Genomic DNA, 53556 nt, shown 5'->3' with positions numbered 1-53556 from the left:
GAGGTGCTGCGGCTGATGCAGGCGCTGCTCGACGCCGGCGCTGACCGCGTGAGCCTCGCTGACACCGTGGGTTATGCCGATCCGGCGATGGTGCGCAGCCTGTTCGAGCGCGCCTTGCGCATCGCTGGCGACCGTCTGTGGTGCGGCCATTTCCACGACACGCGCGGCATGGGGCTCGCGAATGCGTATGCCGCGCTGGAAGTCGGCATCACGCGCTTCGACGCCTGCCTGGCCGGCATCGGCGGCTGCCCGCATGCGCCAGGCGCCAGCGGTAATGTCGATACCGAAGACCTTGTCTTCATGCTCGAGAGCATGGGCGTTGCGACCGGCGTCGATCTGCCGAAATTGCTCGACCTGCGCCGGCGCGTGGCGGGCTGGCTCGAAGGCGAAACCTTGCAGGGCACGGTGTGGCGCGCGGGCTTTCCGAAGACCTTTTCTGCGACGGCGGGAGTCACGGCATGAGCACGACAGGCACTGAAGAAAAGCGCCTGCCGCTCACCGGCATCCGTGTGGTCGAGTTCACCCACATGGTCATGGGCCCGACCTGCGGCATGGTGCTCGCGGATCTGGGCGCGGAGGTCATCAAGGTCGAGCCCATCGATGGCGACCGCACGCGGCACCTGCTGGGCGCGGGCGCGGGCTTCTTCCCCATGTTCAACCGCAACAAGAAGAGCATCGCGCTCGATCTGCGGCACCCGCAGGGGCTGGAAGCCGCGCTGCGCCTGTGTGCCACGGCCGACGTGGTGGCGCAGAACTTCAAGCCCGGCACCATGGACAAGTACGGCCTGGGCTACGCCGCGCTCGGCAAACTCAACCCGCGCCTCGTATACGTCAACCACACGGGCTTCTTGCCAGGCCCTTATGAGCACCGCACTGCGCTCGACGAGGTGGTGCAGATGATGGGCGGGCTGGCCTACATGACCGGCCGCCCCGGCGATCCACTGCGCGCGGGCACCAGCGTCAACGACATCATGGGCGGCATGTTCGGTGCCATCGGCGCCATCGCTGCGCTGATGCAGCGCGCCGAGACCGGCAAGGGGCAGGAGGTGCAGTCTGCATTGTTCGAGAACAACGTGTTCCTGGTCGGGCAGCACATGCTGCAGTACGCGATCACCGGGCAGGCGGCGGCGCCGATGCCCGATCGCATCTCGGCATGGGCGCTGTACGACGTGTTCACCGTGAAGGACGGCGAGCAGATCTTCCTGGCCGCCGTGAGCGACGCGCAGTGGAACACTTTCTGCGACGCGCTGGGCTTCGACGACCTGAGGGCCGACTCCGCCCTGCGAACCAACAACGACCGCGTGCGCCTGCGGCCCACGCTGCTCGCCGACTTGCGCGAGCGCCTGGCCGGGCATTCGGCGGCGGAGCTGTCGGCGATCTTCGAGGCCAGGGGGCTGCCGTTCGCGCCGATCACGCGGCCCGAAGACCTCTACGACGACCCGCACCTGAAGGCCACCGGCGGCCTGGCGGACATCCGCCTGCCGGACGGCGAGCGTGCTGGAGAAATGGCGCAGACGACGCTGTTCCCGATCACGCTCGGTGGCGAACGCCTCGGCGTGCGGTTGCACCCGCCGACGCTGGGCGAGCACACGCGCGAGCTGCTGGCCGAACTGGGCTATGCGCGTGAGCAGGTCGATGCGCTACACGCCGAATCGGCCGTAGCCTGAGCAGAGCGACTTTTCAAGAACATAAAGAGAGACAACACCATGACCCAGACATTTCCTTCGATGAACCGCCGCGCGGTGCTCGGCCTCGGCGCGTGCGCCGCCGCCGTGGCCGCATGCCCCGCGCTTGCGCAGGGCTCCGACAAACCCATCCGCTTCATCCTGCCGATCAGCGCGGGCTCGGGCGTCGACACCATCGTGCGCGCTGCATCGGTCGCGCTCGGCAAGGCCTTCGGCCAGCCGGTGGTGATCGAGAACCTGCCGGGCGCGGGCGGCATCACCGGCGCCGCGGCCATCGTCAAGGCCGCGCCCGACGGGCTCACGCTGGGCATGGTGTCGAACAACCACGTCATCAACCCGGCAGTGTTCAAGAAGATGCCCTTCGACGCGATCAACGACGTCACGCCGATCAGCGTGGTGGGCGCGACGCCGCTGGTGCTGGTGGTGAACCCGAAGCTGCCCGCGAAGAACGTGAAGGAGCTGGTCGCGCTGCTGCGCGCGAAGCCCGAGGGCTACAACTACGCCTCGTCGGGCAACGGCACCATCATTCACCTGGCCGGCGAGATGTTCATGGACGAGGCCGGCGTGAAGGCGCGGCACATTCCCTACAAGGGCACCGGGCCGATGGTGACCGACATGATCGCGGGGCAGGTCGAGATGGGCGTGGTCGCGCTGCCGGCCGTGCAGCAGCACATCAAGAGCGGGGCGTTGCGCGCCCTCGGCCTGTGCAGCGCCGCGCGCTCGCCAGCCGCGCCGGACATTCCGACCATCGCGGAGCAGGGATTGCCGAACTACGCGGTCGAAGGCTGGTTCGCGGTGATCGGCCCGCCGAAGATGCAGGCGGCCGATGTCCAGCGCGTGCACGACGCGGTGGCCGCCGCGTTCACCAGCGCCGAGGTGCGCGATGCGATGGACAAGCAGGGCAACGTCATCAAGCCCACGACACCGGAGCAGGCCGCGAGCTACTTCCGCAGCGAGGCGGCGCGCTATGCGGCGCTGGTGAAGAAGGCGAACGTGGTGCTGGAGTAAAGGCGTAAGGGCGTGGCGGCTGCCTACGCCGGCGCAACCGCGCGGTAGAGCGCACGCACGAAGTCCGACTGCGTGATCATCCCCGCGAGGCGCTTCTCGCCGTCGATGATCGGGATGTGGTGGTGCCCGCCCTCGGAGAACAGCGGCACCAGGTCGACCACGGGCCGGTCGGCGCTGGCCACGCGTACCTGGCGCGTCATGATCTGGCCGACCACCTCGGGCTTGTTCGACATCACGGTGCGCGTGGCGCGGATCAGGTCGCGCAGCTTGCCGGCAATGCCTTCGTGGTGCTGCAGGTCGAGCTGGCGGAAGAAGTCGGCCTGCGTGACGATGCCCACCACGCGGCGCGTGCGGTCGGTGATGGGCAGGGCCTTGATGCGGCGCTCGTGCATCAGCGCCCACGCCTCCTGCAGCGGCGTGCCGAACTCCACCGAGACCGGCGTGCGCGACATGATGTCGGCGCAGTGCAGCGTGCCCAGGCGCCGCTTGTATGACTCGAGCTCGGTCTGCTGGATTAGCGATTGGAGGTCGTCGCGGCTGATGTCCAGCACCTGGTTGTAGCGGGCCAGCACGGCGTCGATGTCGGCCTGGCTGAAGCGCGCATCGGACGCAGGCGGGCGCGCCACCTGCACATGCGGATAGCGCCGACCGGTCAGCGAGTTGTAGGCCACGCCGGCCAGCACCAGCAGCAGCGAGTTGGTGAAGAAGGGGAAGAGGGCGGACGAAAAATGCGTGGTGTGCGTCAGCACCGCGAGTAGGGCCGCGGCGCCACCCGGCGGGTGCAGGCAACGCGCGCTGAACATCAGGCCGATGGCAGCAGCCACTGCAACGGCGGCGCCCAGCGCCGGGTCGGGAATCCAGTTGGCGGCCGCAATGCCGACCACCGCCGACAGCGTGTTGCCGCCGATCACCGCCCACGGCTGCGCCAGTGGACTGGCAGGCACCGCGAACACCAGCACGGCGCTGGCGCCCAGCGGCGCGATCAGCCAGACGGAGGCGGCGAGCGGGCCGGCCATCCATCGGCACAGCAGCGCAGTGACCAGCAGGCCGAGGCCCGCGCCCGCCACTGCACGCAGGCGCTCGCGGGCATCGACGGTGGTGCGGCCTGGCAGCCAGGCACGCGCGTAAGTCAGGAATGCTTCGAAGCGCATCGGAGCCTCGTCCGCGTTCTCAGCCTTCGTGCGCCACCATGCGCCCGATCTCGGGCCAGCGGTCATGCAGCCACACCCAGGCGACCAGGCCGATCGCGAGCATGCCCATGGAGGTCAGTGCCAGCGCGAGCGTCGAATGCATCACCAGCGGCGCCACCGCGCCGGCCACGATGCCGTTGGCGGTGGAGCCGATCACGGCCTGCAGCGACGAGGCCATGCCGCGGCGCTCGGGGTGCAGGTCGAGCACCAGCAGCGTGACCACCGGCACCATCAGCGCCCAGCCGAAGGCGAACACCGCCAGCGGCCACAGCGCCCAGGCCACGTGCGCCTGGAAGAAAGTGTTGGCCACCACGTTGACCACCGAGGTGGCCAGCATGATGACGAAGCCGTCGCGGATCTGCCGCTTGGGCGCGACCTTGCCGGCCATGCGGCCGCTGGCGCGCGCGCCGAGCATGATGCCGCCGATGGTCAGCAGGAAGAACCAGAAGAACTGCTGCGGCTGCAGCGCGAGGTGGTCGCCGAGGAATGCGGGCGCCGCCAGCACGTAGAGGAACATGCCGTTGAAGGGCACGCCGCTCGCAAAGGCCAGCAGCAGGAAGCGCGGGTCGGAGCACAGGTCCCAGTAGCCGCGCATCAGGTGCCGCACCTGGAAGGGCTGGCGATGGTCCTTGTGCAGTGTCTCGGGCAGCAGCTTGTAGTTGGCCGTGAACAGCACCACGCCCACCGCCACCAGGAACCAGAACACGGCGTGCCAGCCCGCGTGCACGAACAGGAAGCCGCCCACGATGGGCGCGATGGCTGGCGCCACGCCGAAGTAGATCGTGACCTGGCTCATGACCCGCTGCGCCTCGGCGGGCGGGAACATGTCGCGGATCACCGCGCGCGAGACCACGATGCCGGCGCCGGTCGACAGGCCCTGCAGCCCGCGGAACAGCACCAGCTGCGTGATGTTCTGCGACAGCGCGCAGCCCAGCGAGGCCAGCGTGAACACGGCCAGGCCCCACAGCACCACGGGGCGGCGGCCGAAGCTGTCCGACAGCGCGCCGTGGAACAGGTTCATGAACGCGAAGCCGAACAGGTAGGCCGAAAGCGTCTGCTGCATCTCGGCCGGCGTTGCGCCGATGGATTGTGCAATGCCCGAGAAGGCCGGGATGTAGGTGTCGATGGAAAAGGGCCCGAGCATGCCGAGCACCGCGAGCAGCACGGCAAGCGCCCAGCGCGGGGCCTGCCAGAGTTTGTCTGCATCGGGATTCATGAGGTTTGCTCCGTTCTTTTTATCGCAAGGGCCAAAAAGAAAGCGCCCTTGCGGGCGCCTCCTCGTCGGGGAAATACCGGGAGACCGGCTTAGAGCGTATCAATAAAGCTGCGCAGCTTGTCCGAACGCGACGGATGCTTGAGCTTGCGCAGTGCCTTCGCCTCGATCTGGCGGATGCGCTCGCGGGTCACGTCGAACTGCTTGCCGACTTCTTCCAGCGTGTGGTCCGTGCTCATCTCGATGCCGAAGCGCATGCGCAGCACCTTGGCTTCGCGCGGCGTGAGGCTGTCCAGGATGTCCTTGACCACGTCGCGCAGGCCGGCCTGCATCGCGGCTTCGATAGGAGCCGTGTTGCTGCTGTCCTCGATGAAGTCGCCCAGGTGCGAATCGTCGTCGTCGCCGATGGGGGTTTCCATCGAGATCGGCTCCTTCGCGATCTTCATGATCTTGCGGATCTTGTCTTCCGGAATCTCCATCTTCGCGGCCAGGATGCCGGCGTCGGGCTCGAAGCCGAACTCCTGCAAGTGCTGGCGCGAAATGCGGTTCATCTTGTTGATCGTCTCGATCATGTGCACCGGGATGCGGATGGTGCGCGCCTGGTCGGCAATCGAGCGGGTGATGGCCTGGCGGATCCACCACGTCGCGTACGTCGAGAATTTGTAGCCGCGACGGTATTCGAACTTGTCGACCGCCTTCATCAGGCCGATGTTGCCTTCCTGGATCAGGTCAAGGAACTGCAGGCCGCGGTTGGTGTACTTCTTGGCGATGGAGATCACGAGGCGCAGGTTGGCCTCGATCATTTCCTTCTTGGCGTCGCGCGAAGACGATTCGCCTTCGTTCATGCGCTTGTTGATGTCCTTCAGCTCGGACAGCGGCACCACCACGCGCGACTGGATGTCGGCGAGCTTCTGCTGCAACTCTTGCACCGGCGGGATGTTGCGCGCGAGCACCGTGCTCCAGGGCTTGCCGGCGGCGGCCTGCTTCTCGACCCACTTCAGGTTGAGCAGGTTGGAGGCGATGCGGTTGCCGTTCTTGTCGTAGCCGCTGAAGTCGCGGATGAACTCGTCCTGCGGGAAGCCGCACTTGTCCACGATGATGCGGCGCAGTTCGCGTTCCTTCTTGCGCACGTCGTCCACCTGCGTGCGCACCAGGTCGCACAGCTTCTCGATGGTCTTGGCGGTGAAGCGGATGGTCATCAGCTCGTCGGACACGGCCTGTTGGGCCTTGACGTACGCCGGCGTGCCGTAGCCTTCCTTCTCGTAGATCTTGTGGATCTTCTCGAACATGCTGGCGATGCGGTCGAAGCGATCGAGCGCTTCACGCTTGAGTTCTTCGAGCTTCTTGGTCAGGGCCTTGGAGCCGCCCTTGCCGTCGTCGTCGTCTTCCTCGTCGAACTCGTCGAAGTCTTCTTCGGCCACGTAGTCGTCGGCCTCGTTGGGGTTCGAGAAGCCGTCGACGATGGTCGAGATGACGACCTTGCCTTCACGAATCGTCGCGGCCATTTCGAGGATCGCGGCGATGGTGGCGGGGGAGGCCGAAATGGCTTCCATCATGGCCATCAGGCCGCCTTCGATGCGCTTGGCGATTTCGATTTCGCCTTCGCGCGTCAGCAGCTCGACCGTGCCCATTTCGCGCATGTACATGCGGACCGGGTCGGTGGTGCGGCCGAATTCGCTGTCCACCGTGGAGAGAGCGGCTTCGGCTTCTTCCTCGGCTTCTTCCACCGTGGTGGCGGTGGGCGCGGTGTTGTTCAGCAGCAGGGTTTCGGCGTCGGGCGTCTGCTCGTACACCGCCACGCCCATGTCGTTGAGCATGGTGACCACGACTTCCATGGTCTCGGCGTCGACCAGCTTGTCGGGCAAGTGGTCGGAGATTTCTCCGTGCGTGAGATAGCCGCGGGTCTTGCCCAGCGTGATCAGGGTCTTCAGGCGCGAGCGGCGCTTGGCCAGGTCTTCTTCGGAGAGCACGGTCTCGTCGAGGCCGAACTCCTTCATCAAGGCGCGTTCCTTCGCCTTGCTGATCTTCATGCGCAGCGGCTTGACCTTCTCTTCGGTGGTCGTGGCAACCGCTGGCTCGTCGCCGGCCAGGTCGTCTTCGATGTCCGACAGGTCGACGTCGCTCTCGGGGGCTTCCTTGTCAGCCTTGGGCTTGCGGCCGCGCTTGGCGCCGGTGGCGGGCGTGGCGGCGCCGGCGGCCTTGGGCGGGCGGCCGACTTTCTTGGCTGCGGGGGCGGCTGCTTTTTTGGGATCGTCGAGAGAGGTCGATTTCGTGGGCACGGTTTTCACTTTCGTTGCGGCTGCCGATTTGGATGCGGCGGCGGCCGTCTTGGTTGCCGGCTTCGCGCCGGCTTTCAACGGTTTTTCTGTTGCGGGCTTGGTGGCGACGCTTTTGGCAAGTGAAGGAGCAGGCTTCTTTGAACTGGGCATACGACCTCGTTACGGCAAGAAAGAACAAGCGGGATCACAGGCGCACCGTCACGCGGACAGCGCCACCACAGCCCGTGCACAGGCACGGACTAAAAACAAATGGGAAAGAGGAATTAATTCCTCAACAGGCAAGATGTCGGGCGAACATTTGGTATGCAGTCCTTGCGGTTATTGACCCTTTCCGCCGGAATTTACCGTTGGAGTGCGTTGCGCTAGGGGTCGGCCCGGAGGTGCTGCTGTCGCTCTTGCCTAATTTCGCCAGTTGCGAAGCCCTACATTATAGCGTGTTGCGCAAATTTCAAGCAGTTTCTGAACCCGAGGCGCGCAAACGGGCACGCAATTCGAGCCGTCGGGTTTCCAGCGCCTTGTAGCGCTCCAGGGCTTTCGGGTCTTTTCCCACGGCGGCGATGGCCTCGCTCTGCTGGGCCTTGAGCAGGTCGTCGAGCATGAAATCGAGCACGCTGGAGAGTTCGCGGGCGGCGTCGGCCAAGTGCTGCGTCTCCTCGCCCTCGGCCACCGGGCCGGCTTCGGAGACGGACATCAGCCGCTCGGCCAGCGACTCGAAGTCGAGTCCGCGCAGGCCTTCGCGCAGGGCCGCCCAGGGCTGAACGCCGTGCTCGTGCAGCTGGCTGTCGAGCCAGGTGAAGAGCGCGCCGTGCTGGCCGGGCAAGTCGCACAGCATCACGTGGAGCTCGTGCGACAGGGCTTCCCATTGCGCCATGTTCGACAGCAGCAGCCGTACTGCCACGTCCGGGCGGCTGGGCGGGGCGCCGCGCCCGCGCAGGGGCTCGATGGGTTCTTCGAACTTGCCGCCCCAGCGCTTGCCCTTGACAAACTTGCGTTGCTGGAACTTGGGCTTGCTATCGCTTTCATAGCGCGGCGGCTCGAAGTCCTGCGGCGGGGGCATGTCCGGGTAGTAGTCGTCACCGCCACTACTGCCGCCGTAGCCGGAGGGCTCGCCTTGGCGCTGCGGCGCGGGTGCACCGCCGGCCTTGCGCGGGCCCGGCGTGGAGGCCCAGAGCTCCGACAGCGCCGGCGCGTCGAGCTGCACCAGCGTCGCGATCTCGCTCAGCAGCTGCCGCTTGAGGGCACCGTCGGGCATGGCGCTCCAGAGCGGGCGCACGTTGCTCGTCATGTGGGCGCGGCCCTCGGCGGTGGTCAGGTCGCAGCCTTCGCGGGCGGCCTCGAGCATGAAGCGCGACAGCGGTGTGGCCTCGCTGACGAAGCGGGCGAAGGCCTCGGCGCCGTGCTCGCGGATGAAGCTGTCGGGGTCGTGCTCGGCCGGCAGGAACAGAAACTTGATGCTGCGCACGTCGGTGGCATAGGGCAGGGCACCGTCGAGCGCCTTGCGCGCGGCGCGGCGGCCGGCGGCGTCGCCGTCGAAGCTGAACACCACCGATTCGGTGAAGCGGAAGAGCTTCTGCACGTGCTCCGTGGTGCAGGCCGTGCCGAGCGTGGCCACCGCGTTCGGAAAACCGAGCTGGGCCAGCGCCACCACGTCCATGTAGCCCTCGGTGACGAGCGCATAGCCGCGGTCGCGGAAGGCCGCGCGGGCTTCGTAGAGGCCGTAGAGCTCGCGGCCCTTGCTGAACACCGGCGTTTCGGGCGAGTTCAGGTATTTGGGCTTCTCGTCGCCCAGCACGCGGCCACCGAAGCCAATGCATTCGCCCTTCACGTTGCGGATCGGGAACATCACGCGGTCGCGGAAGCGGTCGTAGCGCTTGGCTTCTTCGTCGCTGAGCTTGCCTTCCTCGTTGTTGACGATCACCAGCCCGCTCTCTGCGAGCAGCGGGTCGTCGTAATCAGGGAACACGCTGGCCAGCGCGCGCCAGCCGGCCGGCGCATAGCCGATGCCGAACTGCTTGGCCACCTCGCCCGAGACACCGCGGCCCTTCAGATATTCGATGGCGCCGGGTGCCTGGCGCAGGTGCTTGCGGTAGGCGTCGCCGGCTTTTTCGAGCACGTCGGTCAGCGTGGCCTGCTTCTGGCGCTGGCTGGCGGCGCGGGCGCGCTCGGCGGGGGAGGCGTCGTCCTCAGGCACCTGCAGGCCGTACTGGCCGGCGAGGTCGTGCACCGCCTCGACGAAGCCCATGCCCGCATGCTCCATCAGAAAGCCGATGGCGTTGCCATGCACCCCGCAGCCGAAGCAGTGATAGAACTGCTTGGTCGGGCTGACGGAGAAAGAAGGCGATTTCTCACCGTGGAACGGGCACAGCCCCATGAAATTGGCGCCGGCCTTCTTGAGCTGCACATAACGGCCGACGATCTCGACCACATCGGCGCGCGCGATGAGTTCCTGGATGAATGAAGCGGGGATGGTCATGTAGGCGAAGAGCGGCAAATCATACGCAAGCGGGCGAAGGCCCGCGGCCGGACGGCATACTGAAAGCGACCGGAATCCATGCATGACGACGCCCAAACCCCTGCAACACATCGCTCCGCTACTGCGCCACCCCCTGAGATTCGCCTGGGATGCGCTCAAGGAATTTCGCGCCAACCAGGGGCTGCTGCTCGCGGGCGCGGTGGCGTACTACGCGCTGCTGTCCATCGTGCCGCTGCTGATCGTGAGCGTGATCGCGCTGTCGCACCTCATTGAGCAGGCCGAACTGCTGCGCACCATCGGACAGTACCTGGGCTGGCTGCTGCCGGGGCAGTCGAAGGCCATCGTGGCCGAGCTGTCGAGCTTCCTGGACCATCGCGACGTGCTGGGGCCGGTGCTGTTGGTGACGATGCTCTTCTTCAGCTCGCTGGCCTTCAGCGTGCTCGAAAGCGCGATGGCGGTGATCTTTCACCACCGCAAGGCCGATCACAAGCGCCACTTCCTGGTGTCGGTGGCCATGCCGTACATCTACATCCTGTGCCTGTGCGTGGGGCTGCTGCTGGTCACGCTGGTGTCGGGCGCGCTGCAGCTGGTGGGGCGGGAAAGCGTTGACCTGCTGGGGCGCAGCTGGTCGCTGTCGGGCGTTTCGGGGCTGCTGCTGTACCTGCTGGGGCTGGGCGGCGAGATCTTCATGCTGACCTCGCTCTACCTCGTGATGCCGGCCGGGCGCATGTCGCTGCGCCATGCGCTGCTGGGCGGCGTGACGGCCGCGCTGCTGTGGGAGGCCACGCGGCGCGTGCTGATCTGGTACTTCTCGACCTTGTCGCAGGTGAACGTGGTCTACGGCTCGCTCACCACGGCCATCGTGGTGCTGCTGAGCCTGGAGATCGCCGCCATGCTGGTGCTGCTCGGGGCTCAGGTGATCGCGAACTACGAGCGCCTGGACCGCACCGGCAGTACGAAGCTGCCGGCCTCCGAGGTCAGCGGGGAGCCAATCGAATCGCTCCGTCCAGACGAATCACCTCGCCGTTGAGCATGTCGTTCTCGATGATGTGCTTGGCGAGCTTGGCATAGTCCTCGGGCGTGCCCAGGCGGGAAGGGAAGGGCACGCTGGCGGCCAGGGCGTCCTGCACCTCTTGCGGCATGCCGAACAGCATGGGCGTGCCGAAGATGCCGGGAGCGATGGTCATGTTGCGGATGCCGCTGCGCGCGAGGTCGCGGGCGATGGGCAGCGTCATGCCAACCACGCCGCCCTTCGAGGCGCTGTAGGCGGCCTGGCCGATCTGGCCGTCGTAGGCGGCGACAGAGGCGGTGGAAATCAGCACGCCGCGCTCGCCGGTGGCTTCGGGCTCGTTCTTGCCCATGGCGTCGGCCGCGAGCCGGATCATGTTGAAGCTGCCGATCAGGTTGACCGTGACGGTCTTGCTGAACACGGCCAGTGCGTGCGGGCCGTTCTTGCCCACCGTCTTCTCGGCCGGCGCGATGCCGGCGCAGTTGACGAGGCCGACCAGCTTGCCAAGCTTGAGTGCGGCGGCCACGGCTGCCTGGCCGTCGGCTTCCTGGCTCACGTCGCATTTGACGAACACGCCGCCAATTTCCTTTGCAACGGCTTCGCCCTTGTCAGCCTGCATGTCGGCGATCACCACCTTGGCGCCGTTGGCGGCCAGCATGCGCGCCGTGCCTTCGCCGAGGCCCGAAGCGCCACCGGTCACGATAAAAACCTTGCCATCGATCTGCATTGAAGTCTCCTGGATGAGACCGGCATTATCGAAGACGCCCCGCCAGGCCAAAAAAAAGGCCTCATCCGAGGATGAGGCCCTGAATTGGATCCGTGAGGACCCAAGGAGACAACTGGTGGTGGTCGGCGGCTTAGCGCTTGCGCGAAGCGGTGGCGGTCTTCGCGGCGGCGACGGCTTGGGTCGACACGGCGTTGAAGTTGGCTTCGGCGACGTCCGACGCTTGCTTGACGGCCTTTTGAACCGATTCGAAAGCGTTGTTGGCGGCAGCCACTGCGCTCTTCAGCACGGCAACGGCGGTTTCCGAACCGGCGGGGGCGTTCTTGGAAGCGCTGTCGACCAGGCCGACGAAGGCTTGCTGGGCTTCAGCAGCCTTGGCTTCGAAAGCCTTGGAGAACTCGGCGCCGGTGCCTTGGGCGATGTCGTACAGGTGACGGCTGTAGGCAGCGGTCTTTTCAGCCAGGGGCTGGAACAGGCTGGCTTGCAGCGTCAGCAGTTCTTGTGCGTCTTTCACGCTCAGGGCAGCCTGGGCGGTGCTCTGGGCTTCGACCAGGGCGGCCTTCGAAGCGGTCACGTTCAGTTCGACGAGCTTCTCGACGCCTTCGAAAGCCTTGGTGGTCAGGCCGAACAGGGTTTCGAGGTTTGCTTTTTGGGCGGCGAGGATTTGGTCAGCGGTCAGGGCCATTTGGGATCTCCAGAAGGGATGATTGAGTGGTCGGTTCACGTTGCGCTGTCTCGCCGTCTATGTTGCGGTGCAGCATGGCCTCAAGTATAGGCAGCTGAGTTTTGCGATCAAGGGGTTTTTGCTGCCCTGCAGCAATTTAGAAGCCGTCTTCTAAATTCGGTCGTCGGGCCGGCCTGCTCAAGTTCGAGGCCTCGTTCAAGGGCAACCGCCGCTGGCAAAATGCCGCGCGATGAGCAGCGCCCCCACCAAACCCACCCCGCATGCGCGCAGCAGCTACCGCGCGTTCCGCAGCATCCCGACGCGCTGGGCCGACAACGACATGTACGGCCACGTCAACAACGTCGTCTACTACAGCTGGTTCGACACGGCGGTGAATGCGCTGCTGATCGAGCGCGGCGCGCTCGACATCCACCAGGGCCAGGTCATCGGCTTCGTGGTGGAGACGCAGTGCAACTACTTTGCGCCGATCGCGTTCCCGCAGACGGTGGAAGCGGGCATCCGGGTGGCCCAGGTGGGCCGATCGAGCGTGCGATACGAGATTGCGTTGTTTGCCGAGGGGGCGGACACCGCCGCGGCGCAAGGCCATTTCGTCCACGTCTACGTGGACCGCGCCACGCAGCGGCCGGTGCCGCTGCCCGAGGCGCTGCAGCGGGTGGTCGATTCGCTCAAGGCCTGAGCACCTGAGCGGGGCCCACCCGCCGCGAAGGCCTTACATGGTCTTCTTCATGGCCTTGATGTCGGCCTTGCCCTGGGCTTCATCCGCCTTGGCCTGCTTCACGCAGGCGGTCTTGGCTTCGCCCTTCTGGTCGTCGCATTTTTCCTTCGCGACTTCGTAGGTGGCCTTCACCTTCTCTTCAGCCACGTTGCGGGCGTGGCTGTCGCTCGGCTGGTACTGCTGCTCGAGCTCCGCCTTGGCAACGTCTTCCTTGCCCTTGGCTTCCTTCTGGCAGACGTCCTTGGCGTTGTCCTTCATCGTGTCGCACTGGGCCTTGGCGACCTTGTAGTCGGCCTCGATCTTTTCCTTGGCGACCTTGTATTCGTCCTTGGTCATGGCGCTGGCCTGCGTGGCCACGAAGCAGGTGGAGGCGAGGGCCAGCATGAGTAGATGCTTTTTCATGGGATGTTTTCCTTTGGAAGTTGATGGAATTCAGGGGCGCTCAGTAGCGTTCGAACCAGATCGCGTCCGGCGTGCGGCCGTCGCGCGATTCCCAGTCCTTGACCTGCTTTTCGGCTTCCTCGCGGCTGATGCCGTGGCGTTCCTGGATGCGGCCGAGCAGCTGGTCGCGCTTGCCGGCGATGACGTCGAAGTCGTCGTCCGTCAGCTTCCCCCATTGCTCCTTGACCTTGCCCTTGAGCTGTTTCCAGTTGCCTTCGATGGTGTCCTTGTTCATGCGAATCTCCTTTGAGACAGTTGATTCGACGGGCTGTGTTCGCCGCCGTGAAATCACTGTCGCGGGGGTGATTCACCCTCACGGTAGGACGTGCTGTCCAGGCCCCGTAGGCAGAGGCCGACGCGCCCCGTGATAATCGAACGGCCGCCGAAAAGTTTGAGACACCGCGCCCAGCACCATGATCATTCACAGCCTGCTCGACACCGACCTCTACAAGTTCACGATGATGCAGGTGGTCCTGCATCACTTCCCGGGGGCCCGGGTCGAGTACCGCTTCAAGTGCCGCAACCCCGGTGTCGACCTGGCCCAGTTCGCGGGGCAGATCCGCGACGAGGTGCGCAGCCTGTGCTCGCTGCAGTTCCGCGACGCCGAGCTGGCCTACCTGCGCTCGATGCGCTTCATCAAGAGCGACTTCGTCGACTTCCTCGGGCTCTTCCGCCTCAACGAGAAGTACATCAACATCATTCCCCAGCCCTCGGGCGAACTCGAGATCCGCATCAAGGGGCCGTGGCTGCACACCATCCTGTTCGAGATTCCGGTGCTGGCCATCGTCAACGAGGTCTACTTCCGCAACACGCAGAAGAAGCCCGACATCGCCGAAGGCCGCCGCCGCCTCGAAACCAAGATCGCGCAGCTGCAGGACGCCGGCCTCGCCGACCTGAAGATCGCCGACTACGGCACGCGCCGCCGCTTCTCGAAAGACTGGCACGAAGAGGTGCTGCGCACTCTCACCGCCCGCCTCGGCGCCGTCACCTCGCCGCCGGTGCAGGCACCGCCCGGCACGCGGCTGCCGCAGCTCGCGGGCACCAGCAACGTGCTGTACGCCATGAAGCTCGGCCTGATCCCGCTGGGCACCATGGCCCACGAGTACCTGCAGGCCTGCCAGGCGCTCGGCCCGCGGCTGCGCGACAGCCAGATCTTCGGCTTCGAGAGCTGGGCGCGCGAGTACCGCGGCGACCTGGGCATTGCGTTGTCCGACGTGTACGGCATGAGCGCTTTCCTGCGCGACTTCGACCTGTACTTCTGCAAGCTCTTCGACGGCGCGCGCCACGACAGCGGCGACCCCTTCCAGTGGGGCGAGCGCATGCTCGCGCACTACATCGCCAACCGGGTCGACCCGCGCACCAAGACGCTGATCTTCAGCGACGGCCTCACGGTGCCGCGCACCATCGAGCTGTACCAGCAGTTCCGCGGCCGCTGCCAGCTGGCCTTCGGCATCGGCACCAACCTCACCAACGACCTGGGCTACGAGCCGCTGCAGATCGTCATCAAGATGATCCACTGCAACGACCAGCCGGTAGCCAAGCTGTCGGACACGCCGTCCAAGAACATGTGCGAAGACGAAAAATACCTGGCGTACCTGCGCCAGGTGTTCGAAATCGAACAACCCCCGGCTTGAAGGCTGTACTGACCTGTCTGGTACGGTACAGCCCCCCATGCAAAAAACGATTCGACTGAAGGCGGCCGCGGTGTCGCTGTCGCTGCTTTTTCTTCCCGCCCTGGCCTCGGCTGCCGACTTCGACGGCGGCAGCCTCTCGCCGCTGTGGGGCGTACCGTTTGCCGGCATCCTGTTGTCGATCGCGCTGTTTCCGCTGCTCGCGCCTGCGTTCTGGCATCACCACTACGGCAAGATTTCCGCGGCCTGGGCGCTGGCGTTCCTGCTGCCCTTTGCCGGGGCCTTCGGCGTGCAGCTTGCCGGCGTGCAGCTCGTGCATGCGCTGGTGGCCGAGTACATCCCGTTCATCATCCTGCTGACGGCGCTGTTCACCGTGGCGGGCGGCATCCACATTCGCGGCAACCTGCATGGTGCGCCCGGCCTCAACACGGCAATCCTCGCCATCGGCGCGGTGCTCGCGAGCTTCATGGGCACCACGGGCGCCTCGATGCTGCTGATACGGCCGCTGATTCGCGCCAACGACAACCGCCTGCACAAGGTGCACGTGATCGTGTTCTTCATCTTCATCGTGTCGAACGCGGGCGGTGCGCTCACGCCGCTGGGCGATCCGCCGTTGTTCCTCGGCTTCCTGAAGGGCGTGGGCTTCTTCTGGACCGCGCAGAACATCCTGCCTGAAACCTTGTTCATCCTCGGTGTGCTGCTGGCGCTGTTCTATGCCATCGACCGCCACTACTACCGCAAGGAGGGCGTGTTGCCGGCTGACCCGACACCCGACACGCCGGGCATCGGCTTCGACGGCGCCGCCAATTTCTGGCTCCTGGGCGGCGTGGTCGCGCTGGTGCTGCTCAGCGGCTTCTGGAAATCGCCCGTGACCTTCGACGCGTTCGGCACCGAAGTCGGCCTGCCGGGGCTGGTGCGCGACGTGGGGCTGGCGCTGATCGCGCTGGTTTCGTACAAGCTCACCGCGCCCAAGGTGCACGCCGACAACCAGTTCGAATGGGAGCCCATGGCCGAAGTGGCCAAGCTGTTCGCTGGCATCTTCCTGACCATCATTCCGGTGATCGCGATGCTCAAGGCCGGCACGCAGGGCCCGTTCGGCGCCATCGTCTCGGCCGTGACGCGCGCCGACGGCCAGCCCGATCCGGCGATGTACTTCTGGGCCACCGGCGTGCTGAGCTCCTTCCTCGACAACGCACCGACCTACCTGGTGTTCTTCAACACCGCGGGCGGCGACCCGGCGGCGCTGATGACCACCTACGCCTCCACGCTGGCCGCCATCTCGGCCGGCGCGGTGTTCATGGGCGCCAACACCTACATCGGCAACGCGCCCAACCTGATGGTCAAGGCCATCGCCGAGAGCCGCGGCGTGCGCATGCCGAGCTTCTTCGGCTACATGGCGTGGTCGGTGGCCATATTGGTTCCGCTGTTCGTCATTTGCACCTTTATCTTCTTCCGCTGACCCTTCTTCGCAGAGAGAGACAACATCATGAGCAAGCCCAAGATCCTGGTCGCGCGCGCGATCTTTCCCGAGACCATCGAACGCCTGTCGCAGCATTTCGAGGTCGAGTCGAACCAGTCGGATGAAAGCTGGAGCAAGGAACAGTTGATCGCCAAACTGCAGGGCAAGCAGGGTGCCTTCACCACCGGCAGCGAGCGCATCGACGCCGCCGTGCTCGACGCCTGCCCCGACCTGAAGATCTGCGCCAACATGGCGGTGGGCTACAACAACTTCGACGTCGATGCGATGGCCGCCCACGGCGTGCTCGGCACCAATGCACCCGACGTGCTGACCGAGACCACCGCCGACTTCGGCTTTGCGCTGCTGATGGCCACGGCGCGCCGCATCACCGAGAGCGAACACTTCCTGCGCGCGGGCAAGTGGCAGAAGTGGAGCTTCGACATGTTCGCGGGCTCCGACATCCACGGCTCGACGCTGGGCATCATCGGCATGGGCCGCATCGGGCAAGGCATTGCGAAGCGCGGCGCGCATGGCTTCGGTATGAAGGTGATCTATCACAACCGCTCGAAGCTCGACGCGGCGCTCGAAGCCGAATGCAAGGCCAGCTACGCGAGCAAGGAAGAGCTGCTCAAGACGGCCGACCACGTGGTGCTGGTGGTGCCTTACTCGCCGGCTTCGCATCACACCATCGGTGCGGCCGAGATCTCGCTGATGAAGCCGACCGCCACGCTCATCAACATCGCGCGAGGCGGCATCGTCGACGACGCGGCCCTGGCCGTGGCCCTGCGCGAAAAGCGCATTGCCGCCGCCGGCCTCGACGTGTTCGAGGGCGAGCCCAAGGTCCACCCCGATCTGCTGACCGTGCCCAACGTGGTGCTGACGCCGCATATCGCCAGCGCCACCGTGCCCACGCGCCGCGCAATGGCCGACCTCGCGGCCGACAACCTCATCGCGTACTTCGGCGGCAAGGGGCCGCTGACGCCTGTGACGCCAGTGCCCGGCAAATAGGCAGAGGCGATACCGCAACCTTGGACACTTCACTGGTTCTTATTGCACTGGCCGTACTCGCAGCCATCCAGCTCGTGCTGGTGATCTGGCTGCTGGCCCGCCGGCAGGCCCCAGCCGACCATAGCGACCTGCTGCGCGTGCTGGCCGCGCTGGGCTCGGCCAACGAACGCACCGAGCGCGAACTGCGCAACGACATCGGCGAAAGCTCGCGCGGCGCGCGACAGGAAACCGCGCAGGCCTTTGCTACTTTCCAGCAGGCGCTGGTGCAGCAGGGCGCTGAAGCCACGCGCACGCAGAACGCGCAGCTCGATGCCTTCTCGCTACAGCTCGCGTCCCTGCAGAAGACGCTGGCAGACACGCTCAACACCCAGCTGCAGGGCCTGAGCGAATCGAACGCTCGGCGCCTATCGGAAGTGCGCGAGACGATGGAAACGCAGCTCGCGCAGCTGCAGCAGACCAACGCCGCCAAGCTCGACGAGATGCGCAAGACCGTCGACGAGAAGCTGCAGAGCACGCTCGAAGCGCGCCTTGGCGAAAGCTTCAAGCAGGTGGCCGACCGGCTCGAGCAGGTGCACAAGGGCCTTGGCGAAATGCAGACGCTGGCCGTGGGCGTCGGCAGCCTGCAGCGCGTGCTGACCAACGTGAAGACGCGCGGTATCTTCGGCGAGGTGCAGCTCGAAGCGCTGCTCGAACAGGTGCTCACGCCTGACCAGTACGCCAAGCAGATCGAGACCAAGCCGCGCAGCGGGCAGCGCGTCGACTTCGCCATTCGCTTTCCGGGCCGCGGCGACGACGGCGCGCCGGTGTGGCTGCCCATCGACGCCAAGTTTCCACGCGACGACTACGAGCGGCTCATCGACGCGCACGAACGCGCCGACGCCGCGGGCGCCGAGTTGGCGGCCAAGGCGCTCGAGGCCCGCATCCGCACCGAGGCCAAGTCGATTGCCGACAATTACCTCGCGGCCCCGCACACCACCGATTTCGCCATCCTCTTCCTGCCCGTCGAAAGCCTCTATGCCGAGGTGCTGCGCCGGCCCGGGCTGATGGATGCGGTGCAGCGCCAGCATCGCGTGACGCTGGCCGGCCCGACCACCTTGCTCGCGATGCTCAACAGCCTGCACATGGGCTTTCGCACCCTGGCATTGGAGCGGCAGGCTTCCGAGGTGTGGAAGGTGCTGGGCGCGGTGAAGACCGAGTTCGAGCGCTATGGCGAATGGGTCGCGCGCATCAAGGAGCAGGTGGCCAAGGCCTCGGACACGCTCGACAAGGCCGATACGCGCGCCCGGCAGATGCGCCTGGCGTTGCGCAAGGTCGAGGCGCTGCCCGAGGCGCAGGCCCAGGCGCTGTTGCCGCCCACGGCCGGTACCGACGCTGAACCTGACAGCGAGGGCGAAGACACCCCGTGAAAGGCTCCGAACTGCTGCGTGTCATCGGTGCCCAGGTGTGCCTGCACGCCACCATGGCCGGCATGCGGCTCGCCACGCCGCTGTTGGCGCTGCAGCAGGGCTACAGCGCGCTGGCGGTCGGCGTGCTGATTTCGCTGTTCGCGCTGACCCAGGTTTTTCTCGCCTTGCCGGCAGGGCGCTTTGCCGATCGATACGGCTTCAAGCGACCGCTGTGGCTGTCGGTCATCGCGGCAGTCGTCGGCGCGGGGCTGGTGGTGATCTTCCCGATCTTTCCGGTGATGTGCGTCGCAGCCCTGCTGACTGGCGGCGCCACGGGGGCGACGGTCATCGCGCTGCAGCGGCACGTGGGGCGCTCGGCCACCGACCCGATGCAGCTCAAGCGCGTTTTTAGCTGGCTCGCCATTGCGCCGGCCGTGGCCAATTTCGTGGGGCCGTTCCTGGCCGGCATGCTGATCGACCATGCGGGCCGTGCGCCTGCGGACATGCTCGCGTTCCGCATCTGCTTCGCGGTGATGGCGGCGCTGCCCATCCTCTGCTGGATGCTCGCGCGCGGCGCGCACGAGCCACCGCCCACCGCCCCCGTGGCGGGCGCCAAGCCGACGCGTGCCTGGGACCTGCTGCGCGAGCCGATGTTCCGCCGCCTGCTGTTCGTGAACTGGCTGCAGTCGTCGAGCTGGGACGTGCACGCCTTCGTGCTGCCGGTGCTGGGGCACGACCGGGGCATCAGCGCTTCGGTGATCGGCTCGATCCTGGGCGCCTTCGCCATTGCGGCGGCCGTTATCCGCGTGGTGCTGCCGGTGATCGCGTCTCGGGCGTCGGAGCGCAGCGTGATCCTGAGTTCCACGGCGGTCACGGCGATGGTGTTCGCGGTCTATCCGCTGCTGGACTCGGCATGGACCATGGGCATCTGCTCGGTGGTGCTCGGCTTCGCGCTGGGTGCGGTGCAGCCGATGGTGATGAGCATGCTCCACCAGATCACGCCGCACACCCGCCACGGCGAGGCGCTGGGCCTGCGGCTCATGACCATCAACGCGTCGAGCGTGGCAATGCCGATGTTGTTCGGCTCGCTCGGCGCGCTGATCGGCATCGGTGGCGTGTTCTGGGTGGTTGGGGGCGTGGTGGCGATTGGCGCGCGCGCGACCTGGGGTTTGAAGGTCTGACGGGGCGAGGGCGTCAAACCCATGCTCCAGATGAGATTAATTCTCATCTGATTGACAATTTACTGACTTGAAGTCAGTATCGACGCCTTCTTCAACGATCTTGAAGGCGTCCATGGACTCCCCCATTCAGGCTGCGGCCGACCCGCGCCGCCGTCTGGCGCTGGTTGCCGCTGTGTACCTCGGCAGCTTCATCGCCACGCTTGACGTGAGCATCGTCAACGTCGCGCTGCCCACGCTGCAGCGCGCGCTTTCCACCGATCTCGCCGGATTGCAGTGGGTGATCGACATCTACGCGCTGTGCCTTTCGGCCTTCATGCTGTCGGCGGGGCCGCTGGGGGACCGCTATGGCCGCAAGCGCGCCTGGCTGGCAGGTGTGGCTGTGTTCACCGTTGGCTCGGCGATGTGCGCGATAGCCGGCAGCCTGCCGATCTTGCTGGCGGGCAGGGCGGTGCAGGGCGTGGCCGGCGCGCTGATGATTCCGGGGGCGCTGTCGCTGCTGGCGCATGCGTTTCCGGAGCCGGTCGGGCGGGCGCGGGTGATCGGCGGCTGGTCGTCGTTCTCGGCGCTGTCGCTGGTCCTCGGGCCGTTGCTTGGCGGGCTGCTGGTGGACCATGCGGGCTGGCAGAGCATCTTCCTCATCAACATTCCGATCGGGCTGCTGACGGTGGGGCTGGGGCTCTGGGGCATCAAGGAAAGCTCGCATCCCGAACATGCCGCGCTCGACCCTGTCGGCCAGGTGCTCAGCGTGCTGTGGCTGGGCGCGCTGACCTATGGGCTGATCGCGGCGGGCGAGCATGGCTGGGGTTCTGTGCAGGCCGCGAGCGCACTGGTGGCGGCCGCCATCGGCCTCGCGCTGTTCCTGATGGTGGAGGCGCGCGTGGCGCGGCCGCTGCTGCCGCTCGGGCTGTTTCGCGATGCGCGCTTCTCGGTCACCAATTTCGCGTCGTTCGTGCTCGGCTTCTCGGCGTACGCCAGCCTGTTCTTCTTCTCGCTGTTCCTGCAGCAGGTGCAGGGCTGGTCGCCCAGCGACACCGGCTGGCGGCTGGTGCCGCAGTTCGTCGCAACTGGTGTCGTGGCCTCGCAGTTCGGCCGTCTCGCGAAACGCTTCGAGGTGCACACGCTGATGGTGGCGGGCTACGGACTCATCGGCGGCGCGATGCTGCTGCTGACGCTGTTCTCCGCCGACACGCCCTATGCGTTGCTGGCGCTGCTGTTCGTGTTCCTCGGCGCGGGCACCGGCCTTGCCGTGCCGGCCACGAGCACGGCCGTGATGGCGTCGGTGCCGGCGCAGCGCTCGGGCATGGCCTCGGCCACGATGAACGCGCTGCGACAGGCCGGCATGCTGATCGGCATCGCACTGCTCGGCACGCTGATGAGCACGCGCGCCACCTCGCTACTTGCCGATGCGCTCGGGCAGGCGGGCCTGGCCAATGCGCGGCAGGCTGCCGCCGCGGCCGTTGGCCGGCACGATCTGGGCGCACTGGCCTCGCTCGATGCGTCCACCGCGCACAGCCTCCTGGCCAGCGCATTGGCCGGTGGCTTCCATGCCGCCGTGGCTTGCGCCGGCATTGCCGGCCTGCTGGCGGCGGGGCTGCTCGTGAGCGTGCGGCCTCGCGCCGCCGCCTTGCCCGCTCGCGCCTGAGGCTTCGTCCAGCCATGCCCGCCGCATACGTGCCGGTGCGCTTTCGTGCGCGCCTTCGTTCGATTTTTTCCAAGGAGCTTTTCATGATCCATCACGAACTCAGCCAATGGCCCCTCGTCATCAGCGTTACGGCCGGACTTCAGACACTCGAAGGCATGCAGGCCTTCACCGAGGACTGGAACCGCTGGCTCGATCGCGGCGAACCCTTCGCCTCGCTGCGCGTGTTCGCCGACGCCGATGCGCTGGTCCACCCCGAAGGCAGCGCGCAGAACGCCAGGCAGTGGCTGCAGGAGCGCGGCGCCGACATCCGCCGCCATATGATGGGCATGGCGAGCGTGGTGCCCGCCGACCAGTACGAGAAAATGCGCAAGATGAATGTCGAGAAACTCTTCGGCGTGCCCGCCAGCATCTTTGCCGACGCCGACGACGCACTGGTGTGGCTCGGCGAGCGTGTGATGGCGCCGCGCGGCCTGCCCTTCGATCTGGCCGCCGTGCGTGCGGCGATCCGCTCGGCCCGCCTGGCGGCCGCCGTTTCCTGAGGCAGCCGATGGTCAAGAGCAGCGACCCCGTCACGATTCCTACGTCTCCCGAGGGGGAGGCCGCGCCACGCCGCCGCACCAAGGCGCCAGAAACGCGCGCCGCCGCGCTGATGGACGCCGCCGAGCGCCTCTTCATCGCAAAGGGCATTGCCACCACCAGCATCGACGACATCGCGGCCGGCGCGCAGGTGGCCAAGGGCACCTTCTATCTGTACTTTCCGTCGAAGGAGGCAATGCTCGGCGCATTGCAGCAGCGCTTCGTCGACACCTTCTGCGCGCGGCTGCAGGAGTCCATGGACCGCCATCGGCCCGACAACTATCACGCGCGCCTGAAGGCCTGGGTGGAGACGGGGCTCGAAACCTACCTGGACAACGTCGCCTTGCACGACGTGGTGTTCCACGAGTACCGGCCCGAAGACCGCCGCATGCGCAACGACAACGCGGTCATCACGCAACTGGTCGGACTGCTGAAGCAGGGCGATGCCGCCGGCTTCTGGGACGTGGAGGACGCGACCCTCAGCGCCGTGATCCTCTTCAATGCGCTGCACGGCGTGGCCGACGACGCGGTGGCGATGGGGCAGACCGGCGAGGCGGAGCGCAAGCGCCGTGCACGCACGCTCACGAGATTCCTCGAGCAGGCGCTGCATCCGGCCGAGGACGACAGCGCTGACTGAACCCAGTGCGGGTTCAGTTCAGAGCTTGTAGAAGCGCTTGATTGCGCTCCACGCGTCTTCCGGCGCGTCGACGTACTCGAAGAGCTTCACGTCGCCCGGCGAGATCACGCCCTCTTCGACCAGGAAGTCGAAGTCGATCAGGCGCTTCCAGTAGTCCGAGCCGAACAGCACGATCGGCACCGGCTTCGACTTCTTCGTCTGCACCAGCGTGATCACCTCGAACAATTCGTCGAGCGTGCCAAAGCCGCCTGGGAACGCCACCAGCGCCTTCGCTCGCATCATGAAATGCATCTTGCGGATGGCGAAGTAGTGGAACTTGAAGCTCAGCGCCGGCGTGACGTACGGGTTGGCTTCTTCTTCCATCGGCAGCGCGATGGCCAGGCCGACGGAGAGGCCGCCGCCCTCGTGCGCGCCGCGGTTGGCCGCCTGCATGATGCCGGGGCCGCCGCCGGTGCAGACGAAGAGCTTGTCCTGCGGTTCCTTGTCGTTGCTGTACTGGGCGACCAGCTTGCCGAAGGCGCGCGCCTTCTCGTAGTAATGCGAGTTGCGCGCCAGCCGGCGCCAGCGCTCGGACGCTGCTGCGTCACCGCTGGCATCGGCCTGGGCGATCATGGCGGCGGCGTCTTCCTCGCTGCGAAAACGGGCGCTGCCGAACACCACCACGGTGTTCTCGATGCCATGGGCGCGCTGCTCGATGTCGGGTTTCATCAGCTCGAGCTGCATGCGGATGCCGCGCGTCTCGCGGCGCAGCAGGAACTCGGGGTCGGCGAAGGCGATGCGCGAGGGATCGGGGTCGAGCGGCAGGCCCTGGTCGGCATGGGACCGGAGCGTGGCCCAGGCATCGGCCAGGCGTTTGTCGTGAATGTTGTGCGTGTTGTTCATGGGGAAACCAGACAGAAGTACCTTGGAGATTGTGCAGCGTTGCAACCACCATGCCCACCAAGCAAAAAAGGCTCCTTGCGGAGCCTTTTTCGAGGGTGGTGGTCAGCGGGGGGGCCGAGACTCAGACGCGCTTGCGGTATTCGCCGGTGCGCGTGTCGATTTCGATCTTGTCGCCTTGCGACACGAAGAGCGGAACCGGCACTTCGAAGCCGGTGGCGATCTTGGCGGGCTTGAGCACCTTGCCCGAGGTATCGCCCTTGACGGCGGGTTCGGTCCAGGTGATTTCGCGCTCGACGCTGGTCGGCAGTTCGACCGAGATGGCCTTGCCGTCGTAGAACACCACTTCGACAGCCATGCCGTCTTCGAGGTAGTTCAGGGCGTCGCCCATGTTTTCGGCTTCGACTTCGTACTGGTTGTAGTCGGCGTCCATGCAGACGTACATCGGGTCGGCGAAGTAGGAGTAGGTGCAATCCTTCTTCTCGAGCACGATCTGGTCGATCTTGTCATCGGCCTTGAAGACCACTTCGGTGTTGAAGTTGGCGATCAGGCTCTTCATCTTCATGCGCACGGTGGCGGAGTTGCGGCCGCCGCGGCTGTATTCGGTCTTGAGGACGACCATCGGGTCCTTGCCGTGCATGATGACGTTGCCGGCGCGGATTTCTTGAGCGATTTTCATAACAGGGTCTCTGGATGTTGGCCGCTCGGTGCACGGGGCCATCGGCGACCGTCTCAATGTGTTTGGACGTTTGCCGCTATGTCTGGCCCCGCGGTACAGGTCCCGCGGCAGGTTTAGCGGAGAGCATCTCGGATCGATGAGATCCGGGCCGAAATCCGCAAAGCCCACTATTTTAGCTTTTTTGGGCGATCAGTTCCCGCAGTTGGGTGACCAAGTCGTCCTGCGCTAGCAGCCGCGTGCGGGCATCCAGGGCCGTTTCGCGCCACGGGCCCTGCGTTTCCAGTGCGGGCAGGGCGCCGCCGCCAAAGCCATTCCAGGCGTGGTGAAAAAGCCTCAGCGAGGCCGGGGCGCCGAGCCAGTCGAGCCAGGCATTCAGCTTGACATGGTGGGCGTCGTCGTCCTGCGGGTAGATCTGCCAGACCAGCGGCGCGCCGGCCCAGAGGGCGCGCACCAGCGAATCTTCGCCGCGCACGAAATTCAGGTCGCAGGCCCACAGCAGGTGGTCGAAATCGGGCTGGGTGAGGTAGGGGAGGTATGAAATTGATAGCGCACCGCTCCCTTGAGGCAAGGGAAGTGCCTGGACTGCCTGCGTGGCGCGACCCGCCGTCACCAGCAGGCGCGTGGGCTCTGGGTCTTCCGCCAGCCGGGCCAGCAGGGCGGCCAGCGCCGGCGGCTCGTAGCAGAAGAGCGACACCAGCCGCTCGTGGTTTTGCCACGGGATCTGCTGTGCGGCCAGCCACTGCGTGCGGTCGAAGCGCGCCCGGCGTTCCATCAGGTCGGGCTCCCGCAACAGTCCTCCCGTGGCGGGGGTGAAGCCCGGATAGAAAAAGCGCTTCGTCAACCCGGCGCCGGGCCCCTTGAACACCGGCGAAGGCAGTCCGTGCAGCCGTTCCACATACGGCTCGGCCGACAGGTATTCGAGGTTGATCCAGGCAAGGCCCGGCCCTTCGGCAAAGCGGGCGATCAGTTCCGGTGCCGGCTCGCAGCCGAAGGCTTCGATCAGCACATCGGGTGCCGGCCCTGCTACGGCCGCCTGAAGTGCGGCGAAATCGAGCCAGTCGATCACCTCCACGCCGTCACGGCCGGTGCGAGCCTCGGGCGCCATCCAGCGCAGCGCCGCCGCATCGTCGACCCACAGCCGCGTGCGTTCGCCAAGTGCAGCCAACTGGCAGGCCAGCCTCCAGCAGACGCCGAGGTCGCCGTGGTTGTCGATGACCTTGCAGAAGATGTCCCATTGCCTGGATTGCATGGCCGCGAGTGTGCCTGTCTTCGACCGCCGGGCCGCCGGCCGTGCTTGCTATGCTGACGGCACAACCACCACCGGAGAGAGAACCCATGAGGATGCAGACCCGTCGCCGCTCGCCCCTGTCCTTTCGTTCCGCGAGAACCGTGCTCGCCCTGTCGCTGGCCTTGTGCGGCATGGCCGGTGCGTCGGCCCAGACTTCGGCTCCTGCGCTCACGCCGCAGCAGCAGCGCTTTCACGACATCTACAAAGAGCTGATCGAGATCAACACCACGCACTCGGTGGGCGACAACACCGTGGCAGCGCGCGCCATGGAAAAGCGCCTGGTCGATGCGGGCTTCGCGCCCGGCGACGTCCAGATCTTCGAACCCTTCCCGAAGAAGGGCAACCTGGTGCTGCGCTTCAAGGGCGACGGCAGCAAGAAGCCGCTGCTGCTGCTGGCCCACATCGACGTGGTCGAGGCCCGGCGCGAAGACTGGAAGACCGATCCCTTCAAGCTGCAGGAAACCGGCGGCTACTTCACCGCCCGCGGCGCCATCGACGACAAGGCCATGGCCGCGGCGCTGGTCTCTGTGGTGGGGCAACTGAAGCAGGAAGGCTTCAAGCCCAAGCGCGACATCATCCTCGCGCTGACTGCCGACGAAGAGCGCGGCGATGCGCTCAGCAACGGCGCCTTCTGGCTCATCAACAACAAGCCCGAGCTGCTGCAGGCGGAGTTCGGCATCAACGAAGGCGGCGGCGGCGAGCTGCGCGGCGGCAAGCCGAACCTGCACCGCATGCAGGTGGCCGAGAAGATGTACACCACCTACATGCTGGAGGCGCGCGACGTGGGCGGCCACAGCTCGGTGCCGACGAAGAACAATCCGATCTACGCGCTGGCCGCGGGCCTGGAGCGCCTGGGCAACTTCAGCTTCCCGGTCAAGCTTGCGGATGTCACCAAGACCTACTTCGCGCGCAGCGCACCATTCGCCACCGGCCAGCTGGCCGACGACATGCGCGCGGTGGGTAACGGCAACCCCGATCCCGCGGTCATCGAGCGCATGTCGGCCAACCCGGCCTACAGCGCACAGTTCCGCACCACCTGCGTCGCAACGATGGTGCAGGCCGGCCATGCCGAGAACGCGCTGCCGCAATCGGCCAAGGCTACCGTCAACTGCCGCATCCTGCCGCACGACGACCCTGAGGAAGTGGAACGCCTGCTGACCCAGGCCATCGGCAACGACAAGATCGTGGTGCGCAACCTGGGCAAGCCGCTGCGCAGCCCGGCGTCGCCGCTGAACGGCGACCTCGTGAAGACGGTGGAGTCGATCACGCAGCAGATGTGGCCGGGCGTGCCAGTGGTGCCCGCCATGAGCACCGGCGCCACCGACAGCCGCTTCATGCGCAACGCGGGCATCCCGATGTACGGCGTGACCGGCATGTTCCTGGAGCCGGCCGATGCACGCGCGCACGGTCTCGACGAGCGCATCGAGATCCAGCGGCTGTACGACGGCCGCGAGTTCCTGTATCGGCTGGTGTCGGAGCTGGCCAAGTAAGCGCGCCGATGAGCGACGCTTACGAACACCATTTCGTCCAGGCCAACGGCATTCGCTTTCACGTGGTGCAGGCCGGCCCGGTCGATGGGCCGGTGGCCATGCTGCTGCACGGCTTTCCGGAGTTCTGGCGTGGCTGGGCGAGCCAGATCGATGCGCTGGCGGCCGCCGGCTATCGCGTGTGGGTGCCCGATCAGCGCGGCTACGGCGAGAGCGACAAGCCCGAGGGCGTCGATGCCTATGGCCTCGAAACGCTGGCGGACGATGTTTGCGCGCTGATCCGCAGCACGGCCCGGGAGGCGGTGACGCTGCTCGGCCACGACTGGGGCGGCGCCGTGAGCTGGCGCGTGGCGGCGCGCAACCCGGCGCTGGTGGAGCGGCTGGTCATCGTGAATTCGCCGCATCTGGCGGTGATGCTCCAGCACATGTCGCGCGGGCGGCAGCGGCTGCGCAGCTGGTACATGCACTTCTTCCGCATTCCGCGCTTGCCCGAACGGCTGCTGAGCCGTCACGGCTTTCGCGGGCTGACCCGGGTGCTGACGCAGAGCAGCCGGGCCGGAGCTTTTTCCAATGCGGAGCTGGCGCTGTACCGCGAGGCCTAGGGCCGGCCGGGCGCGCTGACCGGCATGCTCAACTGGTACCGCGCGCTGATGCGCAACCGGCCGAACATTCGAGCCGACGCGCGCATCCCGGTGCCCACGCTGCTGCTGTGGGGCGTGCAGGACCAGGCGCTCGGCACCGAGATGGCCCAGCCCAGCATCGACCTGTGCGACCAGGGCGAACTGCAGCGCATCGAGGGCGCGGGGCACTGGGTGCTGCACGAGGAGGGCGTCGACGTGAGCCGGCGCATCCTCGCTTTTATCGGCTCCGCGGCCGCTCCTGCTTCCGCCCTCAGGGCGTGAAGGTATCGCCCAGCACGATGCCTTCGCGCCGCGGGTCGGCGCCGCCGGTCAGCACCGGCTTGCCGCTCGCGTTGGCACGGATGATGGTGCTGGTGCCGCTCGACTGCGCGCCGAAGTTCACCGTGTGACCCAGGGCGCGCAGCCCCGCGATCAGCGTATCGTTGTTGCCGTTGTTGCCGTTGTTGCCGTTGTTGGTGATGTCCACGTTGGGATGCTCGCCGCCCACGTTGGTGGCGCTGTTGGTGGCGCCGGCGATGGGGGTGTTGGTGGCGCCGAAGTCGACCAGCGACGTGGCCTGCTGGGCATCGAGTCCCCAGTCGAGCACGCCGACCACGGTTTTCACCACGTACTGAATGATGGTGCCGCCGCCCGGCGAACCGGTGCCCATGACGAACTCGCCCATGCTGCCGTCGGCGTTCTTCTTGAACACGAGCGTGGGGGCCATCGTGCTGCGCGGGCGCTTGCCTGGCGCGACGCGGTTGGCCACCTTGATGCTCGGGTCGACCGTGTCGTTCGGGTTGGCCGAGAAGTCTGTGAGCTGGTTGTTCAGCATGAAGCCCTGCGTCATGTGAAATGAGCCCAGCGTGCTTTCCACCGTGGTGGTCATCGAGACCACGTTGCCCTGCTTGTCGACGATGGTGAAGTGCGTGGTGCCGTGCTCCTCGGTCTTGTCGATGCCCAGCGGCACCGCGCCCAGGTTGCCGGCCTGCGCGACGCCCATGCTCTTCGTCAGGCTGATGAGGCTGGCGCGGCTTTGCAGGTAGGGCTTGTTGATCATCGTGTCGACCGAGCCGCCCGGCAGCGGGACGAAGTCGGTGTCGGCCACGTACTTGTCGCGGTCGGCGTAGGCCAGGCGCTCGGCCTCGCTCACCAGGTGCACGCCCATCACGGTCGGCTTGCCGCCTTCGATGTCGATGGCGGTCGGCTTGTACAGGCCCAGGTTGAAGGTCTCGAGAATGCCCAGGCTCGCCACCACCGCGATGCCGCCCGAGGACGGCGGCGACATGCTGCACACGTAGTAGTCGCGGTAGGTGCCGCAGACCGGGTCGCGCCGCTTGGCTTTGTAGTTGGCCAGGTCGGTCAGCGTGGTCATGCCGGGCGTGATGGCCGAGCCGTCGTTCGCGGCGGTGGTGTTGCCGATCTTGTCGACGATGCCCTTGGCGACGTCGCCCGTGTAGAAGGCGTTGGCGCCCTGCGTGGCGATGGTGGTCAGCGTCTTCGCGTAGGCCGGGTTCTGCAGCCGCGTGCCCAGCGCCTTCGGCGTGCCGTCGGCGTTGAAGAAGTAGGCCGTGGCTTCGGCGTCGCGCTTCAGGCTCGTGGCCGATGAAGAGATGGCGGCAGCCATGCGTCCGCCGATCAGGAAGCCGTCGGAGGCCAGCGTGATGCCGTAGCCGAACAGGTCTTTCCACGGCAGCTTGCCGTGGTCCTGGTAGGCGAGGTCGAGCATGCGCACCGCGCCGGGTGTGCCGATGGAGCGGCCGCTGGCGCGCGCGCCACCGGGCAGGGGCGGCGTGGCGTCGGCACCGGTCGGGTCGATGTAGCGCAGGTAGTTCTCGTTGGCGGCGGCAGGCGCGGTTTCGCGGCCGTCGTAGGCCTGCACTTTCTTGGTCGCGGCGTCGTAATAGAGCATGAAGGCGCCGCCGCCCAGGCCGCTCGATTGCGGCTCGACCAGGCCCAGCACGGCCTGCACGGCCACAGCCGCATCGACGGCGCTGCCGCCGGCTTTCAGCACGTCGCAACCGGCACGGGTGGCGAGCGGATGGTTGGCCACCACCATGTAGCTCTTGGCATACACCAGCTTGTGGCCCGGCGCATAGCCCGATGCCGCCTCGGGCGCAGCCGGGTCGCCTGCGTCGCCCGAGCCGACCACCACGGATGAATTGCCGGTCGAGGTGAGGCAGCCGTTGTCGGGCGGGGGCGGCTGGTTGGCCGCGTTGATTGCGGCGATGGTTGCAAGAATCGTTGCCGTGTCTTGAGCGTCGTTTCTGGAGGCGCCACCGCAGCCCGCCAGGCTCAGCGAGAGAGCGATGGGCGAGAGCGTCCACCAGACGCGTCTGTTGTTTTTGTTCATGTGGATTTCCCGAGTAGGTATGTTGAAAAACCACGGGCGCTCCTCGCGCCCGTAGCCATCTTCAGCACATTCCATTCCAGCAATGTCGGGGTTTGCGCGCAGGCGGGCGCCGCACCGCGTGCCGCGCGCCACAATAGCCGCCATGTCAGACGTGCATTCCGATCAATTGCTCAGCGAAGTCGCGGCCCTGCCGCAGTTGCCAGGCGTCTACCGCTATTTCGATGCGGCGGGCGCGGTGCTCTACGTGGGCAAGGCGCGCAACCTCAAGAAGCGGGTTGCCAACTACTTTCAGAAGAGTCACGGCGGTACCCGCATCGGCCACATGATCTCGAAGATCGTGCGCATGGAAACCACGGTGGTGCGCTCCGAGGCCGAGGCGCTACTGCTCGAGAACAACCTGATCAAGACGCTCAAGCCGCGCTACAACATCCTGTTTCGCGACGACAAGAGCTATCCCTATCTCAAGATCGCGTCGCACCAGTTTCCCCGGCTGGCCTACTACCGCGGCGCGGTCGACAAGAAGCACCGCTACTTCGGGCCGTACCCGACTGCCTGGGCGGTGAAGGAGTCGATCCAGCTGTTGCAGAAGGTGTTTCGCCTGCGCACTTGTGAAGATACGGTGTACGCCAACCGCACGCGGCCTTGCCTGCTGTACCAGATCAAGCGCTGCAGCGGGCCGTGCGTCGGCTACATCGAGCCCGAGGCCTATGCGCAGGACGTGGCCAGCGCCGAAGCCTTCCTGATGGGCGACACGCAACTCGTGCTCTCGAAGCTCGAACAGCGCATGACGGCGCATGCCGAGAAGCTTGAATTCGAGCAGGCGGCCGAGCTGCGCAACCAGATGTCGGCCATCTCGCGCGTGCTGCACCAGCAGTCGATCGAGATCGCGTCCGACAAGGACGTGGACATCCTCGCCGTGAAGGTGCAGGGCGGCAAGGCCTGCGTGAACCTCGCGATGGTGCGCGGCGGCCGGCACCTTGGCGACCGGCCGTACTTTCCCGTGCACGTGGAAGACGCGGCGCAGATTCATCACGGCGAACTCGACGACGACGAAGACGATGCACCGCCCGTTGCTGCCGACCCGATCGAGGTGCAGGTGCTCGAAGCCTTCATCGCCCAGCACTACATCGACGTGCCCGTGCCGGCCACGCTGGTGCTGAGCGAGCAGGTGAGCCGCGAGCTGATCGAGGCGATTTCGCAGCAGGCCGGTGCGCGCGTGACGGCGGTGTTCCAGCCGCACGAGCAGCGCCGGCACTGGCTCGAAATGGCCGAGACCAATGCCAAGCTGCAATTGGCCCGTCTGCTGGCCGAAGAGGGCTCGCAGCAGGCACGCACGCGCGCGCTGGTCGATGCGCTGGAGCTGGCGTCGGACGACCTCGACAACTTCCGCGTCGAGTGCTTCGACATCTCGCACACTGCGGGCGAGGCAACGCAGGCCTCGTGCGTGGTGTTCGAGCACCACACCATGCAGAACCGCGAGTACCGCCGCTACAACATCGAAGGCATCACGCCCGGCGACGACTACGCGGCCATGCGCCAGGTGCTGCATCGTCGCTACGGCAAGCTGGCCGAGGCCATGGCGGCCGAGACCGACGCCTTGCCTCCGGGCGACGCCGAGAGCGACGACACCGACGCGCCACCGAAGCCCCGGACCGCACGCATGCCCGACCTGGTGCTGGTGGACGGCGGCAAGGGGCAGGTGTCGATGGCGCGCGAAGTGTTCGGCGAGCTGGGCCTGCCGCTGTCGCTGATCGTCGGGGTCGAGAAGGGCGAGGGCCGCAAGGTCGGGCTCGAAGAACTCGTGTTCGCCGACGGCCGCGAGAAGGTCTACCTGGGCAAGGACTCGGCCGCGTTGATGCTGGTGGCCCAGATCCGCGACGAGGCGCACCGCTTCGCCATCACCGGCATGCGGGCCAAGCGCGCGAAGGTACGCGTCGGCGGCAGCCAGCTCGAAGACATTCCGGGCATCGGGCCGAAGCGGCGTGCGCGGCTGCTGCAGCGCTTCGGCGGCATCCGCGGGGTGGCTGCGGCGAGCGTGGAAGACATCGCGTCGGTCGAGGGCATTGCCTCCGACCTGGCGGAGGAAATCTACAAGGCGTTGCATTGAGGGCGTGACCCCCGACGGGGGTTACTTCCGCCATGACACAATCAAGCGATGTTCTGGACACTACCGACCATCATGACCTGGACGCGCATCGTCGCGATCCCTTTGATTGTTGGTGTGTTCTACCTGCCGATGGCCGAGCCGATGCGCAACCTGATCGCCACGGTCATGTTCATCGTCTTCGCGGCAACCGACTGGCTCGACGGCTTCCTGGCACGCCGGCTCAATCAGACCTCGGCCTTCGGGGCCTTTCTCGATCCGGTGGCTGACAAGTTCCTGGTGTGCGCCTCGCTGCTGGTGCTGGTGCACCTGAACCGGGCCGATGTGTTCGTGGCGCTGATCATCATCGGCCGTGAGATCGCCATCTCGGCGCTGCGCGAATGGATGGCGCAGATCGGCGCCAGCAAGAGCGTAGCGGTCCACATGATCGGCAAGGTCAAGACAACCGTGCAGATGATCGCCATTCCGTTCCTGCTCTATGACGGGCGCCTGTTCAAGGTGATCGACACCGGCGTCTGGGGCCAGTGGCTGATCTGGATCTCGGCCGTGCTCACCATCTGGTCGATGGTGTACTACCTGCAGAAGGCCATTCCGGAAATCCGGGCCCGTACCAAATGACCTCGGCGGCCACGGCCCCCGGCGGGGGCTGGCTGCGGGCGATGCCGGCGGTCTTCGTGCTGATCTGGAGCACGGGCTTCATCGTCGCGCGCTACGGCATGCCGTATGCGCCACCCCTCAAGTTCCTGGCCGTGCGCTTCGCTTTGTCGCTGGTGTGCTTCGGCGTGTGGGTCGTGCTGGCGCGGGTCGAGTGGCCGAAGCAGCGCGCGCAGTGGGGGCACCTGGCGGTCACGGGCATCCTGATGCAGGCGGGCTACCTGGGCGGCGTGTGGGCCGCGGTGCATGCCGGCATGGGCGCGGGGCTGGTGGCATTGCTGGTCGGCATCCAGCCGGTGCTGACGGCGGTGTGGATGTCGTTCAATGGCGGGCGCATCTCGGGCCGGCAGTGGGCTGGGCTGGTGCTGGGCTTCGCGGGGCTGGTGCTTGTGGTGTCGCGCAAGTTCGGACAGGGTGCCGAGGTCAACGTGCTGACGATGACGCTGGTGGTGATGGCGCTGCTGTGCATCACGGCGGGCACGCTCTATCAGAAACGCTTCGTCGCGCCCTGCGACGTGCGCAGTGCCAGCGCCGTGCAGATGGCGGCGGCGTTGCTGGTCACGCTGCCGTTCGCGGCGCTGGAGTCTCAGGGCATCGAATGGAACGCGCACTCGGGCGGCGCGATGGCCTGGTCGGTGCTGGCGTTGTCGCTGGGCGGCAGTTCGTTGCTCTACATGCTGATCCAACGTGGCACGGCGACGGCTGTCACGAGCCTGCTGTATCTGGTGCCGCCCTGCACGGCAGTGATGGCGTGGTTATTGTTCTCCGAGCCGATCACGCTGGTGACGGTGCTGGGCATTGCGCTCACCGCCGTGGGCGTGAGCCTCGTGGTGCGCAACGGGCGCTGAGCGGCCAGTTTCTTAACGTGCGCCGGCCTTGCCGGGCTTCCAGGGCTCGCCGCGGAACTGTTCCACGAGGTGATCGACCAGCAGCCGCACGCGTCGCGGCGTCTTCGGCCGCCATGGTGCAATCCAGTGGATGTCTGCTTCCGCCATTGCGTATTGCGGCAGCACGCGCACGAGTTCGCCGCTCGCGAGTTGCGGTGCGATGTCCCACAGGCTGCGCAGCATGACGCCGTGCCCGGCCACGCACCAGTCGCGCACCATCTCGCCCGAATTGCTGGCCAGCGGCCCTTGAACACGCACGCGCGCCGTGCTGCCGTCGCGCGCATGGCGCAGGGTCCAGAGCGCGTACTGGCGCTGGCTGGCATCGCCGTTCTCGCGTGCGACCAGGCAATCGTGAGAAGCCAGTGCCTCGACGGTGGCTGGCGTGCCGCGGCGCTTCAGGTAACCTGGCGAAGCAGCCAGCACGCGCTGGTTGCGCGCGATGCGCCGCGAGACCCAGTCGGCCGCATGGCGCTGCTGCACGGCCCAGAGCCAGACCGCGCCGTCGTAGCCCTCGGCGCCGAGGTCGGGCAGTTGCTCGGTCAGCATCAGCTCGATCTGCAGCGCAGGGTGCCGCGCCTGAAAGGCCGCCACCGCCGGTCCGAGCCAGCGTCGGCCGAAGCCGAATGTTGCAGCCAGACGGACGGTGCCGGTCAACTCGTTCTGGCGTTCGCCGAGCTCGCTTTCGAGCGCGGCAAAGCCGTCGAGCAGCGTTCGCGCGTGCAGGCAGACCGCTTCGCCTTCAACCGTGACGCTGAGCCGCCGGGTGGTGCGGTCGAACAGGCGCTGGCCCAGGCGGGCCTCCAGCGCACCCAGCCGCTTGGTGATGACGGAGGGCACGACATCGAGCGTGGCGGCCGCACCCGCCAGGCTGCCCTGGTCGCGAATGGCCAGCACGAGCGCTAGGTCGCTGCGGTCCATCGAGGGAGAATTCATGCCAGATCGGAAAGTATGAATTGGCTGATTGTTGCTTGATGATCGAAGGGGCGCAACGCACAATCGTTCCCGTGATGGCCTCTTTTCTCTCCCTTCCCACTTTCGACATCGAGCGCAACGGCGTGCGCATCCATGGCCGCATCGGCGGCAGCGGGGCTCCCTTGCTGCTGCTGCATGGACATCCGCAGACGCATGCGATCTGGCATCGCGTGGCGCCGGCATTGATGGAACGGTTCACGTTGGTCGCGGTCGACCTGCGCGGCTATGGCGATTCAGGCCGACCGGCAGCTGATGCCGAGCACGTGGCCTATAGCAAGCGGGAGATGGCGCTCGATGCGCTCGCGGCCATGCAGCATCACGGTTTCGAGCGCTTCGGCGTGCTGGCGCACGACCGTGGCGCGCGTGTGGCTCATCGGCTTGCGATGGACCATCCCGCGGCAGTCGAGCGCATGCTGCTGCTCGACATCGCACCCACGCTCGCGATGTACGAGCAGACTTCCGAAGCATTTGCCAAGGCCTACTGGCACTGGTTCTTCCTGATCCAGCCGCCGCCGCTGCCCGAGGCGCTGATCGCGTCCGATCCCGTGCGCTACGTGCGCAGTGTGATGGGCGGGCGGCATGCCGGCCTCGCGCCCTTTGCGCCCGAGGTGCTGGCCGAATACGAACGCTGCGCCACCATCGCGGGCACCGCCGAATCCATCTGCGAGGACTATCGCGCCTCCGCCACCATCGACCTTGTGCACGACCGCGACGACATCGCCGCTGGCCGGCAGCTGGCGCAGCCGCTGCGCGTGCTGTGGGGCGAGCACGGTGCAGTCGGCAAGGCCTTCGATGTGCTCGCGCTGTGGCGCGACCGTGCCGCCGACGTGTCGGGCCGCGCCTTGCCGTGCGGCCACTACGTTCCCGAAGAGGCCCCGGACGAATTGCTCGCCGAGACCCAGGCATTCTTTCTACCTCTACAACACGCACACGCAGGAGCCAACCCATGAGCACCCACAGAATCGCAGTCATCGCCGGCGACGGCATCGGCAAGGAAACCATGCCTGAGGGCGTGCGCGTGCTGGATGCCGCGGCGCGCAAGTTCGGCATCGACCTGAAGTTCGACCACTTCGATTTCTCGAGCTGGGACTACTACGAGAAGCACGGCCAGATGCTGCCCGACAACTGGAAGGACCAGATCGGGGGGCACGATGCCATCTTCTTCGGTGCGGTCGGCTGGCCCGAGAAGATTGCCGACCACGTGTCGCTGTGGGGCTCGCTGCTGATGTTCCGCCGCGAGTTCGACCAATACGTCAACCTGCGTCCGGCACGCCTGATGCCCGGCATCATCGCCCCGGTGGTGCGGCGCGACGGCACGCCGCGCGAGCCCGGCGAGATCGACATGTACATCGTGCGCGAGAACACCGAGGGCGAGTACTCCAGCATCGGCGGGCGCATGTACCAGGGCACGCCGCGCGAGATCGTGGTGCAGGAGACCGTGATGTCGCGCGTGGGCGTCGACCGGGTACTGAAGTTCGCGTTCGAGCTCGCGCAATCGCGGCCGAAGAAGCACCTGACCAGCGCCACCAAGTCGAACGGCATCTCGATCACCATGCCGTACTGGGACGAGCGCGTGGCCGAGATGGGCAAGAACTACCCGGGCATCACGCTCGACAAGTTTCACATCGACATCCTCACCGCGCACTTCGTGCAACGGCCCGACTTCTTCGACGTGGTGGTGGCGAGCAACCTGTTCGGCGACATCCTGTCGGACCTGGGCCCGGCCTGCACCGGCACCATCGGCATCGCGCCGAGCGCCAATCTCAACCCAGAGCGCACCATGCCCTCGCTGTTCGAGCCGGTGCATGGCTCGGCACCCGACATCGCCGGCAAGGGCATCGCGAACCCCATCGGGCAGATCTGGTGCGGCGCGATGATGCTGGAGTTTCTGGGCCACAAGCAGGCGCACGACGCCATTCTTTCGACCATCGAGAAGGTGCTCGCGCCCCAAAGCGGAGCACCGCGCACCCCGGACATCGGCGGGACGGCCAGCACCAGCGACCTCGGCAAGGCGATCGCCGAGGCGCTTTGAAAAAGGAGTTCACGAAAGGCCCCTAAAATCGCGCGCTCCGCTGATCGGCATGGCTCTGTGTCTTATTGACACCCTGCAGACCAGTGGTTGTAATCCTCGCTGGCAGTGCGCTGCCGAGGCGTCAGGCCTGCCAGGCTCTTGAGTCGCACCGTTTGCGGCCAGGTCGCAGCTGACGGAAGCCGACCAACTTTTTTTCTACAAGGGGCCCTTGTGAACAAGACCGAACTGATTGAGCACATCGCAAAGAACGCCGATATTTCCAAAGCCGCAGCGACCCGTGCGCTCGAATCCACCATCGGCGCTATTCGTACCACGCTCAAAAAGGGCGGCTCCGTTTCGCTCGTCGGTTTCGGCACTTTCGCAGTAGGCAAGCGCGCGGCCCGCACCGGCCGAAATCCCCGTACCGGCGACGCGATTAAAATCAAGGCAGCCAAGATCCCGAAGTTCCGTCCGGGCAAGGCGCTGAAAGACGCGCTGAACTAAGACGTTAGACTCGGAAAGTATTCCCGGTGGGGTGCTTAGCTCAGTTGGTAGAGCGGCGCCCTTACAAGGCGTAGGTCGGGGGTTCGAGCCCCTCAGCACCCACCACCACCAGATGCAAAGGCGAACACCAGTTCGCCTTTTTTATTGCCGTCCGACAGCCGTCGAAAAAGAGTGTTCAAGCATGTTTGATTTCTTCCGCAAGTACAACAAGATCGTCATGATTTTCTTGTTCTTGCTGATCATTCCCTCGTTCGTGCTCTTCGGTGTCGAGCGCTACCAGGGCTCCGGTCGCGACGAGAAGGTAGCCCGCATCGAGGGCCACGACATCACGAAGCCCGAATGGGATCAGCAGCACCGCGTTGAGACCGATCGCATTCGCCAGCAATCGCCCAACGTCGACCCGACGCTGCTCGACTCCGATGCCTTGCGCTACGCCACTCTGGAGCGCATGGTGCGCGACCGCGTGCTGGCCGCAGCGGCTGCCAAGGCCAACATGACGGTGTCTGAAGACCGCCTGTCGCGCATGTTCGCGCAGGACACGGGCCTGGCTGCGTTCCGCACGCCCGACGGCAAGTTCGACCGCGATGCTTTCCAGCGCGTGACCGGTCGCACGCCCGAGCAGTACGAAGCGTCGGTGCGTTCCGACATGGCAACGCAGCAGGTGCTGCTGGGCATTTCGGGCACGACCTTCACACCGCCGGCACTGGCCGCCACCACCATCAACGCCTTCTACGACAGCCGCGAAATCCAGGTGGCCCGTTTTAGCCCCGAGAGCTTCGCATCGAAGGTGACGGTGAGCGATGCCGACATCGAGACCTACTACAAGGACCACACGGCACAGTTCCAGGCGCCCGAGCAGGCCAGCATCGAGTACCTCGTGCTCGACCTTGAGGCGGCCAAGAAGAACGTCGTCGTGAACGAGGCCGACCTCAAGACCTATTACGAACAGAACGCCTCGCGCTTCGGCACCAAGGAAGAGCGCCGCGCCAGCCACATCCTGATCACCGCGCAAGCCAGCATGTCTGCCGCCGACCGCGAAAAGGCCAAGGCCAAGGCTGAGCAACTGCTGGCCGATGTGAAGAAGGCGCCCAACACCTTCGCTGAAGTCGCGCGCAAGAATTCGCAAGACCCCGGTTCGGCAGAGAAGGGCGGCGACCTCGACTTCGTGACGAAGGGCGCCATGGTCAAGCCTTTCGAGGACGCGATGTTCGCGCTCAAGAAAGGCGAGATCAGCAGCGTCGTCGAAACCGAATTCGGCTACCACATCATTCACCTGACCGACATCAAGCCGGCCGTGATTCCGCCCTTCGAGCAAGTGCGCGCGACCATCGAGAACGACATGCGCTCGCAGCAGGCGACACAGGAGTTCGCGAAGGCTGCCGAGGCATTCACCGATGCGGTCTACCAGTCGCCCGAGAGCCTCAAGCCGGCCGCCGACAAGCTGAAGCTCACGATCAAGACGGCCGACAACGTCGCGCGCCTGCCTGTACCGGGCGCCGCCGGTCCGCTGGCCAGTCGCAACTTTTTGAGCGCGCTGTTTGCAGCCGACTCGCTTGACCGCAAGCAGAACACCGAAGCGATTGAAGTCGGCCCCAGCCAGCTCGCATCGGGCCGCGTGACGAAGTACACGCCGGCGCACCCGGTGCCGCTGGCCGACGTGAAGGACAAGATCCGTGCGCAGCTCGTCACCGAGCGCGCCGCGGTGCTGGCCAAGACCGAGGGCGAAGCCAAGCTCGCCGCGTGGACCGCCAAGGCGGACGGTGCGACCTTCGGTGCACCCGTGACGGTGTCGCGCCGCGACGCGCAATCGCAGCCGCTGCCGGTCATCGACGCCGCGCTGCGAGCGGATGGCTCCAAGCTGCCCGCGATCGTGGGCGTGGACCTCGGCGCGCAGGGCTATTCCGTGGTCCGCGTGACCAAGATTGTTCTCCGCACGCCGCCGCCGCCCGAGCTCGCAAAGCAGGAGCAGGCGCAGGTCGGCCAATCCGTGGCCGCGGCTGAAGATGCCGCCTACTACAACATGCTGAAAGACCGCTTCAAGGCTGAGATCCTGGTGCCGAAGCCAGCGGAGACGCTGCCGCAAGCCGCAGGCCGCTGAGACACACGGAACACCGCCAGACAAAGCCCGAGCCATTCAATGGCTCGGGCTTTTTTCATGGCCGCGCGAACCCGTCGCACGAGGGACAAGCGGCGTCTTCGCTTCTTGCCAGAATCCCGTGCATGGGAACCCTCTACCTCGTGCGCCACGGACAGGCCAGCTTTGGCGCTGCCGACTATGACAACCTGAGTGAACTCGGACACCGGCAGGCTGTTCGCCTCGGTGAGTACTGGCGTGAGCGCGGCATGAAGTTCGATGCTGTCATCACCGGCACGTTGAAGCGCCATCGCCAGACCTGGGAAGGCATCGCCAAGGGCCTTGGTCTCGAGCGCGACGACGTACTGCCGTGGCCTGGCCTCAACGAGTACGACAGCGAAGCGGTCATCGCCACCATCCACCAAGGCAAGCTGCAGAAGCCCGACTCGCCCGAGATGTACCGTCACCACTTCCGCCTGCTGCGCGAAGGGTTGAGCGCGTGGATGCAGGGCAAGACGGCGCCGGTCGGCATGCCGAGCTATGTCGACTTTCTGGCCGGCGTGACGACGGCGCTCGACCATGTGCGTGACAAGCACCATGGCGCGAAGGTGCTGGTGGTGTCGAGCGGGGGGCCGATCAGTACGGCGGTGGGGCATGTGCTCGGCACGAGCGCCGAGACGACGATTGAACTCAACCTGCGCATCCGCAACACGTCGGTGACGGAGTTCGCCTTCACGCCCAAGCGGCACATGCTTGTGACCTACAACACGCTGCCGCACCTGGATGGTCCGGCGTATGAAGACTGGATCACCTACTCCTGAAGGCCGCTCCTCAGGCCTGTCGCATCAGGCCTGCCAGACGCCGTAGCCGGCCTTGCGCAGCGCGATGCCGAGATCGACCTCCATCAGGCGTGCATCCTCGTAGGTCATCGGGTTGTAGCGTTCGTAGAGTGCGGGCAGCAGGCGCAAGCCGAACTCCTGCACGAAGCTGTTGGCCTGGATGCCGGCCTTGTGCTTGTCGAAACGGATGTCGGGGTCCAGGCCGGTCATGCCGACATAGACGAAGGGCTTGCCGAGTTGGTAGTCGGGATTGGCGCGCCTGAAGCGGCCGTTGTTCCATACGCGGTCGTCGAGTTCGACCACATAGACATGATGCTTGGCGCGTGGTTTGCGGGGCATCACAGTGGCCGTGCGCGCGGAGCGGCACGGCCCCTTTTTCGCATCAGCTCTTGCGCTTGATCAGGCCGTAGATGATGAGCAGCACGATAGCGCCCAGCACGGAGGCGATGAAGCCAGCGCCCTGGCCGGCGGTGTACCAGCCCAGCGACTGGCCGACGTACGTGACGATCAGCGAGCCTGCGACGCCGATGATGGTGGTGACGATGAAGCCCGCGGAGTCGTCGCCCGGCTTGACGGCCCGTGCCACAAGACCCACGACGAACCCGATCAGAATAGTCCAGACGATGCTCATGAAGAAATTCCTTTGGTGGTGAAGTGGTGGAGGTGGCCGGAAGCCATGCCCGTCTGCGCGGGCCGTAATCATGATAGCGGAGCGATATGCGTGTCGGTGCCGGCGATGCACATCGAACAGGCGCGCGAGAATTTGTGCCGGACTTCGTGACGTGGAAGCTGCGCCGCGTCCTACAGGTCCGCTGCCAGCGCCGCGATACACCGTTCGCATGCTCGAAAAACTGCCCGAAGTCATCGGCCAGGCGCTGCAGGGTGTGCGCGCCGGCTTGGACAACATCGTCTTCAACACTCTCGGCATGCGGGAAGGGATGGCCTCCATTGCGCTCACCAGTGTGGCCTTTGCGGACCATGCGCCGCTGCCGAGGCGCCATACCGCTGATGGCGAAGGCGTCTCGCCGCCGCTTCAGTGGACCGGCTTGCCAGCTGGCGCGGCGTCGTTGCTGCTGATCGTGGAGGACGCCGATTCACCCACGCCGAATCCGCTGGTGCATGCCATCGTGGTGAATCTTGCGGCGGACAGCGGGGCGCTGGCCGAGGCTGCCATTCCCAGTCAGGGCAATGAGGGCGTGGGATTGCATGTCGGGCGCAATTCGACGCTGCAGGCAGCTTGGCTGCCGCCCGACCCGCCTCCTGGGCACGGGGTTCATCGGTACGCGTTCCAGTTGTTTGCGCTTGGAAGCGTTCCGGAGCTTTCAGAAACGCCCGGCCGTGACGAAATCGTCGATGCCTTGCGCGAACACGCTATTGCCAGTGGTCTGTTGATCGGCACCCATGAGCGATCCGATGGCTCGATCAGGATCCAGGAAGGCGTGACCCCAGGTGGGCCAATGGCGGCCGGGTGAAAATGTGGCTTTCAAGCCTCTCCATTGATTGCCGCCGTCAAAACCGCGATTTTTAACGCTACAATCGTAGGCTCTGCGGTGGCTGTAGCTCAGCTGGTAGAGTCCCAGATTGTGATTCTGGTCGTCGTGGGTTCGAGTCCCATCAGCCACCCCAAAAAATATCTCATATCTCCTTTGTGCTATTGCGCAATAGCGCTCAAAGGATCACAGCGCCGGGTTTGCCCCGGCGTTGCCATTTCTGGCCGCCGCAACTTCTTCTTCTGCCTGCGCGCCGCGGACTCTTTTCCCCATCTCACTCGCATATAACGCGTCCAAAGTGGTGCGCTTTACGTTGCGAGTTGTTGCATTAATGCAATGCGCCGCCAATTTTTTCGCGCGGTAAGGTACTTGTGGCAAATGTAAACTGAATTAAAATCCACCCGTTTTCAATTTCAGGAGTCCAACAATGGCTTCGACCCTCGCCGATATCAATTCCCAGATCAAGAAGCATGACGAGCAGATTGCGCAATTGCGCAAGCAGGCCGAAGACCTGCGCAACCAGGAACGCGCAGGCGTGGTTGAAGAGTTGCGCAAGAAGATCGCCGAATACGGTTTGACTGCTTCCGATCTGAAACTTACCGGCCGTGTGGGCGCGGCCAAGCGCAGTGCGGGAACCGCTCCGGCCAAGGCTGCCGCCAAATACCGTGGCCCGACCGGCGAAACCTGGTCTGGTGGCCGTGGCCGCAAGCCGCGTTGGGTGACTGAGGCATTGGCTGCGGGCAAGTCGCTTTCCGATTACGAGATCAAGTAAGTGCCCCTGTTTTCACTGGGCAGGTGCCCAATAAAAAAGCCCGCATGCGCGGGCTTTTTTATTGGGCGTTGAGGGGTGACGCGCTCAGTTCACCATCACCAGTTTTCCTTTAACGCCGCGCGAACCCATGTGGGCGTATGCGGCCTTCAATTCCGCCATCGGCATCGTGCTGTCGATCACTGGCTTGATCTTTCCCTGGCCGTACCAGTGCGCCAATTCCGCCATCATCTGTGCATTGGCCTTGGGCTCGCGCCTGGCGAAATCGCCCCAGAACACGCCGACCAGTGAAGCGCCTTTCAGCAGCGTCAGATTCAATGGCAGCGACGGAATCGGGCCGGACGCAAAACCGACGACCAAATAACGGCCGCGCCAGCCGATGGAGCGAAAGGCTGGCTCTGCAAAATCGCCGCCCACCGGGTCGTAAATGACGTCCGGCCCTTTGCCGTCGGTGGCGGCCTTGATGGCGTCGCGAAAACCGTTGGGCAGTGCATGCGTCGTGTAGTTGATCGTCGCGTCGGCGCCGATGGAGCGGCAAAGTTCGCATTTCTCATCGGTGGAGGCTGCTGCGATCACTTTGGCTCCTGCAGCCTTTGCGATCTGGATGGCCGCCGTGCCCACGCCGCCGGCGGCGCCGAGCACCAGCACGGTTTCGCCGGCCTTGAGTTGCGCGCGGTCCATCAGTGCATGCCACGATGTGGCATAGATCATGATGAAAGCCGCTGCATCGACGTGGCCGAAGCCTTCAGGCAGTGGCATGCACAGCGCGGCTGGCGCCAGCGTGTGAGTGCCGAAGCCGCCCGTGCCCGAAAGGCAGGCCACGTTCTGCCCGACCTTGAGGTGCGTGACACCATCGCCGACCGCCTGGATGACGCCCGCATATTCGGAGCCCGGCACGAAGGGCAGGGGCGGCTTCATCTGGTATTTGTTCTGCACGATCAGCAGATCGGGGAAGTTCAGGCTTGCCGCCTTGATTTCGATCAGCACCTGACCCGGGCCCGGTGTCGGTGTCGGCAGTTCTTTCCAGGTCAGCGCGTCGACGCCGGTGGGGTTTTCGCAAAGCCATGCGTGCATGCTCGAGTCTCCTTCGGGTAGGTAATGTTCGGCCAATGAATGCGGGCGATGATAGGTGGCGCGGTGGGGTGGGCTTGTCCCTGCTGCGACGCACCCGACGCCTACAATCTGAGCGCATCCAGGACACCATGAAGATACTAATTTCCAACGACGATGGCTTTCAGGCGCCGGGCATCGTCGCGCTGCACGACGCACTCAAGGACATCGCCGAGGTCGAGGTGGTCGCACCCGAGCACAACAACAGCGCCAAGTCGAACGCGCTGACCCTGGCGGCACCGCTGTACGTGCGCGAGGCACACAACGGTTTTCGCTATGTGACCGGCACTCCGGCCGACTGCGTGCACATCGCGCTCAAGGGCCTGCTCGACTATCGGCCCGACCTGGTGGTCTCCGGTATCAACAACGGCGCCAACATGGGCGACGACACCATCTATTCAGGCACGGTCGGCGCGGCGATGGAGGCTTATCTGTTCGGCATTCCGGCCATTGCCTTCTCGCAGATCGAAAAAGGCTGGGCGCACGTAGATGCAGCCGCCCAGGTGGCGCGCCGGCTGGTGCTGCAGATCGAGCGCGAACGCGTGCTCGAAGGCGGTGCCTTCCTGCTCAACGTGAACGTGCCGAACCTGCCTTTCGACGAATTGAAGCCCGTCAAGGTCTGCCGGCTCGGCCGTCGCCATGCGGCAGAGAAGGTGATCACGCAGGACAGTCCGCGCGGCGAAACCATGTACTGGATCGCCGGCGCGGGCGGTGCCAAGGACAGCGGTGAAGGCACCGACTTCCATGCCACTGCAGCCGGCCACATCGCGCTGACACCACTGCAGATCGACCTGACCGACCACGCCAACCTCGGCCAATGGCGCGAGACGGTGGCCCGTCTCGGCAACTGACATGGCCACACAGCGGCCCAGTTTCCCCGTTCGCCTGACACCTACTGCTTCAGCCGCCACGCGTGGGCGCATGCCCGCCGTGCCGGCCAAGCCCTTGGTGCACTCCACGCCCTCGATGGCGTCCGATGCCGTGCGCGCGCGCATGGTGCAGAGGCTTGCGGCACAAGGTATTTCCGATCCGCGCGTTCTGCGCGCGATGGGCGCCGTGGAGCGGCATCGTTTCGTCGACAGCGCACTGGTCAACCAGGCCTACGAGGACACGAGCCTGCCGATCGGGTTGGGGCAGACCATATCGAAGCCCAACGTTGTGGCCCGCATGATCGAGCTGCTGATGGGCGCACCCGCACTGGCAGGAAAGCCGCAGGACAAGCTGGGCCGCGTGCTCGAGATCGGCACTGGTTGCGGTTACCAGGCGGCCGTGCTGAATCATGTGGCGACAGAGGTCTACAGCATCGAGCGCCTGCGTGGCCTGCACGAGCGAGCACGAGCCAACCTGCGGCACTTTCGGCTGGCCACGGTGCACCTGATGCTGGGCGACGGGATGATCGGCTATGCCAAGGGCGCGCCCTATGCCGGCATCATTGCTGCGGCAGGCGGCGAGGCGGTGCCCGAGGCCTGGATTGCGCAGCTCGCGGTGGGCGGCCGCATCGTGGCGCCAACCCAATCAGCGAGTGGTGGTCAAGCCCTTGTCGTCATCGACAAGACCTCGCGGGGACTGGAGCGGCTCATTCTTGAGGCGGTTCACTTTGTCCCCCTAAAATCAGGTATCGCTTGAAGGAATAACAAATGCAGGGTTTTGGCAATCGGAGTTGGTTCGCTGGCGTCACGTTGGCCTTTGTGCTCGTGATCGCGGGCTGTTCCACACCGCGTGGGCCGGCACCGGTCGAAGACCGCGGCACCATGACGCGCGCGCCAGGCGCAACAGTGCCCGGCGGCCCGCCCATCACCACAGATGCCAACGGCAAGCCACTCGCCGGCATCGAAAACTATGGCAAGCCTGGCTACTACGCCGTGCGCCCGGGCGACACGATCCGCCGCATCGGCAATGAAACCGGCCAGCGTTGGCAGGACATCGTTCGCTGGAACAACATCGATAACCCGGACCTGATCGAAGTCGGCCAGGTGCTGCGCGTGATTCCGCCAGTTGGCTCGGGAACGGCTGTTGCGGCCGCGCCTGCGACACCGCCTGCCACCTCTTCCGAAGGTGCGGTCACGAAGCCTGTGACGCCGCAGCCTGCGGTGGTGCCTACGACGCCTGCCAGCGGTGCGAGCAAACCGCCAACCCCGGTTACGGCTTCACCGGCCAGTCCTGGCAGTGGCAACTCGGGTGATGAAGACCTCGGCTGGATCTGGCCCGCCAGCGGTTCGCTGATCGCAGGTTTCGACGAAGCCAAGAACAAGGGCTACGACATCAGCGGCAAGGCAGGCGACCCTGTGCTGGCCGCTGCCGATGGTCGCGTGGTCTATGCGGGTGCGGGTCTGCGTGGCTACGGCAACCTGATCATCCTGAAGCACAACAACACCTACCTCACGGCGTATGCGCACAACCAGACGCTGCTCGTGAAGGAAGACCAGTCGGTTCAGAAGGGCCAGAAAATCGCCGAGATGGGCAACAGCGATGCTGATCGCGTGAAGCTGCATTTCGAGATCCGCCGTCAAGGCAAGCCCGTCGATCCCTCGCGCTACCTGCCCGGCCGGTGATGCCATGGCTGCCTCCCGCCCCCGCCGCACGCTGTTGCCTGTGCGCGGGTCGGCGGGCAGGGGCAGCAGCCCGTCTTCCAGCAACGGTCAGCGCGAGTTCACCAGCGAGAGCGCTGGTCCGCCGGAAGACGGCGTAGATCCGTCGTCGACAGACCCCGCGCTGCCCAATGGCGTCGCGAGCGAACTGATTGGCGGGGAGGGCGCTGATGCGCTGACCATCTACCTGCGCCAGGTTCGTCGCACCGAGCTCTTCACGCCCGCGCAGGAATACCAGACCGCATGCGCCGCGCGGGCCGGCGACTTCGCGGCACGGCAATCGATGATCGAGCACAACCTGCGGCTCGTGGTCAACATCGCCAAGAGCTACCTGGGTCGGGGCGTGCCGCTGTCCGACCTCATCGAGGAGGGCAATCTTGGCCTGATGCATGCCATCACCAAGTTCGAGCCCGAACGCGGCTTTCGCTTTTCCACGTATGCGACCTGGTGGATCCGCCAGTCCGTCGAGCGCGCCGTCATGACGCAGGCGCGTGCGATCCGGTTGCCGGTGCACGTGGTGCGCGAGCTGCAGCAGGTTCTGAGGGCTCGCCGCACGCTCGAAGGCGACGCCGAATTCCTTGCGCATCGGCCCGACGGTGTGCGCGTGGAAGACATTGCCGCGCTGCTGGGCCGCGAGGTGCAGGCGGTGGCTGACCTGCTGGCCCTGTCCGAAGCCCCGCGTTCGCTGGATGCGGGCGATTCCCGCGGAGACGAGGGCTTCACGCTGGCCGATACCGTGGCTTCTGAAGATGAGCAGAGTAGTCCGACTGGCGTGGCGCACACGCACGAGGTGGAACGCCTGCTCGACCAATGGGTGCACGCCCTCGATGCACGCGAACGCGAGGTGCTGGAAGGGCGCTATGGCCTGCACGACCGCGAGCCCGAAACACTGGAGGTGCTGAGCGTGCGCCTTGGCCTCACGCGTGAGCGTGTGCGGCAGATCCAGAACGAGGCGCTCGCCAAGATGCGCCGCCAATTGGCCCGTTCGGGTGTGGGGCGCGACGCGCTGTTCTAGAGGCCCCGTCCACGCTGAGACAATCGGGGGATGACGGAATCCATCGAAGAAAAGAAAGTCCCCACGAATCCCGGCGAAGAATGGCTGCAGGTCGAGTCTCTCGACCTCGATGCGCAGGGCGTGGCGCACAAGGCCGACGGCATGGTCGTGTTCATCGAAGGCGCATTGCCTTTCGAGGAAGTGCAGTTCAATGTCCATCGCCGCAAGAACAACTGGGAGCAGGGCACGGTCACAACCATCCGCCGCGAATCGTCGCAGCGGGTGCGCCCGGGCTGCCCGCATTTCGGCCTGCACACGGGCGCTTGCGGCGGCTGCAAGATGCAGCACCTGGACGCGGCCGCCCAGGTGGCCGTGAAGCAGCGCGCACTGGAAGACAACCTGTGGCACCTCGGCAAGGTCAAGCCCGAAAACCTGCTGCGGCCGCTCGAAGGGCCGGCCTGGCACTACCGCTACCGCGCGCGCCTCTCGGTGCGCCACGTGGTCAAGAAGGGCACGGTGCTGATCGGTTTTCACGAGCGCAAGAGCCGCTACCTGGCCGACATGCAGGTGTGCCCGGTGCTGCCGAAGCAGGTCAGCGAGATGCTGATGCCGCTGCGCGCGTTGATCGGTTCGATGGACGCGCGCGAGACATGCCCGCAGATCGAGCTGGCCTGCGGCGACGCACCTGATTCCACGCGGCTCGGCACGATCGCCCTGGTGCTGCGTCACCTCGAGCCGCTCTCGCGTGCGGACATCGATCGGTTGAAGGCCTTTGCCGCGAATAACGAAGGCGTTCAGTGGTGGCTGCAGGCCAAGGGGCCGGAAACCGTGAAGTTGCTGGAAGAGGGCGGCACGCCGCTGGCCTATCGGCTGCCTGAATTTGGCGTCACGATGCCGTTCAAGCCCACCGATTTCACGCAGGTCAATCCGCACATCAATCGGGCGCTGGTGGGCAAGGCGCTGCGCCTGCTCGATGTGCAACAGCACGAGCGCGTGATCGACTGGTTCTGCGGCCTCGGCAACTTCACCCTGCCGCTGGCGAGCAAGGCGCGCGAGGTGCTGGGCATCGAGGGCAGCGACACGCTGGTGGCGCGCGCCACCGACAACTTCAAGCGAAATCAGCCCGCAACGCCGGCCCGCCGTGCGTTGTCACCTGCAACCTTCGTGGCGCGCAATCTGTTCGACATGACGCCGGAGATGCTGGTGGCCGATGGCAGCGCTGACAAGTGGCTGGTCGATCCACCGCGCGAAGGCGCATTCGCGTTGGCCAAGGCCATGGCCGATCTCCACCAGCAGCCCGAGTTGCGCACCGACGGCTGGACGCCGCCCAAGCGCATCGTGTACGTGAGCTGCAATCCGTCGACGCTCGCGCGTGACGCCGGCTTGCTGGTGCATCAGGCGGGCTACCGCTGCACCTTCGCGGTGGTGGTCAACATGTTCCCGCACACCGCGCACGTCGAGTCGATCGCGGTCTTCGAACTGGAATGAAAAAGGGCCCCTCGGGGCCCTTTGTTCTGGCGAGCGCGACTCGCTCGCTCTTTCATTCGTTCAGTCGCGCTCGCCGCCGAAGATGCCCAGCAGCGCCAGCAGGCTCTGGAACACGTTGAACAGGTCGAGGTACAGCGCGAGCGTGGCACTGATGTAGTTGGTTTCGCCGCCGTCCATGATCTGCTTCAGGTCATAGAGCATGTAGGCCGAGAAGATGCCGATGGCAGCCACCGAGATGACCAGCATGCCCGTGGTCGAACCAACGAACACGTTGATGATGGCGCCGAACATCAGCACCAGTGCACCGACGAACAGGAACTTGCCCATGCCCGACAGGTCGCGCTTGATGACCGTGGCCAGCGAGGCCATCACGAGGAACACGCCGGCGGTGCCGCCGAAGGCCGTCATGATGAGTTCCGAGCCATTCTTGAAGCCGAGCACCATCGCGATCAGGCGCGACAGCATCAGGCCCATGAAGAAGGTGAAGGCCAGCAGCACCGGCACGCCGGCTGCGGAGTTCTTGGTCTTCTCGATAGCGAACATGAAGCCGAAGGCGCCTCCGAGGAAGACGATGAGGCCCAGGCCACCGGTGAGCGAGCGGGTGATACCGGTGCTCACGCCGACCCAGGCGCCCAGCACGGTGGGCAGCATGCTCAGTGCAAGCAGCCAGTAGGTGTTGCGCAGCACGCGCTGGCGTTCAGCCTGCGCCAGCGGCTGGCCGTAGCCTGTTGAAGTATCTAGGGTGGTAACGCGGTCGTTCATGGCCGGAGCTCCTGTGATTGCTGCAATGACGCAGTTGGGCGCATTCTAGGGGGCTGCAAGAGGGGGTGTCGCAAAGACCGTATGCGGGGTGTTCTCAAGCCCTGAAGACACCCCTGGCAGCATGGCCGTTATGCTGTCGGGTTTTCACGCAAACTGAGCTCATCATGAAGACCAAATCTTTCCTCGAACTCGCCGACGTCAAGGCCATTGCCGCAGCGGCTGAAGCCGAGGCCCTGAAGAACAACTGGGCGGTGACCATCGCGATCTCGGACGACGCCGGCAACCTGCTCTGGCTGCAGCGTCTGGACGGCGCCGCGGCGCTGTCTTCGCACATTGCTCCTGCCAAGGCACACACGGCAGCCATGGGCCGGCGCGAAAGCAAGGTCTATGAAGACATCATCAACGGCGGCCGCACGGCGTTCCTGACGGCGCCCGAAGTGCAGGGCCTGCTCGAAGGCGGCGTGCCGATCGTCAAGGATGGCCATGTGATCGGCGCGGTCGGCGTGAGCGGTGTGAAGTCGAATGAAGATGCGCAGATTGCCAAGGCTGGTATTGCTGCTCTCGGCCTCTGAGTTTTCTTCCGCAAAAAGCAAAACGCCGACTTCGAGGTCGGCGTTTTCTTTTGGGCTGCTTCAGCGTGAAAAAAAGCTTGGCTAGTCGGCGAACCGTTGGCTAGCAAAAAACGACCCTTCGGAGATGAATCTCCTTGAGTCGCCCCACGATGAAACTTGCGCGAAGGGCGGGCTGGATGACTTATTTGGTCAGGATCAGCTTGCCGAGTTTGGTGGCTTGAAGCCGATAGAGAGAACCGTTGTGCATGATGCCCACGGTCTTGCTTCCTTTCAGAAGTTCCGTGCTTTCAACCATCGGCACCGGACGCGCTGCCTGGATGGACGCATGGCCGCCACCCGACTGGTCGAGCGAAGGATGGTTCAGGACAGAAAAGGCATTCGGTGTGGCTGGCATCTGGAGTTCCCTTATCGAAGCGATGAGTGAATGATAATGATTCGCAATAAAAAGTCAATCGTCGCGATCAACTTTTTTTAGCTTGCGATTTCAGATCACTTCGCTTCAGGCTCCGTGATGAAGCCGATCTTGCGCACGCCGGCTTCACGGGCTTCCGACATCGCCTTGGCCACGCGCTCGTAGCGCACGGCCTTGTCGCCGCGGATGTGCAACTCGGGCTGCGGTTCCTTGGCGGCTTCGGCGGCGAGGCGGTTGGGCAGTTCGCTGTCGTCGATCTTCTGCTCGTTCCAGTAATAGGAGCCGTCGGCCGTGACGCTGAACAGGATGTTCTGCGGTTTGGGCTGCTCTGGCTCGCTGGAAGCGCGCGGCAGGTCGATGTTGACCGCGTGCTTCATCACTGGCACCGTGATGATGAAGATGATGAGGAGCACCAGCATGACGTCGACCAGCGGCGTCATGTTGATCTCGTTCATCACCTCATCGGGTTCGTCTTGCGTTCCGAAGGCCATGATGCTCAGCCCTTCTTGAGCGGGACCACGACGGCATCGCCGCTGCCGATCTGGACGCGGGCGCCGGTCACGAAGTAGGCGTGCAGGTCGTGGGCGAAGGCATTGAGCTTGGTCAGCACGAACTTGTTGCCGCGCACCAGTGCGTTGTAGCCCAGCACTGCGGGAATGGCCACGGCCAGGCCGAGCGCCGTCATGATCAGCGCCTCACCGATCGGGCCGGCCACCTTGTCGATGGTCGCCTGGCCGGCCGAGCTGATGCTCATGAGCGCGTGATAAATGCCCCAGACAGTGCCGAACAGGCCGATGAACGGCGCGGTGGAGCCGACCGAAGCCAGGATCGCGAGGCCGGTCTGCAGGCGGGCGGTGAAGGCGTCAATGCCGTTGCGCAGCGCGCGCGTGATCCAGTCGCTCACGTCGAGCGCATCGTGCAGGTGAGCCTTGGTGTTGCGGTGGTGAGCAGCCGCCTCGCGACCTTCGAGAGCCAGCGCGCGGAACGGGTTGCTGTCGTCCTTGCCCAGTTTGTTCAGTGCGGTGGCGAAGTCTTCGCTGTGCCAGAAGTCCTGCGAATGCTTGGCGAGGCGCTTGTAGCGGACGACATCGAGTGCCTTGACGATGATCACGATCCACGACGCGAGCGACATGCCGACCAGCAGCACCGCCACGGCCTTGGTGACGAAATCGCCCTGATTCCAGACGTTCATCAAGCCAAATTGGGAATCCATACGAAGTTGCTCCAGAGAAAAATTAGTTCAGGACGTAATTGACGGGGGCGTCATAGGACATGGCCTGTACCACGCCGTTGACCTTGCCGGGCACGAACCGGCATTTCATGATGTATTCCACGGCCGCCTCGTCGAGGCGATCGAAGCCGCTGGATTTCTTGACCTCGGCACTCTTGGGCAGGCCGTCGACACCGACGAGCACCCGCACGATCACCTTGCCCTGTTCGCCGAGCCGTTTGCTCATGGCGGGATAGGTGGCTTTCGGATTCTGAAGATAGTCGGCGTTGCTCGATGGCAGCTGCACTGCCGGCGGAGCCGGGGGCGCAGGTGGCGGTGCGGGCGGCGCCGGCGGAGCGGGAGGTGCCGGCGGCGTTGCCGGTGGTGGTGGCTCTGTTACGCCGACGGGCGCCATGGGCGCCGGTGTGGGCTTCGGCTCGCGGATGGCCTGGGGCCGCGGCGGGGGCGGCGCCTTGGTCACCTTGGGTTGGGGCGGTGGTGGGGGCGGCGGAGGTGGGTCAGCCTTCGGCTTCGGTGGCTCGACGAATTGGCTCAGTATTTCGACGGGAATCACCACTTCGGCGGCGCGGCGCAGGAGCCCGCTTTGAAGCGCCCAGAGCGCGGCCGCGTGAAACAGGATGACACCGCCGGCAATGACGACATTGCGCGAAAGGCCGAGGACGGAAGGGGGGGGAGCAAAGCGGTCAGACACGATCAACCATTCGAATGCGGGCACCGCGAAAGGTGCCCCGATTGCAGCAAAACCGCTACGAAGACGCCACGCGCGCTACTTGCGAAAGATCCACCAGACCGAACCTGCGACCAGAATCAGGCTGCCGCCGAGTGCCGAGACGAGTTCCATGCCTTGCTTTCCTTGATGGAGTTGGCAAGCTGGATCGCTCTCGGACCCGAATCGCAATTCAGCGCGGCGACCGGATGCGAAGCGCTGCACTGCGCGACGATATCGCGCGCACAACCTTCACATTGACCACACTGGGTGGCCACGCCAAGTTCGAATTGCACTTCGTCAAAAGTCATGCCGGCCCGCACATGGCGTGCGATTTCTCGGTCGGAGACTCGGCGGCAGACGCAAACGATCATGGCTGTGAAAGCGGCAGTTGGCTGGCTGTTGGATGTGGTTGATTATAAATAAGAATCCATCGCATTTGCAATAACTATGTGTTACTGATTCATGCAACATCTTGTACCCCCGGAATCAGACCTCCGACCAGAGCCGCAGCAGGTTGTGATAGTGCCCGGTCAGCGCCACCGTTTCCTCGCATTCGCCGAGGCGCGCGCGCAGTTTCTGGATGTTCTGGTCGAGCTCGAACAGCATGCTGCGCTGCTGGTCGTTGCGCACCATGCTCTGCAGCCAGAAAAATGAGCAGATCCGCGCTCCCTGGGTCACCGGTTGGACGCGATGCAGGCTGCTGGCAGGGTAAAGAATGAGGTCGCCGGCCGGCAGCTTCACTTCATGTGAGCCGTAGGTGTCGATCACCTCCAGTTCGCCGCCGTCGTAGTCTTCGGGATCGCACAGGAAGAGGGTGCACGACAGGTCGGTGCGCAGCTGCTGGCCGCTGCCGGGCAGGGCACGCACCGCGCCGTCGACATGAACGCCGTAGTGCTCGCCCCCCTCGTAGCGGTTGAACAGCGGCGGCACGAAGCGCGACGGAAGCGCGGCCGAAAAAAACAACGCGTGCCGGGCCAGCGCAGCCAGCACGATGTTGCCCAACTCCCGGCCGACGGCCGACTGTTCCGGCAATTGGCGGTTGCGCTTGACCTGCGCGCCTTGTGCGCCGACCGTCTCGCGCCCATCGGTCCATTGCGTAGCGTCGAGCGCGGCGCGCATTTCGCGCACCTGGTCAGGGC

General features: G+C 65.5%; 56 protein-coding genes and 2 tRNA genes (2 of these 58 only partly in view). 35 read left to right on the top strand and 23 right to left on the bottom strand.

Going from position 1 to position 53556, the window contains the following annotated elements; translation table 11 throughout:
* The 3 genes in view from ACSFCA_RS14395 to ACSFCA_RS14385 are tightly spaced (at most 39 nt apart) and all read left to right on the top strand, a layout consistent with a single transcriptional unit that may run on beyond the window.
* Window positions 1–462: the 3' end of a hydroxymethylglutaryl-CoA lyase gene (locus ACSFCA_RS14395; RefSeq protein ID WP_435459944.1), read on the top strand. Its footprint begins 486 nt before the window's first position; the window shows 462 of its 948 coding nt (coding positions 487–948); its start codon lies beyond the left edge, outside the window; it ends in the stop codon at window positions 460–462.
* The gene (locus ACSFCA_RS14390) at window positions 459–1667 is read left to right on the top strand and encodes a CaiB/BaiF CoA transferase family protein (protein WP_435459943.1); all 1209 of its coding nucleotides are present in this window, start codon (window positions 459–461) and stop codon (window positions 1665–1667) included. The genes ACSFCA_RS14395 and ACSFCA_RS14390 overlap by 4 nt, the downstream gene beginning before the upstream one ends.
* 39 nt (window positions 1668–1706) lie before the next feature.
* A complete protein-coding gene (locus tag ACSFCA_RS14385) occupies window positions 1707–2693 on the top strand; it encodes a tripartite tricarboxylate transporter substrate binding protein (RefSeq protein ID WP_435459942.1) in 987 nt (328 codons plus the stop codon).
* 23 nt (window positions 2694–2716) lie between these two features.
* On the opposite strand, the gene ACSFCA_RS14380 is transcribed toward ACSFCA_RS14385, so the two are convergent.
* The 3 genes from ACSFCA_RS14380 to rpoD form a co-directional block, all read right to left on the bottom strand.
* Window positions 2717–3844, bottom strand: a complete 1128-nt coding sequence (locus tag ACSFCA_RS14380; RefSeq protein ID WP_435459941.1) for an HPP family protein — start codon at window positions 3842–3844, stop codon at window positions 2717–2719.
* Window positions 3845–3863: 19 nt separating this feature from the next.
* Window positions 3864–5099 carry a multidrug effflux MFS transporter gene (locus tag ACSFCA_RS14375; RefSeq protein WP_093051261.1) on the bottom strand — a complete coding sequence of 412 codons (1236 nt, stop codon included), beginning with the start codon at window positions 5097–5099 and terminating at the stop codon, window positions 3864–3866.
* An 89-nt stretch (window positions 5100–5188) separates the two neighbouring features.
* On the bottom strand, window positions 5189–7375 hold the full coding sequence (rpoD, locus tag ACSFCA_RS14370; protein ID WP_256216814.1) for an RNA polymerase sigma factor RpoD: 2187 nt from the start codon (window positions 7373–7375) through the stop codon (window positions 5189–5191).
* On the opposite strand from rpoD, the gene ACSFCA_RS14365 reads away from it, so the two are divergent.
* Window positions 7368–7700: a hypothetical protein gene (locus ACSFCA_RS14365; RefSeq protein ID WP_435459940.1), complete on the top strand. Its 333-nt coding sequence runs from the start codon at window positions 7368–7370 to the stop codon at window positions 7698–7700. The two genes, rpoD and ACSFCA_RS14365, sit on opposite strands and share 8 nt — an antisense overlap.
* A gap of 123 nt (window positions 7701–7823) precedes the next feature.
* On the opposite strand, the gene dnaG is transcribed toward ACSFCA_RS14365, so the two are convergent.
* Window positions 7824–9848, bottom strand: a complete 2025-nt coding sequence (gene dnaG / locus ACSFCA_RS14360; protein ID WP_435459939.1) for a DNA primase — start codon at window positions 9846–9848, stop codon at window positions 7824–7826.
* Window positions 9849–9930: 82 nt separating this feature from the next.
* Between dnaG and ACSFCA_RS14355 the strand changes: the two genes are divergently transcribed.
* Window positions 9931–10878 carry a YihY/virulence factor BrkB family protein gene (locus ACSFCA_RS14355; RefSeq protein WP_435459938.1) on the top strand — a complete coding sequence of 316 codons (948 nt, stop codon included), beginning with the start codon at window positions 9931–9933 and terminating at the stop codon, window positions 10876–10878.
* Here ACSFCA_RS14355 and ACSFCA_RS14350 read toward each other — a convergent pair.
* Window positions 10826–11584 (bottom strand): 3-hydroxyacyl-CoA dehydrogenase, encoded by a 759-nt coding sequence (locus ACSFCA_RS14350; RefSeq protein ID WP_093051251.1) that lies wholly within the window; start codon window positions 11582–11584, stop codon window positions 10826–10828. The genes ACSFCA_RS14355 and ACSFCA_RS14350 overlap by 53 nt on opposite strands.
* Window positions 11585–11714: 130 nt before the next feature.
* Window positions 11715–12266, bottom strand: coding sequence for a phasin family protein (locus ACSFCA_RS14345; protein WP_258353918.1), 552 nt, complete (start codon window positions 12264–12266; stop codon window positions 11715–11717).
* 229 nt (window positions 12267–12495) lie between these two features.
* On the opposite strand from ACSFCA_RS14345, the gene ACSFCA_RS14340 reads away from it, so the two are divergent.
* The gene (locus tag ACSFCA_RS14340) at window positions 12496–12942 is read left to right on the top strand and encodes an acyl-CoA thioesterase (RefSeq protein WP_258353919.1); all 447 of its coding nucleotides are present in this window, start codon (window positions 12496–12498) and stop codon (window positions 12940–12942) included.
* A 33-nt stretch (window positions 12943–12975) separates the two neighbouring features.
* Here the strand turns inward: ACSFCA_RS14340 and ACSFCA_RS14335 are convergent, their stop codons facing one another.
* Window positions 12976–13383: a hypothetical protein gene (locus tag ACSFCA_RS14335; RefSeq protein WP_435459937.1), complete on the bottom strand. Its 408-nt coding sequence runs from the start codon at window positions 13381–13383 to the stop codon at window positions 12976–12978.
* Between the two features lie 40 nt (window positions 13384–13423).
* The gene (locus tag ACSFCA_RS14330) at window positions 13424–13657 is read right to left on the bottom strand and encodes a CsbD family protein (RefSeq protein ID WP_258353921.1); all 234 of its coding nucleotides are present in this window, start codon (window positions 13655–13657) and stop codon (window positions 13424–13426) included.
* 178 nt (window positions 13658–13835) lie between these two features.
* Here ACSFCA_RS14330 and pncB point away from each other — a divergent pair, with 178 nt between their 5' ends.
* The 8 genes from pncB to ACSFCA_RS14290 all read left to right on the top strand — a co-directional run bounded on the left by pncB (window position 13836) and on the right by ACSFCA_RS14290 (window position 22941).
* Window positions 13836–15056, top strand: a complete 1221-nt coding sequence (pncB, locus tag ACSFCA_RS14325; RefSeq protein ID WP_258353922.1) for a nicotinate phosphoribosyltransferase — start codon at window positions 13836–13838, stop codon at window positions 15054–15056.
* A 37-nt stretch (window positions 15057–15093) separates the two neighbouring features.
* Complete coding sequence (locus tag ACSFCA_RS14320; protein WP_435459936.1) at window positions 15094–16512, top strand: sodium:proton antiporter; 1419 nt, start codon at window positions 15094–15096, stop codon at window positions 16510–16512.
* A 27-nt stretch (window positions 16513–16539) separates the two neighbouring features.
* Entirely contained in the window at window positions 16540–17520 is a 981-nt protein-coding gene (locus tag ACSFCA_RS14315; protein ID WP_435459935.1) for a 2-hydroxyacid dehydrogenase, read from the top strand.
* A 20-nt stretch (window positions 17521–17540) separates the two neighbouring features.
* Window positions 17541–18926: a DNA recombination protein RmuC gene (locus ACSFCA_RS14310; protein WP_435459934.1), complete on the top strand. Its 1386-nt coding sequence runs from the start codon at window positions 17541–17543 to the stop codon at window positions 18924–18926.
* Window positions 18923–20086, top strand: a complete 1164-nt coding sequence (locus tag ACSFCA_RS14305; protein ID WP_435459933.1) for an MFS transporter — start codon at window positions 18923–18925, stop codon at window positions 20084–20086. The genes ACSFCA_RS14310 and ACSFCA_RS14305 overlap by 4 nt, the downstream gene beginning before the upstream one ends.
* 112 nt (window positions 20087–20198) lie before the next feature.
* A complete protein-coding gene (locus ACSFCA_RS14300) occupies window positions 20199–21728 on the top strand; it encodes an MFS transporter (protein WP_435459932.1) in 1530 nt (509 codons plus the stop codon).
* 83 nt (window positions 21729–21811) lie between these two features.
* Entirely contained in the window at window positions 21812–22267 is a 456-nt protein-coding gene (locus ACSFCA_RS14295) for a hypothetical protein (protein WP_435459931.1), read from the top strand.
* A gap of 8 nt (window positions 22268–22275) precedes the next feature.
* Complete coding sequence (locus tag ACSFCA_RS14290; protein ID WP_258353928.1) at window positions 22276–22941, top strand: TetR/AcrR family transcriptional regulator; 666 nt, start codon at window positions 22276–22278, stop codon at window positions 22939–22941.
* 18 nt (window positions 22942–22959) lie between these two features.
* Here ACSFCA_RS14290 and ACSFCA_RS14285 read toward each other — a convergent pair whose 3' ends face one another.
* From ACSFCA_RS14285 to earP, 3 genes are all read right to left on the bottom strand, one after another.
* A complete protein-coding gene (locus ACSFCA_RS14285) occupies window positions 22960–23823 on the bottom strand; it encodes an LOG family protein (RefSeq protein WP_093051216.1) in 864 nt (287 codons plus the stop codon).
* Window positions 23824–23944: 121 nt separating this feature from the next.
* The gene (gene efp / locus ACSFCA_RS14280) at window positions 23945–24499 is read right to left on the bottom strand and encodes an elongation factor P (RefSeq protein ID WP_007830687.1); all 555 of its coding nucleotides are present in this window, start codon (window positions 24497–24499) and stop codon (window positions 23945–23947) included.
* A gap of 172 nt (window positions 24500–24671) precedes the next feature.
* Window positions 24672–25748 carry an elongation factor P maturation arginine rhamnosyltransferase EarP gene (gene earP / locus ACSFCA_RS14275; RefSeq protein ID WP_258353929.1) on the bottom strand — a complete coding sequence of 359 codons (1077 nt, stop codon included), beginning with the start codon at window positions 25746–25748 and terminating at the stop codon, window positions 24672–24674.
* A gap of 86 nt (window positions 25749–25834) precedes the next feature.
* Between earP and ACSFCA_RS14270 the strand changes: the two genes are divergently transcribed.
* The 3 genes from ACSFCA_RS14270 to ACSFCA_RS14260 are packed head-to-tail and all read left to right on the top strand — an operon-like array spanning window position 25835 to window position 28176.
* Window positions 25835–27277, top strand: a complete 1443-nt coding sequence (locus tag ACSFCA_RS14270) for a M20/M25/M40 family metallo-hydrolase (RefSeq protein WP_093077708.1) — start codon at window positions 25835–25837, stop codon at window positions 27275–27277.
* An 8-nt stretch (window positions 27278–27285) separates the two neighbouring features.
* Window positions 27286–27876, top strand: coding sequence for an alpha/beta fold hydrolase (locus ACSFCA_RS14265; RefSeq protein ID WP_435459930.1), 591 nt, complete (start codon window positions 27286–27288; stop codon window positions 27874–27876).
* A 24-nt stretch (window positions 27877–27900) separates the two neighbouring features.
* Window positions 27901–28176, top strand: a complete 276-nt coding sequence (locus tag ACSFCA_RS14260) for an alpha/beta fold hydrolase (RefSeq protein ID WP_435459929.1) — start codon at window positions 27901–27903, stop codon at window positions 28174–28176.
* On the opposite strand, the gene ggt is transcribed toward ACSFCA_RS14260, so the two are convergent.
* Window positions 28166–30247: a gamma-glutamyltransferase gene (gene ggt / locus ACSFCA_RS14255; RefSeq protein ID WP_435459928.1), complete on the bottom strand. Its 2082-nt coding sequence runs from the start codon at window positions 30245–30247 to the stop codon at window positions 28166–28168. The genes ACSFCA_RS14260 and ggt overlap by 11 nt on opposite strands.
* A 142-nt stretch (window positions 30248–30389) precedes the next feature.
* On the opposite strand from ggt, the gene uvrC reads away from it, so the two are divergent.
* The 3 genes from uvrC to ACSFCA_RS14240 are packed head-to-tail and all read left to right on the top strand — an operon-like array spanning window position 30390 to window position 33853.
* Entirely contained in the window at window positions 30390–32354 is a 1965-nt protein-coding gene (gene uvrC / locus ACSFCA_RS14250; protein ID WP_435459927.1) for an excinuclease ABC subunit UvrC, read from the top strand.
* Window positions 32355–32402: 48 nt separating this feature from the next.
* On the top strand, window positions 32403–32969 hold the full coding sequence (pgsA, locus tag ACSFCA_RS14245; RefSeq protein WP_093051202.1) for a CDP-diacylglycerol--glycerol-3-phosphate 3-phosphatidyltransferase: 567 nt from the start codon (window positions 32403–32405) through the stop codon (window positions 32967–32969).
* Entirely contained in the window at window positions 32966–33853 is an 888-nt protein-coding gene (locus ACSFCA_RS14240; RefSeq protein WP_435459926.1) for a DMT family transporter, read from the top strand. Before pgsA ends, ACSFCA_RS14240 begins: the two co-directional genes overlap by 4 nt.
* A 12-nt stretch (window positions 33854–33865) precedes the next feature.
* Here the strand turns inward: ACSFCA_RS14240 and ACSFCA_RS14235 are convergent, their stop codons facing one another.
* Window positions 33866–34825 carry a LysR substrate-binding domain-containing protein gene (locus ACSFCA_RS14235; protein ID WP_258353934.1) on the bottom strand — a complete coding sequence of 320 codons (960 nt, stop codon included), beginning with the start codon at window positions 34823–34825 and terminating at the stop codon, window positions 33866–33868.
* A 74-nt stretch (window positions 34826–34899) separates the two neighbouring features.
* Between ACSFCA_RS14235 and ACSFCA_RS14230 the strand changes: the two genes are divergently transcribed.
* The 6 genes from ACSFCA_RS14230 to ACSFCA_RS14205 all read left to right on the top strand — a co-directional run bounded on the left by ACSFCA_RS14230 (window position 34900) and on the right by ACSFCA_RS14205 (window position 40274).
* On the top strand, window positions 34900–35814 hold the full coding sequence (locus tag ACSFCA_RS14230; RefSeq protein WP_435459925.1) for an alpha/beta fold hydrolase: 915 nt from the start codon (window positions 34900–34902) through the stop codon (window positions 35812–35814).
* Window positions 35811–36896: a tartrate dehydrogenase gene (locus ACSFCA_RS14225; protein WP_093177052.1), complete on the top strand. Its 1086-nt coding sequence runs from the start codon at window positions 35811–35813 to the stop codon at window positions 36894–36896. The genes ACSFCA_RS14230 and ACSFCA_RS14225 overlap by 4 nt, the downstream gene beginning before the upstream one ends.
* 210 nt (window positions 36897–37106) lie before the next feature.
* Window positions 37107–37379 carry an HU family DNA-binding protein gene (locus ACSFCA_RS14220; RefSeq protein ID WP_007830705.1) on the top strand — a complete coding sequence of 91 codons (273 nt, stop codon included), beginning with the start codon at window positions 37107–37109 and terminating at the stop codon, window positions 37377–37379.
* Window positions 37380–37408: 29 nt separating this feature from the next.
* Window positions 37409–37484 (top strand) — tRNA-Val (locus ACSFCA_RS14215).
* Between the two features lie 76 nt (window positions 37485–37560).
* Window positions 37561–39477 (top strand): SurA N-terminal domain-containing protein, encoded by a 1917-nt coding sequence (locus ACSFCA_RS14210; protein ID WP_435459924.1) that lies wholly within the window; start codon window positions 37561–37563, stop codon window positions 39475–39477.
* Window positions 39478–39599: 122 nt separating this feature from the next.
* The gene (locus ACSFCA_RS14205) at window positions 39600–40274 is read left to right on the top strand and encodes a histidine phosphatase family protein (RefSeq protein ID WP_258353937.1); all 675 of its coding nucleotides are present in this window, start codon (window positions 39600–39602) and stop codon (window positions 40272–40274) included.
* A 24-nt stretch (window positions 40275–40298) separates the two neighbouring features.
* On the opposite strand, the gene ACSFCA_RS14200 is transcribed toward ACSFCA_RS14205, so the two are convergent.
* Both ACSFCA_RS14200 and ACSFCA_RS14195 read right to left on the bottom strand, forming a co-directional pair.
* Window positions 40299–40631, bottom strand: coding sequence for a hypothetical protein (locus tag ACSFCA_RS14200; protein ID WP_258353938.1), 333 nt, complete (start codon window positions 40629–40631; stop codon window positions 40299–40301).
* 43 nt (window positions 40632–40674) lie between these two features.
* Window positions 40675–40923: a GlsB/YeaQ/YmgE family stress response membrane protein gene (locus ACSFCA_RS14195; protein ID WP_007830716.1), complete on the bottom strand. Its 249-nt coding sequence runs from the start codon at window positions 40921–40923 to the stop codon at window positions 40675–40677.
* A gap of 208 nt (window positions 40924–41131) precedes the next feature.
* On the opposite strand from ACSFCA_RS14195, the gene ACSFCA_RS14190 reads away from it, so the two are divergent.
* The 3 genes from ACSFCA_RS14190 to ACSFCA_RS14180 all read left to right on the top strand — a co-directional run bounded on the left by ACSFCA_RS14190 (window position 41132) and on the right by ACSFCA_RS14180 (window position 42554).
* Window positions 41132–41764 (top strand): YbhB/YbcL family Raf kinase inhibitor-like protein, encoded by a 633-nt coding sequence (locus tag ACSFCA_RS14190; RefSeq protein WP_435459923.1) that lies wholly within the window; start codon window positions 41132–41134, stop codon window positions 41762–41764.
* Window positions 41765–41842: 78 nt separating this feature from the next.
* Window positions 41843–41918 (top strand) — tRNA-His (locus ACSFCA_RS14185).
* A 291-nt stretch (window positions 41919–42209) separates the two neighbouring features.
* Window positions 42210–42554 (top strand): H-NS histone family protein, encoded by a 345-nt coding sequence (locus ACSFCA_RS14180; RefSeq protein ID WP_258353940.1) that lies wholly within the window; start codon window positions 42210–42212, stop codon window positions 42552–42554.
* Between the two features lie 84 nt (window positions 42555–42638).
* On the opposite strand, the gene ACSFCA_RS14175 is transcribed toward ACSFCA_RS14180, so the two are convergent.
* Window positions 42639–43625 (bottom strand): NADPH:quinone oxidoreductase family protein, encoded by a 987-nt coding sequence (locus tag ACSFCA_RS14175; protein WP_435459922.1) that lies wholly within the window; start codon window positions 43623–43625, stop codon window positions 42639–42641.
* 128 nt (window positions 43626–43753) lie between these two features.
* On the opposite strand from ACSFCA_RS14175, the gene surE reads away from it, so the two are divergent.
* Genes surE through rlmD form a run of 5 tightly spaced genes read left to right on the top strand, consistent with a single transcriptional unit; the run spans window position 43754 to window position 48731 of the window.
* Window positions 43754–44512 carry a 5'/3'-nucleotidase SurE gene (gene surE, locus ACSFCA_RS14170; protein ID WP_435459921.1) on the top strand — a complete coding sequence of 253 codons (759 nt, stop codon included), beginning with the start codon at window positions 43754–43756 and terminating at the stop codon, window positions 44510–44512.
* 1 nt (window position 44513) lies between these two features.
* A complete protein-coding gene (locus ACSFCA_RS14165; RefSeq protein WP_093177060.1) occupies window positions 44514–45287 on the top strand; it encodes a protein-L-isoaspartate(D-aspartate) O-methyltransferase in 774 nt (257 codons plus the stop codon).
* An 11-nt stretch (window positions 45288–45298) separates the two neighbouring features.
* Window positions 45299–46213 carry a peptidoglycan DD-metalloendopeptidase family protein gene (locus ACSFCA_RS14160; RefSeq protein ID WP_435459920.1) on the top strand — a complete coding sequence of 305 codons (915 nt, stop codon included), beginning with the start codon at window positions 45299–45301 and terminating at the stop codon, window positions 46211–46213.
* A gap of 4 nt (window positions 46214–46217) precedes the next feature.
* Complete coding sequence (locus tag ACSFCA_RS14155; protein ID WP_435459919.1) at window positions 46218–47264, top strand: sigma-70 family RNA polymerase sigma factor; 1047 nt, start codon at window positions 46218–46220, stop codon at window positions 47262–47264.
* Between the two features lie 30 nt (window positions 47265–47294).
* On the top strand, window positions 47295–48731 hold the full coding sequence (rlmD, locus tag ACSFCA_RS14150) for a 23S rRNA (uracil(1939)-C(5))-methyltransferase RlmD (RefSeq protein ID WP_435459918.1): 1437 nt from the start codon (window positions 47295–47297) through the stop codon (window positions 48729–48731).
* 60 nt (window positions 48732–48791) lie between these two features.
* On the opposite strand, the gene ACSFCA_RS14145 is transcribed toward rlmD, so the two are convergent.
* Window positions 48792–49493, bottom strand: coding sequence for a Bax inhibitor-1/YccA family protein (locus tag ACSFCA_RS14145; RefSeq protein WP_093077694.1), 702 nt, complete (start codon window positions 49491–49493; stop codon window positions 48792–48794).
* 164 nt (window positions 49494–49657) lie between these two features.
* Between ACSFCA_RS14145 and ACSFCA_RS14140 the strand changes: the two genes are divergently transcribed.
* Window positions 49658–50065, top strand: a complete 408-nt coding sequence (locus ACSFCA_RS14140) for a GlcG/HbpS family heme-binding protein (RefSeq protein WP_019655898.1) — start codon at window positions 49658–49660, stop codon at window positions 50063–50065.
* A gap of 181 nt (window positions 50066–50246) precedes the next feature.
* On the opposite strand, the gene hemP is transcribed toward ACSFCA_RS14140, so the two are convergent.
* The 6 genes from hemP to ACSFCA_RS14110 form a co-directional block, all read right to left on the bottom strand.
* On the bottom strand, window positions 50247–50459 hold the full coding sequence (hemP, locus tag ACSFCA_RS14135) for a hemin uptake protein HemP (protein ID WP_258353946.1): 213 nt from the start codon (window positions 50457–50459) through the stop codon (window positions 50247–50249).
* Between the two features lie 95 nt (window positions 50460–50554).
* Complete coding sequence (locus tag ACSFCA_RS14130; RefSeq protein WP_007830740.1) at window positions 50555–50968, bottom strand: ExbD/TolR family protein; 414 nt, start codon at window positions 50966–50968, stop codon at window positions 50555–50557.
* Window positions 50969–50973: 5 nt separating this feature from the next.
* Window positions 50974–51690 carry a MotA/TolQ/ExbB proton channel family protein gene (locus ACSFCA_RS14125; RefSeq protein WP_435459917.1) on the bottom strand — a complete coding sequence of 239 codons (717 nt, stop codon included), beginning with the start codon at window positions 51688–51690 and terminating at the stop codon, window positions 50974–50976.
* Window positions 51691–51712: 22 nt separating this feature from the next.
* Entirely contained in the window at window positions 51713–52402 is a 690-nt protein-coding gene (locus tag ACSFCA_RS14120) for an energy transducer TonB (RefSeq protein ID WP_426393189.1), read from the bottom strand.
* Window positions 52403–52515: 113 nt separating this feature from the next.
* Window positions 52516–52788, bottom strand: a complete 273-nt coding sequence (locus ACSFCA_RS14115; RefSeq protein ID WP_093051142.1) for a (2Fe-2S)-binding protein — start codon at window positions 52786–52788, stop codon at window positions 52516–52518.
* A gap of 115 nt (window positions 52789–52903) precedes the next feature.
* On the bottom strand, window positions 52904–53556 hold the 3' portion of the coding sequence (locus tag ACSFCA_RS14110; RefSeq protein WP_435459916.1) for a Fe2+-dependent dioxygenase. 28 nt of this gene lie beyond the right edge of the window; 653 of the gene's 681 nt are visible here — the last part of the coding sequence; its start codon lies beyond the right edge, outside the window — the gene reads right to left on this strand; the stop codon is at window positions 52904–52906.

It is taken from the genome of Variovorax multivorans (genome assembly GCF_051216835.1).
GTDB lineage: Bacteria > Pseudomonadota > Gammaproteobacteria > Burkholderiales > Burkholderiaceae_C > Variovorax.
The sequence above is the reverse complement of the archived record's forward strand: the minus strand, read 5'-3'. Positions and strand labels throughout refer to the sequence as shown.

What these genes read in the sequence shown, in the direction of transcription:
- ACSFCA_RS14390 (WP_435459943.1), top strand. Translation starts at nt 459, where the DNA reads ATGAGCACGACAGGCACTGAAGAAAAGCGCCTGCCGCTCACCGGCATC.
- ACSFCA_RS14385 (WP_435459942.1), top strand. Translation starts at nt 1,707, where the DNA reads ATGACCCAGACATTTCCTTCGATGAACCGCCGCGCGGTGCTCGGCCTC.
- ACSFCA_RS14380 (WP_435459941.1), bottom strand. Translation starts at nt 3,844, where the DNA reads ATGCGCTTCGAAGCATTCCTGACTTACGCGCGTGCCTGGCTGCCAGGC.
- ACSFCA_RS14375 (WP_093051261.1), bottom strand. Translation starts at nt 5,099, where the DNA reads ATGAATCCCGATGCAGACAAACTCTGGCAGGCCCCGCGCTGGGCGCTT.
- dnaG (WP_435459939.1), bottom strand. Translation starts at nt 9,848, where the DNA reads ATGACCATCCCCGCTTCATTCATCCAGGAACTCATCGCGCGCGCCGAT.
- ACSFCA_RS14355 (WP_435459938.1), top strand. Translation starts at nt 9,931, where the DNA reads ATGACGACGCCCAAACCCCTGCAACACATCGCTCCGCTACTGCGCCAC.
- ACSFCA_RS14350 (WP_093051251.1), bottom strand. Translation starts at nt 11,584, where the DNA reads ATGCAGATCGATGGCAAGGTTTTTATCGTGACCGGTGGCGCTTCGGGC.
- ACSFCA_RS14345 (WP_258353918.1), bottom strand. Translation starts at nt 12,266, where the DNA reads ATGGCCCTGACCGCTGACCAAATCCTCGCCGCCCAAAAAGCAAACCTC.
- ACSFCA_RS14340 (WP_258353919.1), top strand. Translation starts at nt 12,496, where the DNA reads ATGAGCAGCGCCCCCACCAAACCCACCCCGCATGCGCGCAGCAGCTAC.
- ACSFCA_RS14335 (WP_435459937.1), bottom strand. Translation starts at nt 13,383, where the DNA reads ATGAAAAAGCATCTACTCATGCTGGCCCTCGCCTCCACCTGCTTCGTG.
- ACSFCA_RS14330 (WP_258353921.1), bottom strand. Translation starts at nt 13,657, where the DNA reads ATGAACAAGGACACCATCGAAGGCAACTGGAAACAGCTCAAGGGCAAG.
- pncB (WP_258353922.1), top strand. Translation starts at nt 13,836, where the DNA reads ATGATCATTCACAGCCTGCTCGACACCGACCTCTACAAGTTCACGATG.
- ACSFCA_RS14320 (WP_435459936.1), top strand. Translation starts at nt 15,094, where the DNA reads ATGCAAAAAACGATTCGACTGAAGGCGGCCGCGGTGTCGCTGTCGCTG.
- ACSFCA_RS14315 (WP_435459935.1), top strand. Translation starts at nt 16,540, where the DNA reads ATGAGCAAGCCCAAGATCCTGGTCGCGCGCGCGATCTTTCCCGAGACC.
- ACSFCA_RS14300 (WP_435459932.1), top strand. Translation starts at nt 20,199, where the DNA reads ATGGACTCCCCCATTCAGGCTGCGGCCGACCCGCGCCGCCGTCTGGCG.
- ACSFCA_RS14295 (WP_435459931.1), top strand. Translation starts at nt 21,812, where the DNA reads ATGATCCATCACGAACTCAGCCAATGGCCCCTCGTCATCAGCGTTACG.
- ACSFCA_RS14290 (WP_258353928.1), top strand. Translation starts at nt 22,276, where the DNA reads ATGGTCAAGAGCAGCGACCCCGTCACGATTCCTACGTCTCCCGAGGGG.
- ACSFCA_RS14285 (WP_093051216.1), bottom strand. Translation starts at nt 23,823, where the DNA reads ATGAACAACACGCACAACATTCACGACAAACGCCTGGCCGATGCCTGG.
- efp (WP_007830687.1), bottom strand. Translation starts at nt 24,499, where the DNA reads ATGAAAATCGCTCAAGAAATCCGCGCCGGCAACGTCATCATGCACGGC.
- earP (WP_258353929.1), bottom strand. Translation starts at nt 25,748, where the DNA reads ATGCAATCCAGGCAATGGGACATCTTCTGCAAGGTCATCGACAACCAC.
- ACSFCA_RS14270 (WP_093077708.1), top strand. Translation starts at nt 25,835, where the DNA reads ATGAGGATGCAGACCCGTCGCCGCTCGCCCCTGTCCTTTCGTTCCGCG.
- ACSFCA_RS14265 (WP_435459930.1), top strand. Translation starts at nt 27,286, where the DNA reads ATGAGCGACGCTTACGAACACCATTTCGTCCAGGCCAACGGCATTCGC.
- ACSFCA_RS14260 (WP_435459929.1), top strand. Translation starts at nt 27,901, where the DNA reads ATGCTCAACTGGTACCGCGCGCTGATGCGCAACCGGCCGAACATTCGA.
- ggt (WP_435459928.1), bottom strand. Translation starts at nt 30,247, where the DNA reads ATGAACAAAAACAACAGACGCGTCTGGTGGACGCTCTCGCCCATCGCT.
- uvrC (WP_435459927.1), top strand. Translation starts at nt 30,390, where the DNA reads ATGTCAGACGTGCATTCCGATCAATTGCTCAGCGAAGTCGCGGCCCTG.
- pgsA (WP_093051202.1), top strand. Translation starts at nt 32,403, where the DNA reads ATGTTCTGGACACTACCGACCATCATGACCTGGACGCGCATCGTCGCG.
- ACSFCA_RS14240 (WP_435459926.1), top strand. Translation starts at nt 32,966, where the DNA reads ATGACCTCGGCGGCCACGGCCCCCGGCGGGGGCTGGCTGCGGGCGATG.
- ACSFCA_RS14235 (WP_258353934.1), bottom strand. Translation starts at nt 34,825, where the DNA reads ATGAATTCTCCCTCGATGGACCGCAGCGACCTAGCGCTCGTGCTGGCC.
- ACSFCA_RS14230 (WP_435459925.1), top strand. Translation starts at nt 34,900, where the DNA reads ATGGCCTCTTTTCTCTCCCTTCCCACTTTCGACATCGAGCGCAACGGC.
- ACSFCA_RS14225 (WP_093177052.1), top strand. Translation starts at nt 35,811, where the DNA reads ATGAGCACCCACAGAATCGCAGTCATCGCCGGCGACGGCATCGGCAAG.
- ACSFCA_RS14210 (WP_435459924.1), top strand. Translation starts at nt 37,561, where the DNA reads ATGTTTGATTTCTTCCGCAAGTACAACAAGATCGTCATGATTTTCTTG.
- ACSFCA_RS14205 (WP_258353937.1), top strand. Translation starts at nt 39,600, where the DNA reads ATGGGAACCCTCTACCTCGTGCGCCACGGACAGGCCAGCTTTGGCGCT.
- ACSFCA_RS14200 (WP_258353938.1), bottom strand. Translation starts at nt 40,631, where the DNA reads ATGCCCCGCAAACCACGCGCCAAGCATCATGTCTATGTGGTCGAACTC.
- ACSFCA_RS14195 (WP_007830716.1), bottom strand. Translation starts at nt 40,923, where the DNA reads ATGAGCATCGTCTGGACTATTCTGATCGGGTTCGTCGTGGGTCTTGTG.
- ACSFCA_RS14190 (WP_435459923.1), top strand. Translation starts at nt 41,132, where the DNA reads ATGCTCGAAAAACTGCCCGAAGTCATCGGCCAGGCGCTGCAGGGTGTG.
- ACSFCA_RS14180 (WP_258353940.1), top strand. Translation starts at nt 42,210, where the DNA reads ATGGCTTCGACCCTCGCCGATATCAATTCCCAGATCAAGAAGCATGAC.
- ACSFCA_RS14175 (WP_435459922.1), bottom strand. Translation starts at nt 43,625, where the DNA reads ATGCACGCATGGCTTTGCGAAAACCCCACCGGCGTCGACGCGCTGACC.
- surE (WP_435459921.1), top strand. Translation starts at nt 43,754, where the DNA reads ATGAAGATACTAATTTCCAACGACGATGGCTTTCAGGCGCCGGGCATC.
- ACSFCA_RS14165 (WP_093177060.1), top strand. Translation starts at nt 44,514, where the DNA reads ATGGCCACACAGCGGCCCAGTTTCCCCGTTCGCCTGACACCTACTGCT.
- ACSFCA_RS14160 (WP_435459920.1), top strand. Translation starts at nt 45,299, where the DNA reads ATGCAGGGTTTTGGCAATCGGAGTTGGTTCGCTGGCGTCACGTTGGCC.
- ACSFCA_RS14155 (WP_435459919.1), top strand. Translation starts at nt 46,218, where the DNA reads ATGGCTGCCTCCCGCCCCCGCCGCACGCTGTTGCCTGTGCGCGGGTCG.
- rlmD (WP_435459918.1), top strand. Translation starts at nt 47,295, where the DNA reads ATGACGGAATCCATCGAAGAAAAGAAAGTCCCCACGAATCCCGGCGAA.
- ACSFCA_RS14145 (WP_093077694.1), bottom strand. Translation starts at nt 49,493, where the DNA reads ATGAACGACCGCGTTACCACCCTAGATACTTCAACAGGCTACGGCCAG.
- ACSFCA_RS14140 (WP_019655898.1), top strand. Translation starts at nt 49,658, where the DNA reads ATGAAGACCAAATCTTTCCTCGAACTCGCCGACGTCAAGGCCATTGCC.
- hemP (WP_258353946.1), bottom strand. Translation starts at nt 50,459, where the DNA reads ATGCCAGCCACACCGAATGCCTTTTCTGTCCTGAACCATCCTTCGCTC.
- ACSFCA_RS14130 (WP_007830740.1), bottom strand. Translation starts at nt 50,968, where the DNA reads ATGGCCTTCGGAACGCAAGACGAACCCGATGAGGTGATGAACGAGATC.
- ACSFCA_RS14125 (WP_435459917.1), bottom strand. Translation starts at nt 51,690, where the DNA reads ATGGATTCCCAATTTGGCTTGATGAACGTCTGGAATCAGGGCGATTTC.
- ACSFCA_RS14115 (WP_093051142.1), bottom strand. Translation starts at nt 52,788, where the DNA reads ATGATCGTTTGCGTCTGCCGCCGAGTCTCCGACCGAGAAATCGCACGC.